Genomic DNA, 56,704 nt, shown 5'->3' with positions numbered 1-56,704 from the left:
GATGAAAATATATAAAATGGCAGAGAAGTGAAAGGAGGGGGATTTTTATGACAGTTACAATTAAAGATGTGGCGAAGAAGGCGAATGTAGCACCATCTACCGTTTCTCGTGTAATTGCTGATAATCCAAGTATAAGTGAAAAAACAAAGCGTCGTGTTCGGAAAGTAATGAGTGAACTAGGGTATCATCCTAATTTAAACGCAAGAAACCTAGCTAACCAAACAACAAAAACACTTGGCCTTGTTATGCCAAGTTCTGCAAGTAAAGCTTTTCAAAATCCGTTTTTCCCAGAAGTTATAAGAGGAATTAGTTCGTTTGCACATGTGGAAGGGTATGCGCTTTATATGTCGACAGGTGAAACGGAAGATGAAATTTTTAATGGTGTTGTAAAGATGGTGCAGGGGCGCCAAATTGGTGGCATTATTCTTTTATATTCAAGAGAGAATGATCGGATTATTCAATATTTACATAAACAAAATTTCCCGTTCGTATTAATCGGGAAACCATATGATCGTAAAGAAGAAATTACATATGTAGATAATGACAATTATACAGCTGCAAGAGAAGTAGCAGAATATTTGATTTCATTAGGTCATAAACAAATCGCGTTCATCGGCGGTGGATCAGATTTACTTGTGACGAGAGATCGTTTGGCTGGTATGAGTGATGCTTTAAAATTAGCAGACATTGTATTGCCGAAAGAGTATATTTTACATTTTGATTTTTCAAGAGAAAGTGGTCAACAAGCCGTGGAGGAATTAATGGGGCTAAAGCAACCACCGACAGCAATTATGGCAACGGATGACTTGATTGGACTTGGTGTGCTAAGTGCACTTTCTAAAAAAGGATTCGTTGTACCGAAGGATGTTTCAATTGTAAGCTTTAATAATGCTTTATTATCAGAAATTGCGAGTCCTCCGCTTTCAACAGTTGACGTGAATATATATCAGCTAGGATATGAGGCAGCAAAAGCTTTAGTTGATAAAGTAGAGAATGCGGAGTCTACTGCAAAGTGTATCATTATTCCGCATAAATTACTGAAGCGTCAAACTTGCGATCATTATGCATAAAAAAAGCTAAGAGTTTAACTCTTAGCTTTTTGTTGTAGAAAGGCTTCTAAACGGTCACAGCCTTCTTTTAAAGTTTCAATACTATATGCATAGGATAAGCGAAGGTAGCCTTCACCATATTCAGAGAATGCTGTTCCAGGAACGACGGCAAGTCCAGCTTCTTTCACAAGATCAAGTGCAAAATCAAATGATGAAGATGTTAAATGGCCAACATATGGGAATAAGTAAAATGCACCTGTTGGCTTTTCAACTGTTAAGCCCATTTGAATAAGTCTATTATATACGTAATCACGTCGTTTTTTGTATTGATGACGCATCATTTTTGGTGCATCTTTAGCAGCTGTTAAAGCTTCAATTGCAGCATATTGAGCGATTGAAGTAGCGCACGTTACGTTGTATTGATGAACTTTTAATATATGCCCAGCTAAATAGTTTGGTGCGAATAATAGACCGATACGCCAGCCAGTCATAGAATGCGATTTTGATAAACCGTTAATGACGATAGTCTTTTCACGCATTTCTGGGAAATGAGCGATCGATGTATGTGTCTGTTCATATACAAGTTCGCTATAAATTTCATCAGAAAGAACGAAAATATTTTTATCTTTTAAAACATCTACAATATCCTGTAGTTCTTCTTTTGATAAAGTTACACCAGTTGGATTAGAAGGATATGGCAGTACGACGCATCTTGTTTTTTCTGTAATGGCCTTTTCCAGTGCTTCGGCTGTTAAACGGAAGCCAGTTTCACGAACATCGATAAAAATAGGTGTTGCGCCGCATAATCGAATAATCGGTTCGTACCCTGGATAAATAGGGGCAGGTAAAATGACTTCTGTTCCTGGCTCTAAAATCGTTCGAAATGCAACATCAATTGCTTCACTAGCACCGATTGTAACGATGGTTTCGTTTTCAGGTGAATAATGTAAATCATAGTTATCTTTTACAAAGTTACAAGCTGCCTTGCGTAACTCTAGTAAACCAGCGTTATGTGTATAGCTTGTATAATTTTCTGTAATAGCCCGTTTTGCCGCTTCTTTTACGAGAGAAGGTGTAGGAAAATCAGGTTGTCCAATTGTTAAAGAGATAAGATTATCATAGTTTTGAATCATGTTAGAGAATTGACGGATTCCAGAAATTTGGATGTCCTTTACTCTAGGGTTAATGAATTGTTCCATTGTATCTCCCTTTCTTCCGTTTGAAAATTAAGTTCATTTTAACATATTTTCTATCATTTCGCTTGCGTATATGGTATGTAGAAAGAGAGGAATAATAGAAAAAAAGCCGCTGTAAGCGACTTTTTAATATCCGTATTCCCAATCTATTTCATCTTCATTCCAAAGTACAGAGGATACTTTGCCAAGGTGAACAACTGATTCATTCACAGCGCATGTGCAATTTTCTTCTCCTGTTTTATGCTGTAACTCTTCATACACTGATTTTTCAACGTTTTCTAGAACGACCAAATTTTCTTCTTTTAAAACAAGCGTAGTACCCGCCATATTTATCTTCCTCCTACTAAAATAATGATCACTTATTTGTAAACATAGATAGTATGGATTATATGCTGTATTTTGCTATAGTTGTCCGTCTTATGAAGTATTTTTTATTTTCTTTGTAATCCGTATTCATTGTATACTGTCGGGCAGAAATTTGGTACAGGGTTTACATTCATTTCGAAAATCTGTAACAATTATTATGTGTTGTTAACAAAGAATTAACAAATATGTTAAGAAAAATCAAAATTTTAAAACAAACAAACCTGTAAAATGATATAATCATATCAAAATACATATAGGGGATGAGAGGCTATGGAGCTTATCCGTGATTTAATGATCCAAATTGCAATCATTATTTTGCCACTATTTTTATACGAAGCGATTCGTTTAAATCGTTATCAAGAAATGCCTCCGAAGCCGAACCGCTACTTTATTATGTTTTTATCTAGCATTACACTCGTTCTCTCTATGACATATTCTATTTGTTTTGGGGACGTTTGCGGGTATAACTTTCACCCAATCCCAATTGTTAGTGGTTTTTTATATGGTGGGATTGTTGGTTTAATCCCGGCCGTTATTTTTGTTATCTATGAATGGGCGCTAAAGGGCATAAACCTTCTTCCAGTCATAGAAGTAATATTTCTATTGATAGTTCCATTATTTTTATCAAAGAAATGGTCTCTATTTTCAAGGGATAAGAAGCTAATTTTAGCATTTATGATTTCATCATTGTACGTACTTGTTTCTTTAGTGATTGGTATGATTAACGTTCTGTTAGAAACGGGGTTTACACCATATGTTTCGCACTTATATAGCGGATATATATTTGCTTCGCTTATTATGGTTATGACAATGGTATTTCAGGTGTACTTAACAGAATATTTAAATGAAAATGCAATACTACGTACAGAGATGCAAAAGTCAGAGAAACTTAATATTGTAAGTGAGTTAGCAGCAAGTGTTGCACATGAGGTTCGAAATCCGCTCACTGTTGTTCGTGGTTTTATTCAATTGCTAGAAAGTACGGAAGATGTGAAGAACAAGGATTATATGCGTCTCGTATTAGCTGAATTGGACCGGGCAGAACAAATTATTTCAGATTATTTAAATTTAGCAAGGCCACAAATTGAGAAAAAAGAACATATTTGCTTATCAGCTCAATTAATAGAAATGACGACTCTTATGTCATCATTTGCAGCGATGCAAGGTGTATATTTGCAAGTTGAGATTTCTGAAAGTCTTTATACGATCGGTGATAAAACGAAATTGAAGCAAGCTATTATGAATGTTGTTAAAAATGGTATTGAAGCAATTCAAGGAAATAAAGGATATTTAAAAGTAACGGCTATACAAAAAGATGAAACGATTGTAATAAGAGTTAAAGATAGTGGTGTTGGAATGACGAAAGAACAATTAGCAAGGCTCGGACAACCGTATTATTCTTTAAAAGAAAAAGGGACAGGATTAGGACTAATGGTAACATTTAGTATTTTACAAGCGCATAATGGTACGCTGGAATATAAAAGTGAAAGTGGGAAAGGAACTGAAGCGATTATTATATTGCCAGCTGTAAGAAATAAGGAATAAAAGTTACCGATAGAAGGTAACTTTTTATTTTATATTAGAAAAAATATATTATGCTATTCAGTTGTTTTTTCTTGTTTTGTTCGGCTAAATAAACTTCTAAATGATTGGAAAAAGCTTTGTTCTTTTGAAGCGGCGACTAATCTTTTTGTTTCTTGAATTTCGCGAATTACTTGCATAAGTTGTGCATCACGGTTGCTATCTTTATTATAAATTTGATTTACGAGTTTATTCATTTTTTCTTCTTGTTTAGATTCTCGTTTATACATATGATTCATTAATAAGTCCATCTTTTCTTTTTGCAGAGCATCTGTTTGAGCGGCATGATCCACTAACTCTTGTAGCATTTTTTCCTGAGATCCTTCTTTTACATAAACTTGTTGCATCAACTCATCTAGCTTTTCATCTTTTAAACGATTTTGGGTAATAAGGGTAGAATTTTGATGAATAATGGCTTCATTTAGTTGAGCGAGCATTTCAAGTTTTAACATGAATTCCTCGAAGTTGCGCCCATCTTCTTTTTCTTTCGGTTGTATTTCTTGCGTATTTTGTATAACTGGTACAGGTGGGGCCTCTTTTTCTTTTAAAATAATTGGTATCGTTTCTGAAATATCTTCCTGCAATGTAGCAGCTCTTTCATGTATAGATTTCAATAGTTTTAAATCATCAAGTTTATAAATACGAGCATCAGCTGTTTTGGAAATTATATAACCATGTTCTTCTAACAGTTGACTATATTTGCGGACTATATGTTTTGGGATGCCTGTTTTATTCGTCACATCTTTCGTTTTATAGGTAGCTTCCATAATATTTCCTCCCCAAAAAGTATCGTATATATCATTTCAATCTTTTATGAGGACTTCCTTTGAAAAAGAATGTCGGAAGGTTATTAGTTTTCTACAGCATTAGTGAAAAGATGAAGAAAAATGAGAGTTTTTGGCGGAATGGCGAAGAAGAGCTAAAATAATGTCTGAAAACATATACAGGAGAAGTTTGTTATAATAACTGAGGAAAAGAAACTGGTAGAATCATGGAGGTATACATGAAGCAATTAAAAGGTATTATCATTTCAATTATTGCAATTCTTTCTATTGTAGTAGCGGTGTATGAAGTGCTTGTTCCAGAGGAAACAAGTATTAAAAAAACAAATGCGTATGATCAAGTTCTAGAATTTCCGAAAGATCGATACCCAGAGACAGGGAAACATATTACGGATGCTATAAAAGAAGGGCATTCAGAAGTGTGTACAATCGACCGTGGTGGCGCTGCGGATAGAAGAAAATTATCGTTAGCTCCATACCCATCAAAAAAAGGGTATGATCGTGATGAATGGCCAATGGCGATGTGTAAAGAAGGCGGAAAAGGAGCGCACATCGAATATATAAGTCCAGCAGATAATCGCGGAGCAGGCTCTTGGGTAGGAAATAAGTTAGATAAATACCCAGATGGTACGCGTGTAAAATTTGACGTAAAGTAGTAGTTGTATATTTCATAATGAAGGAGGAGGGAAACGATGGAGTTAACAATTTCGTATTCGCAATTAATGTTGATGAACTATGACGGTGATCAGCCTTACGTTGACTGGACGGATGAAGATTTTGAGAGAGGTTATGCGAAGACGGATGGAACTGTTATTTTTGAAGCACTTTCTGATTATACTTGTGAAGTAAAAGTGACCCCAGGGAAACATATTGAGAAAGAAGAAGTAATTAGAACGGTTACAGTTCCTTTTACAGTTGAAAATGAATGTATCGTTGTAACAAGTATTCTTTCAAATAAATTTCAAATTCCTATTCCAAATGGTGAGTATACGGTTGTATTACAGGCAACACCCCTTGAAGAACCAACGGATGATGAATTATATAAAATACAATATGAATTCTTTTTTGAAAGTAAAGAATAAAGAATGAGGTATCCTCAAAAAGGATACCCCATTTTTATTATGCGTTTGTTTTTAGCAAGGAACGAGCGTCTTTTGCCGCTTGCACCATGTGCTCTAAAGCTGGAATAACTTCTTCTGTTCTTCTCGTTTTTAAACCACAATCAGGATTAATCCAGAAATATTTAGGATCGCATACTTTTAAAGATTGTTCTACGATTTTATACATTTCATCTTTACTTGGTACACGTGGGCTATGAATATCATATACACCTAGACCGATGCCTTTTTCATATGTTGTATGTTTTAATGTATCAATAAATTCACCGTGACTTCTTGATGTTTCGATAGAAATCACATCTGCATCTAATGCGCGAATCGCATCAACGATATCTTCGAAGTTACTGTAACACATATGAGTATGAATTTGTGTTTCATTTGCTACAGATGAAGTGGCTAAAAGGAAGGATTGTACTGCCCATGTAATATAAGCGTCCCAATCTTTTTCTTTTAGTGGCATTCCTTCACGAAGTGCTGGCTCATCGACTTGAATTACTCGAATTCCGGAAGATTCAAGTAGTTCAATTTCATGACGAAGAGCTAATGCAATTTGATATGAAACTTCTTTTCTTGGAATGTCATTTCGAACGAAGGACCAATTTAAAATCGTAACAGGTCCAGTTAACATGCCTTTTACAACTTTCTCTGTTAAGCTTTGTGCATAAACAGTTTCCTTAATAGTCATTCCGTTAATAAAGGCTACATCACCATAAATAACAGGTGGTTTTACGCAGCGGGAACCGTATGATTGCACCCAACCGTTTTTAGTGAATGAGAAACCAGCAAGGCGTTCACCAAAATATTCGACCATGTCAGTTCTTTCAAACTCACCATGTACAAGAACATCAAGACCAATTTCTTCTTGGTAACGAATCCATTTTTCTGTCTCTTTTTCAATAAATTGTTCATATTGTTCATTTGAAATAACACCGTTACGCCATTCTTTTCGCGTTTGGCGAACTTCAGTTGTTTGCGGGAAGCTACCGATAGTTGTTGTTGGTAACAACGGTAACTTCAAAGCAACTTGTTGCAATTCATATCGTTTTTCAAATGGAAGAGGTCGTGAAAAATCTTCTTCTTTTAGTGCTGTTCGTGCTGCTTTGACATCTTCTCGGTTACGTGCAGCAGATGAACGAATTGTATGATGTACATTTCGATATGTTTCCAGCTCATTACGAATGCTTTCTGTACCTTGAGTTAGAGCGGAATGAATAAGAACTAACTCTTCTAATTTTTGATTTGCAAATGCCAACGCGTCAAATAGCTCAGTCGATAAGTGAGTTTCTTCTGTTTTATCGATTGGCGTATGCAATAAGCTACAAGAAGGCTGAACGATGAAGTTTTTCGTTTGGACTTGTTTTTGTAACGTTGTAAATAACGTAAGAACTTCATCAAGATCGGCTCTCCAAATGTTACGGCCATCTATACAACCAACAGCTAAAGTTTTATCAGCTGGGAATCCATATTTTGAAATAGCATGTAGATTACCTTCTTTACCATGAATGAAATCTAATCCAATATTTGATACTGGGAATGTAATGATTTCTTCATAGTTTTCTTCTACACTATCAAAATATGTTTGTAAAAGAAGATTCGCATTTGGAACTTCTTTACGAATAGCTTCATAAATTTCTTTTGCTTGTTGAACTTCTTCTTTCGTTAAAGAAGCGAAAATCGGTTCATCAACTTGAATGATTTGTGCACCAGCTGCATGTAGTTCTGAAAGCAGTTGTACGTAAGGTGCAACTAACTGTTTTAAAATAGTAGCAAATTGCTCTTGTGTATAGCCTTTAGCTAATTTCAAGAAAGTATATGGTCCTAAAATAACAGGTTTTCCATCTACTCCTAATTCTTGTTTTGCCTCTTCGTATAAGCGAAGTGGACGATTATCTTTTAAAGAGATTTGTAATCCCTCTTCATATTCTGGAACGATATAATGATAGTTTGTGTTAAACCATTTTGTCATTTCGGAAGCTACGTGATCTTTAGAGCCACGCGCCATTGCGAAATATACATCAAGGTAAGATGTAAACTGAGAAAAACGTGATGGGATAAATCCTAGCATATAAGCAGTATCCAAAACGTGATCGTAATATGTAAAGTCGCCAATTGGAATAAGTTCAATCCCTTTTTCTTGCTGTGCTTTAACGTGTTGAAGACGAATTTCTTTCATTGTTGTTAAAAATTGTTCTTCATCAATTTTATTAGACCAAAAAGCTTCCAATGTTTTTTTCCACTCTCGTTGTAGTCCGATACGTGGATAACCTAAGTTACTTGTTTGAATTGCCATTTCAAATTCCTCCCTAATTGAAAGTAAGCATTTCCGTTTACTAGGAAATACCTATAACAAAAAGCATATAGGCATAGAAAATAAGCCTTCCTTTTTGTTTTAACACCTCATCATCATCCGTGAATCTATCAGTGTTGTTAAAACAGGCAGGTCTCCTGACTTATGCTTCATATGATTTCTTTCACCTTCCCGTTTTCACAGTGGCATTAAAAAGAAATCTCAGCATTTACAGTGGCGGGACCGTGTTGGAGTTTCACCAAGCTTCCCTTTTAAACACGAAACAAACTGTTCGTGTACCCATTTTCCTTTTGAAAGGAATTTAACAAGCGATATGATATTGAAACAAATTCTAACACAATTTTTGGAATTTTGTCTACTGTTTTGAAATAAGAAAATTCTAAAGTTTTTTATTTTAATTATTTGTATTTTTCTGATTTTTTAGAGTGAAGAAACATGAGGAGAATTGAAATAAAGTGCAATTAAATTTATAAAGAAATGGGTACCTATACATACATAAGATGCCAGTTATGTTATTAAATAATTGGTTTATCTTATATAGAAAATTAAACAAGCATAACCCCAACCTAAATTAGAATGGGGTTATACTTGTTTTAGACTTTGAAATAAAATAACTATATTGTCATTTTACAGTTTCTATTTTAAAAGTTTAATCCGTATCTATATCAATTTCTGAAAGTCGCCCGGCAACAGCATCTGCAAGAAGGGTGTTTAACCATTGCAATTCGACTGTAATATGTTCAATAACGCTTTGCAAAATATATCGCTGTGCACGTGGGATGTGTCCTTTGCTACTATCATATATAGTTTGCATATTATGTAAATATTGAATGGTGTCATTTTTCTTTTTTTCTAAAATAGGAACTAACTCTTCATCATTACCAAAATGAGCGAAAGAGAGTGCCGAATAAATTGGTTTATATATTTGATTTTTTGCCTCGAATTGTTTTAATAGTAATGTGTGAAATAACCGCTTACCTTCGTCTGTTATATGAAAAATTGTTTTATCTGGTCTATTTGTATCTCGAACAATAGTTGTAACACGAATTGCCCCTTGTTTTTCTAATTGCTCAAAGGCATAGTAAAGTGATCCTTTTGCATATTTAATGTAACAGTCCATTTGTCTTTCTTTCATGATGTGCTGCACTTCATATGGATGTTTATCTCCTTCGAGTAGTAAGCCGAGAATGACTAATTTCATGCTCATGCTGTCTCAACTGCTACTAAAAATATAGACAAATGTATATTCTTAGAGTATTCCTGCTTCTACGTGCCCTGCCTCGCTAATCACTTGCTACTACAGTTTGCTGTGACACTCCACAGGCGTAAATTCCGATGTAGCCCACCGTACATATATACAAACTATTTACGTTAGTATTGTATATTCTTTTGCTTGTAAAAGGTTGATCGCTGCGTTCAAATCTCTATCCATTACATTGCCACATTCACATGTATATACTCGGTCAGATAGCTTTAAATCCGCTTTCTTTTGACTGCAACATGAGCATAACTTTGACGATGGATAAAACCGGTCTACTTGACGTAATTCAATTCCATATTCCTCACATTTCGTCAAAAGCCACGTTTTAAAAGTAAAAAAAGACTGCTTGGCAATTGTTTTAGATAAATGTTTATTCTTCATCATACCTTTCACATTCAAATCTTCCACTGTAATAAACGTTGGTTTGGTTTTCACCACATTCGTTACAATAGACTTTACATATTCTATTCGAATATTCGCTAATCGAGCATGCAACTTTTGCACTCTAAGAACATTTTTATCTATATTCACTCTTCTATTAGTAACAGATTTTTCACCTCTTTTTTTTAGATTTTCAAATTTACGTGCTAAAGAGCGTTGTTCACGTTTTAACCGTTTTTCTATCTTTTTTACTTTTATTGTTTTGTTGATGTTTTCATGAACGATACCATCGCTACGTGTAGCAAAATCCTTCACTCCTAAATCAATCCCTAGACCTATTTTATTGAGTGCTAACTTTGTTGCCATTTCTTCCAATTCGCAAAGTACAGATACAAAATATCTTCCTTTTGGGTTTTGGTAAGCAGTTAAAACACCTTGATTGTTCCACCTTTGCAATGTCTTAACAGAGACATTAAGCATTTCTGAAAATTCTTTTGGTTTATATTGTTTCATAATTACTTTTTTGCTATATATGCACACTTTTGTCTATGTTTTTGTTTACTGTTTCTTTCTCCTGTATATAGAAACTTGATCCCGATTGGTGAGGGATAATAACCAGTAGGAATGGTTCCTTACTGATCAAAGATTTACTTTATATATTATAAACGGCATACCCTTTTTCATAAAGGGTATGCCGTTTCTTTTTTCTATACTAACTTACCTGCTTTTGTTTTTGTTTCGTTTTTGGTCCTGTAAAAAGACGCTCATTTCCCATAAGTAAAATGCAAATAATACTTAGTACAGCCGGGATCAGTGCCCAGAAGAATGTACTGGCAATAGATGTAGCTAGAGCTTCTTTAATACCAGTTAATATTTCAGTTGGTATTTTATCGGTAGCACTTGGTGATAATAAGAAACTTGTGTCTCCACCCTTTGGAGCTAATTTTGCTAGTTCGGGTGGGAAGAGAGTGTTTAGTTTATCTGTAAAAATATGATTTTGAATTGTACCGAAAATCGTTACACCAAGAGTCATACCGAGTGAACGGAAAAATGAGTTTGTTGATGTAGCAGAACCACGGTCTCTCATTTCTAATTTGTGAATCGAAGACATACTTAAAACTGAGAATGAGAAACCAACACCAAGTCCAGCGAGAACCATAAATAGTGTTACGAGTAGGCGAGGTGTGTCCATTGTTAAAGTGCTTAGTAAATAAATGCCAAGAACGAAGAAAACTCCAGATGCCATCATAATGTTACGATAACTTGTTCGAGAAGCTAACTGTCCACCCGTTTGACTTCCAATTACAGAGCCAATCATCATAGGTGTTAAAATTAATCCAGCATTTGAGGCTGAACCACCGAGAACACCTTGAACGAAGATTGGGATATAAACTGTACAGATGATAAAAGCGGCACCATAGAAAAAGGCAACACCTTGGCTAGCTGCGAATAAAGGTTTTTTAAATAGATGGAAAGAAATGATAGGCTCGGTTGCTTTTCGTTCTACGAAGAAGAAAATAATAAGCATAATAACAACTGTTGTAAATAAGCCGATAATTACAGTGGAATCCCATGCGTATTCTTTACCACCAAGTTCTAATGCGAACATTAAGCAAACGATACTAATAACAAGTGTAATAGCGCCAGCCCAATCAATTTTTTGTTTTCTAAATTCTAGAGATTCACTATAATATTTCGTAATGAAGAAGAAGGAGATAAGTCCTAATGGAATATTAATATAGAAGACCCAGTGCCAACTTATATAGTCTGTAATATAAGCACCTAATAAAGGGCCGAATACACTAGATGTTCCGAAAACAGCACCGAATAGCCCTGTCATTTTTCCGCGCTTTTCTGGTGGGAATATGTCGTACATAATAGTGAAGGCGATAGGCATAAGAGCTCCGCCACCAATTCCTTGAATTGCTCTATAAATACTTAATTGCTCAATACTAGATGCTGTTCCACAAAGTGCAGAACCGAACAAGAAAAGAATAAGGCCACCAATATAAAAGCGTTTCCGTCCGTACATATCAGAAAGTTTTCCGAAGATAGGCATTCCTGCCATTGTTGCTACCATATATGCAGACGTGACCCAAACGAACTTGTCAAATCCTCCTAGGTCTCCAACGATTGTTGCCATTGCTGTTGCAACGATTGTATTATCCATTGCCGCCATTAAAATACCAAGTAGTAAACCCGCAACAACAAATTTTGTCTTGCTGGAGTCTTTTTTTGATAATTGAGATTCCAAAGATAACCCTCCTTTAATAATAAGTAAACTATATTAAGTTTTGAGTGCAGCGCATAAAAATTATAAATATATTTTTAAAAATCAATTTACACAAGTGCACTGATAAAGCCATAAAGAATATTATAGTCAAGTTTGACTAAAAGGCAAACTTTTTCTTCCGTCAAAATATTCTGTTGTATGGACAGCGAAAGAGTGAGTAATACTTAGTATTGGTAAAAAGTCAATGAAGGAAATTGTAAAAAAATATTTCAGTAAGAATACCTGCTGTTAACAGATGAAAAATGGTTTTTTCTTTACTTTGTCGAATAGGATAAAAGGAAGAGTAATAACTATATATCGTTTGTAACGAGCTTTATTAATATTGTGTAGAGAGGCAGAATAAGGTCGTATGGATATGATGCATCTGAAATGGGGTGAATATTATTATGAAAATATGGAAACGAATTCCGGATCAAGGAAGGCGTTCAATACCGCTACAACCGGTATTATGGATTGATGGCTCAAAAAAGGAAAATGAATGTCCTAACGTAGCAGTTACATTACAAATCCGTAGTATGTATAAAGAAAAATTTTCATATGAACTGACCTATGATGTAAACGACATACTTATTATTCGAATTGAAGTTGAAAATAAAGGAATGGAAATGATTTCACGAGTTGTAGTAAGTCATATGATTCGAGATTATTTTGCCTATATTCCAAATTCATTAAAGGTTGATAAGGGGATGAGCGAGTTTCTGTTCCAGCTTGTAAGGTGGAGAATTGATAATTTATTACCAAATGAGAAGGTAGAATTAATTTGTAAAATAAAAGCAAATAAAGATAAAGAACTCAAAAACACACTATTTCAGGCTACATATACATTTCAATATAACGGAGTATCATATGGTCCGTTGCAAACAAATGAAGTTGTTGTACGGCAATGATAAAAAGGAACCTGTATGAAAGGTTCCTTTTTGATTCCCTTTTTTGTTCGATCCATATTTACAATAGCGTCGATTTGATTGTATGTAATGAAGTTTACTCCGAAAGAATTAAATAGTAATTTTAGCGACTACAGAAACCCCGATAGTAAACGTATAATATCTGATAGATTTTTCTTTTGTAGCATGTAGGTCACCATATTTCTAAAATGATGCATGGCATATATATGAAATAGAATAGAAATGGTAGACAAGCTTAAGCGGAAATGTACACTCAATATGTACATTTTTTATTTTGTAGAAAAACATAATTGTTATAGAAACATATATTGGTATAGAAGGGAGGTGAAGTATGAAACATAAAGGGAAAATTAGTGGATTATTACTTGGGAATACAGTGGCAGTTACAGAATGGATTGCGCTTCAGGATGTAATTACAAAACTGGATTCGCGATCATTTTATACCGTCTTTATTATTTATATATTGCAAATGATACTCAGCTATTATTTTGGACATTGGTATGATAAAAAAGCGAGTGGGCGTATGGATACGGAAGTAGGAGGAATGGCAAGTAATGATTTTGTAGTTGATTTTTTTGAGAAAGTAGCTGCTTTATCAGAACGAGATTCTCATAATATTACAGTGTACATTCTTTCTGTGAAAGAATGGAAAGGACTAAAAGAAACAGTGCAAGAAAAAAAATTGGAGGTGTTAGTACAAAAATTGGAGAGCACGATTGTAAAGACAATTCGTAAAGGCGATGTCGTTACGAAGTGGGATGAAAATAAGTATGTGATTGTGGCGATTGATAACGGACATGAAAAGTCGACAATAACAAACCGATTAATGAAAAATATTGAAAGTGAAATAGAAAATGGTTTGGTAAGTATGACTCTATTATTTGGGGCTGCTAGTTATCCTATAGAAGGAAAAACGTTTGAAGAATTGTTAAGAAAGGCACAAAATCAATTGTACCAGCATAGAAATTTGTAAAAAAATAAGTGAAATTTTGATTTGAAGAAATATGATATGAAGAAGTTTTTATTGTAACATTTTTTTGACTTTTATTACAAAAAGAACTTTTTTTGTAATAAAAGTCTTTAAAAATATATGAAATAGGCATATAATTATGATGGATGTGTCAATGCATTTTGCACAATGTGTTTCATTTTAAAAGTGTAGAGGAAAGTATACTCTACACTTTTCCTTTTTAGGGAATGGCAAGAATAATTGTAAGTTGTTGCAAGATAGCATTTATACTGTGTAAAATGAACGAAGAGATTATTTGATAGAAAGCGGGAAAGGGAATGATAGAATGATAGACGTGTGAGAACAACGAACATCTTTTATCAGGTGAATGATTACTGTTGTTCTTCAAATTATTATGGTTGTGATGAATTCCGTTGTACTTTTGTGTAATACATAATATCAATAGGTTTTAAAAAGTGCCAAGTAAAAGATGGATATGGAACTACTATTTAGTTCAAAAACGGAAAATGTAATTTCAAGTAATACAATTTGTACAAGCATTATAAACAATATGAATGATTTTCGTGAAAAAGGTGCGAGTGTGGAGTTTATAGAAGGTTATATAATTTCATAGCTTTTTACACGATGATCGTATATAAGTAGGAGGAAAAAGATGTTGAAATATAGTAAATTAGCAATTGTAACTGCATTATCAATGACTTTACTAGCGGGTTGTTTCGGACCGAAACCAGAAGAGGAATTATATGTTGCATTTGAAAATGCTGCAAAGCAAGAAAAAACAATGTTTGAAGATGCAAAAAAACTTGAAACTTTAGAGAAAGAGGGACAAGAATTATATAACCAGATTGTTCAAGAAGGAAAAGATAATAATCAAACTGTTAAGGAAAAACTAAACCAAGCAGTGAAAAATACAGATGAACGAGAAAAAGTGCTTAAAAAAGAAAAAGAATCTTTAAATAAGGCACAAGAAGAAGTGAAATCGGCAGATAAATATGTGAAGAAAATTGAAGATAAGAAATTGAAAGATCAAGCGGATAAAGTGAAAAGCACATATGAGAAACGACATGATTCATTTAACAAAATGTATGATAGCTATAATAAATCGTTAAAACAAGAAAAAGAATTATATACAATGTTACAAGATAAAGGTACGAAATTAAAAGATATTAGTGAAAAAGTAAAAGTAGTAAATCAGTCTTATAAAGATATTGAATCAGAAAAAGACAAGTTTAATGAATTTACGAAGTCTTATAATACAGAAAAAATTGCTTTTTATAAACAAGCAAATATTAAAATTAAAGAAGAGAAAAAATAAAACAGTTTGGCCTACAATTGGCCAAACTGTTTTATTTTTTTGTATAGGTACGACTATACCATGGGACAGGTTCACTTAATTTTTTTTCTTGTTTTAGCGCTTCAGGACCAATATAATCTTGAAGTGTTTTTTTTGCTACTGTTAAAGATAAGGTTGTTTTCGGATTTCGATAGGAGGATTCAAGATGACCGAGATGTGGTAGGATTCGAAAATCTTCTTTTGTAGGAGGAATATGGAAAAAGTAATCACCTAAACGTATAAGAACATCAGATTGTTGTTGGCTAAAACGTGGATTTCTAGAGAAATGTAATCCTTCTTTAATAGCTTTTTTTTCAGTAATTAGGCGTTCTAAAGCTGTCTTTTTTAACCAGTATAAATACTTCGGATTAGTTGCAGCTTTAGCATGACGATTCACAACGAAAATAGATTGAGCTAGTCGATTAATAGAATGTTGGTTTTGTAATTGAGATTGTGGTTGTGAAGGTTTCATATTAAATCTCCTTTCAATTTTTCATTATTATACCATAAGTAAAAGCGATTTTTATTATATGCAAAAAGTGATTGTATATATTTTCAATATTAAAGCAATATTGTTACAAAAAACAACTATTTTGTATAATAGTAATAGAATGTGTTTTAGAAATTTGATAATGAAAGAGTGAGAAGTTTGAAAGAAATATTAAAACAGCAATATGCCATTATAGATATTGGATCTAATACAATGCGTTTAGTTATTTATGAAAAGCAAAACGGAGGTTTTTATAAAGAGATTGAAAATACGAAAGTGGTTGCAAGGTTAAGGAATTACTTAGTCGATGGTGTGTTGATTGAAGAAGGAATAGAGGTATTGTTACAAACATTATTTCAATTTCAAGAAAGTACACGATTCCATCAGTTGCGCCATGTACTTTGTGTTGCAACAGCAACAATTAGGCAGGCTGAGAATCAAGAGGAAATTAAAAAACTTGTTGAAGGACAAACAGACTTTACTCTTAGAGTATTATCAGAATATGAAGAAGCACGTTACGGCTATTTAGCAGTTATGAATTCAACTTCGTTCTCTGAAGGAATTACAGTAGATATTGGTGGAGGAAGTACGGAAGTTACATACTTTCGAAATAGAGAGATTTTAGAGTATCATAGCTTTCCTTTTGGAGCACTTTCTTTAAAGCAGTTTATTAAAGAGGACATACCTACTGAAGAAGAGTTGGAAAAGATTCGAACGTACTTAGAATATCAATTTCGAACATTACCATGGTTAATTGATAAGAAGTTGCCTCTTATTGCAATTGGTGGTAGTGCGAGGAACTTAGTGAAAATTCATCAAAATTTAATTTGTTATCCTATAGCAGGGGTACATTTATATAAGATGAAAGAAGAAGATATTAAAAATGTGAAAGAAGAATTAGAAGCATTGTCGTTCATAGAACTTCAAAAATTGGAAGGATTGGCAAAAGATCGAGCAGATACAATTGTTCCAGCAGTCGAAGTATTTCATACGCTTGTTAATGTTATAGAGGCGCCATCATTTGTATTAAGTAGAAAAGGATTACGAGAAGGTGTTTTCTATGAAGAGTTGACAAAAGATTTGGGGATTTCATATTATCCGAACGTGGTCGAAGAAAGTTTGTATTTATTATCACATGAATATGAAATGGATATGGAATTTGTAATGCAGCTTATTAAACATGGAAGATTGATTTGTCAACAACTTGAACAAACAGGGCTGATTTCTATGTCAGTAAAAGACTGGGAAGTATTCCATCAAGCAGCGAAAGTATTTAATATAGGCAAATATATAGACGAAGAAGCGAGCCGCTTACATACGTTTTATTTATTAGCGAATAAAACAATTGATGGTATGATGCACAAAGAGAGAGTAAGATTAGCGCTTATTGCGTCTTATAAATCAAAAATGTTATTCAAACAACATTTGTCACCATTTGAAGGATGGTTTCATAAAAATGAACAAAAGAAAATTCGCCTTTTAGGGGCTGTTTTACAATTTTCAGCAGCTTTAAATATAAGACAAAGATCGCTTGTTGAATCAATATCTATAACAGAAAGTAAAGAAGGATTAACATTTGAAATTGTATGTGAACAATCGGCGTTAGCGGAAAAAGTGCAAGCTGAAAAGCAGAAGAAACAGCTAGAAAGAGTATTGAAAACAAATATTAACTTATTATTTAAATTAAAGCATTGAGTTGTACGGATGTCTTTACAAAAAATTTACACTTTATAATATTGTAATTTGCTAAAATGAAAGTAACTAAATTATAGTAAAAAAGTTTCAAGGGGAAGTGTGAAGAGAATGGAATTATCGAAGGGGAATATAGTAAATTTAAATGATACAGCTTATTACAACAATCGAGAGTTAAGTTGGTTAGCATTTAATGAACGTGTACTACAAGAAGCACAAGATGAAACGAATCCACTCTTAGAAAGATTAAAGTTTATTAGCATTTTTAGCTCAAATTTAGATGAATTCTTTATGGTACGCGTGGCAGGATTGAAGGATCAAGTGAGTGCCGGTTTTAACCAACCAGAAAATAAGGCCGGCTTAACACCAAAAAAGCAACTAAATAAAATTGCGATAAAAGCACATGAATTAATGACCGTACAGTATGGTACGTTTAAAAATTATGTGTTGCCAGCGCTGGAGTTAGAGGGGATTGAGCGTTTAACATTCCATGATTTGACGAAAGAACAGAGAGAATTTATAGAAGAGTATTTTGATGAACAAATTTTCCCAGTCTTAACACCTGTTGCTATCGATGCATATCGTCCATTTCCGATGTTATTAAATAAAAGTTTAAATTTAGCTACTCTTTTATATGATGAGAAACAAGTGGAAGAAGAAAACCGCACGAAGTTAGGAATTGTACAAGTTCCTTCACTACTGGAACGCTTCATATTTTTACCGAGTGAAGGACAAAAGCATAAATTTATTTTATTAGAAGACGTAATTAGTAGTTTTACTCATAAATTATTTACAGGATATAAAGTATCATCTGTTACTCGTTTCCGTATTACACGCAATGCGGATTTAACAATTCACGAAGAAGGTGCGAGAGATTTATTAAAGGTAATTGAAAAAGAATTAAAAAAGCGTAAGTGGGGAGCTGCTGTACGTTTAGAAGTTGGCAAAGAGCATATTGATGAAAGAGTATTAGCATTATTATATGAGGTGTTGGAAGTAAAGGATGAAGATGTGTATATAATGGATGGACCGTTAGATTTAACATGTCTATTTTCTTTATATAAAAAACTAGCTCCTTTATATGAGCATCTAGTATATCCGGCTCTTATTCCGCAACGGCCTCAAGACTTAGGGGATGCAGAAGATGTATTTGAAAAAGCGATTGAGCATGATATTTTATTACATCATCCCTTTGAATCGTTTCAGCCAGTAGTTGATTTTGTTCGTGATGCGGCAGACGATCCGAATGTACTTGCAATTAAACAAACATTATATCGAGTAAGTGGGGATTCGCCGATTATTCAGGCGCTAAAGGTAGCGGCTGAAAAAGGGAAGCAAGTGACAGTATTAGTTGAATTAAAGGCAAGATTTGATGAAGAAAATAATGTGCATTGGGCTAAAGAATTAGAACAGGCGGGATGTCATGTTATTTACGGTGTAAGTCATTTGAAAACACATAGTAAAATTACACTAGTTGTAAGAAGAAAAAACGGAAAAATCGAAAGGTTCGTACATCTTGGGACTGGAAATTATAATGATGCAACCGCAAAGCTATATACCGATTTTGGCTATATTACATCGCGAAAAGACTTTGGGGTCGATGCAACAAATTTCTTTAATTATTTGAGTGGTTATACAACAAAACCGCATTTTCATCATTTATCGGTTGCGCCATTTGATATAAGAGAGCAATTTATCGATTTAATAGATGAAGAAATTCGTTATCATAGGCAATATGGAAATGGATATATCATTGCTAAAATGAATTCGTTAACTGATAAACCACTCATTAAAAAAATGTATGAAGCATCACAAGCTGGAGTAAAGGTAGAGCTCATCGTTCGAGGAACATGCTGCCTACGACCTGGTATTCCAAATGTAAGTGAAAATATTCGGGTAGTTAGTGTTGTCGGGAGATATTTAGAACATAGCCGTATTTATTATTTCCATCATAATGGAGAAGAGAAAATATATTTATCTTCAGCTGACTGGATGACAAGAAATATGGAGAAACGTGTAGAAATATCTTTCCCGATATTAGATATTGAAATGAAGGCACGAATTAAGGCGATTTTACAGCTTACTTTAGCTGATAATGTGAAAACACGTGAACAAAATAAAGACGGTGACTATTATTATGTTATTAATAATGGGGCAGAAGAGATTGATAGCCAAGTGAAGTTATTTAAGATGGCGTATCAAAACACAGATGCCGAATAATGAGAACAAAGTAAAAACCTCTTTTTAAAAAGAGGTTTTTACTTTGTTCTCTACTTATTGTATGTTCTCAAAATAGAAGCATGCGTAGAGAGAATAGTTTTTATTGTAAGCATGTTAATGGATTATGAATCGGTTAAGAGAGGGAATAACATTGGTAGAATTGTTGCGGTACATTAATAATAGTATGGCTGTTGACAAGGTCCACCATAACAAGGGTAAGGTGCTGGCGGTGGAAAAGGTGGTGGATATGGTGGGTAATATGGTCTAGGACCGAAAGCTAATGCCCCGCCAAGCAGTCCACCAGCAATACCAGCTAGAAATGGAACTCCAAAAAATGGAAAGAAGCGTGAGTCGCCTACTGGACCAATAGGTGCTGAACGGACTGGGATTGGTTGATAATATGGATACATGAACAAACCTCCTTTATTGGACTCACTTTTATCATATGGTAAATGAAACGTGGATGAGCGCGTACAAGAAAGGATATGTAAGAAAATAGGCGAATGATTACGAATGTTGGAGCGTGAAAATCGTAATTTCAGGTTTTGACATAAATCGGAAGGGGACACGAGTTCTTCCGAGGCCTCGGTTGACATAGAGAGCTAAATCTTGGATCGTATAGAAACCTTCTACATAGTTTTTAGCAAGTGCTGGGGTAATAATAGCGCCCAAAAAAGGAATTTGTACTTGTCCGCCATGACTATGACCAGAAAGCTGTAAGTTAACTGGATAGTTAGCGATTTGCGGTGCAATATCTGGTTCGTGAACAAGAACAATGTTATAAGTGTTTTTCCGAGCGCGCTGTAGTGTCTCCTTTATTTTTGGTTTGCCTAATAGTATATCATCAAGACCGAAAATGGAAATCTCACTATTATCCAGCAGACGGATTTTCTTTTCGCTATTTAGTAATAGTTCAAATCCAGATTCACGCATGATGTGTTCGTAGTACTCCGTTCCATATCCGCCGTGATCATGGTTACCATAAATAGAAAATTTACCGAAGGGAGCTTGTATATTTTTTAAAATGGATGCAACGAAAGGAGTGTCAGTATATGTTTGATAATTATCAATGAGATCGCCAGTAAAAAGAACAATGTCGGGTTTTACAGCATTAATTTTAGAAACGATTTTAGATAAATGGTGGAGAGAGAAATAGTATCCGAGATGTAAATCGCTGAATTGAAGAATCTTCATACCATGAAAACTTTTTGGTATGAGTTGTGATTTCAGTGTATGTTCTGTAAAAGAGAGTAGATGAGGCTCAATATATTTAGCGTAATAGTATCCGATGCTAGTCGTTATAAATGAATATAGACAAGTTCGCATTCCAGTTTTTAAAAAATCTCTTCTTGTAATTTTCTTCATAAAAATATGAGTATACCTATTTGACTTATATCATATATGTTCGCTCTATTTACAGGTTACTCAAACCTCCTTTTCAGTTTATTTGAAATATATTTTAAATAATAAAAAAGTAGTATTGATTACGAAAAAACGAATGAAAAGAAATCTCTTTACGTTAAAATATCAGAAAAGTTTAAAAATATAAAGATTTCTATTAAATAAAATGATAAAATGAATGTGTATTCATTTTTTGGAGGGGATATATATGAAAGAAAAAGTAGTTATTATAACAGGTGGATCGAGTGGAATGGGAAAAGGAATGGCGACTCGTTTTGCAAAAGAAGGGGCACGAGTTGTTATTACAGGACGTACAAAGGAAAAACTAGAGGAAACAAAATTGGAAATTGAACAATTTCCAGGACAAATATTACCGGTACAAATGGATGTAAGAAATACGGATGATATTCAGAAAATGATTGAACAGATTGATGAGAAGTTTGGACGAATTGATATTTTAATAAATAATGCAGCTGGAAACTTTATTTGTCCAGCAGAAGATTTATCCGTGAACGGCTGGAATTCGGTTATTAATATTGTGTTAAACGGTACATTTTACTGTAGCCAGGCTGTCGGAAAATATTGGATTGAAAAAGGTATAAAAGGAAATATCATTAACATGGTAGCAACATATGCGTGGGATGCAGGTCCGGGAGTTATTCATTCGGCTGCAGCGAAGGCTGGAGTATTAGCAATGACGAAAACACTCGCTGTTGAGTGGGGACGTAAATATGGAATCCGAGTTAACGCTATTGCGCCAGGACCAATTGAACGTACGGGCGGTGCTGATAAATTATGGATTTCAGAAGAAATGGCTAAGCGTACGATACAAAGTGTTCCGCTTGGAAGACTGGGTACGCCAGAAGAAATTGCAGGTCTAGCTTATTATTTATGTTCAGATGAAGCTGCGTACATAAATGGAACGTGCATGACAATGGATGGAGGACAACATTTACATCAATATCCATTTTAAAAGGGATAAGAAAAATGTGACGGAATTGTGACATATGAAAGAAAAGTGTTTACAAGAGGTCATATATACGTTATATTTAAGACCTCTTTTTTCTTCATAGTAGAATTGCTAATTCCCCTTAGCATTTTACCCCTCTAATCCCTTCAGGAAAACTGAAGGGATTTTTTATTATTTTTCCGTAAATATCATGTTATAATTTTTGAAAAGTAAAGGGAGGGAAGCACGTTGATAGATGCATTAGATGTAATGAGTAACTTGGATAAAGTCCTTCCTTATTATCAAGCAATTTTTAGTGCTGATGAACATACTGTAATTGGATATGAAGTAGTAGGGCGTATTCAAACAGAAGAGGGCATACAAAGTTTAGCTTCTTTCTTTCATGATGACTCTATTCCAAGTGAGTTTCAACTAGAAGCGGATAACATTATAGTAGAAAAAGCTTTAAATCGTTATTTAGAAAGTGATCAAAAACTATTATTATTTATACATCGGAATGCTAACGTATTAATGAACGATGATGATGAAAGTTTGCTTCAACTTTTATTGATGTATGAAAAACAAGGTTTAAATTTGAAAAACATTGTTTTAGAGATTACAGAACATGAATGTAAAGAAGATATAGAGCAATTTAATCATTTGCTTATGTATTATCGTACATATGGTATTCAAATTTCGATTAATAAAGTCGGAACAGGTACAAGTAATTTAGAACGTATTAGCGTGTTAGCACCTGATATTTTAAAAGTAGATTTAACAAATTTAAGGCAAACTGCACTTTTACAATCTTATCAAGATATTTTATATTCTTTATCATTACTTGCTAGAAGAATTGGTGCGACATTGTTATATGAAGAAATAGATGCTTTTTATCAATTACAATATGCATGGAAAAACGGTGGTAGGTACTATCAAGGGAATTATTTGAAAGAATGCTTACCTGATTTTATTGAAACGAACGTTTTGAAAGAACGACTTGGTAATGAGTGTCATCAATTTATTCAACATGAGAAGAAAAAACTACAAAAGATTTATAATTTAACAGAAATGTTACGTGATCGAATTGGCGATGTTTTAGCCAAACAGAAAAAGAATGAAGATATAAATGATTGGTTATTACAATTTAGCCAAAGTGTATCACAATGTAGTTTTCGTATATTTATTTGTAACGAAGATGGTTTCCAACAATCAGGAAACGTTATGAAAAAAGATGGGGAATGGATTGTGATGCCTGAGTATTATATGAAGAACTGGAGTTGGCGCCCGTATTTTCTAGAGAATATTATGAAAATGCGTTTTGAGAATAAGGCAAGACTTTCAGATTTATATGCTGATATTGAAACCGGTGAGATGGTACGAACATTTTCTTTCCCGATTGATGATGAAAACTTTTTATTTATAGATTTATCGTATGAATATTTATATGAAGAAGATGTTTTATTTTAATGCACGAAGAGATTCGTGCATTTTTTGTTTGTTTTTATCATAAATTGGTAATAGTGAAAATGGTGCCGAAAATGCTGTCTATCGTTGTAAAGATTTTACGAACGAAACCAGCCCTTTCTTTGCATAATCATTGTTACAATGAATACTACAAAGACAAGTTTTCTTAAAAGGAAGGTGAAAAAATGAGAAAATATGGAATATGGTTAGTTCTATTTGTATGCGTTGCCTTTCTAGTTGGTTATAGTGTTACAACTGTTTTAGGAAAAGAGGAAGTGAAAGTCGATCGGAAAGAAGTGTTTGTAACGATACAAAAAGGCTATGAAAGCCAATTTTCAATTCGTGGGAAGCATTTGCCGATGAATAAGATGATAGAAACGTTATCACCATATTTTACAGAGAATTTCCTTCAAGTATTTACAGATGAAAATAGTAGAAGTGATAAACAAAGTGGTGAATATTTACTTCCAGCAAAAGAAGCGCCATTTTCTTTTAATTCAGAAACGAAAATGTCATATGATGAAGAGCATAAAATTTTATATGTTTATGAGCGGGCGAAAAGTGGACAATATCAAATTGTAACATTGCAAAGAGATCAAGGGAAGTGGAAATTGGCTGGATATCATGAAAGTCAAGAACTTTTAACTGAAATAAAAAGGTTACAACAATTATAAAGTGAAACTTTAATCAGGGGCATATCCCGTTTAATATGAACTTGCCACAATCAGATGCATACTTCCAAAATATATCAGGATAAAAATAGGAATAGGTCTTTACCTATTCCTATTCTATATTAAGAAGTTGTTGTAATTTTTCAATTTGAAAACCAGCAACAACTTCTCCATCAATTACAACCGTCGGAGTTGAATAAGAATCATAGTCATATAAAAGACGATTGCGAGCAGCGGCGTCTTTTTTTACGTCAAACTCTTCGTATACAACGTTATTATGCTTTAAAAATTCTTTCACAATAACACATGGCGGACAATCAGGTTGTGTGTAAACCTCAATTTTTTTCATTGCAATTCCTCCTTTTTACTGTTTTTTATTATATTCTTCCAGTATAAAAATCGCAATAAAGAAGGGAAAAGATGTTCTTTCTGTTTTTTCCTTCGTATTTCGACAAATTTTTAGTTGAGTTTCTGGCCAATAACCTTTATCCTAGAGTGTGGAACATTTTTTCTGTTATGACGGATAGAATGAGTATAGCTGTAAAACCTATTGGTAGGAAGATCAGAGAAAGGAGAGATTTCATGTCTCTACTCCAAGGAATTTTAACTCGACTTGTTAGTCTACAAGAACAAGCTGAAAGCGGTGAAGTAGCACAACGCTATTTTGAAGTGAACGGTGAGCGCAAATGTAGCGTGAAATTTTTCGATAAAAGTGAAATGTATGAGTTAGAAGTGTATCAACAAGGTGAAAAACCTCAAGTGTATCAATTCGATAATATCGACATGGTTGCAATTGAGATTTACGATATCATTTCTTGATACATATAAAAAAGGTGTTGCCATGGGGCAACACCTTTTTTAGTTCTATTACTTTTAGTATATATGTATAAGGATTTTTCATTTTTCCTACAATGGTAATAAAGTGAAAGTGTAATTAGTAGGGTTTCTTCGTCCTATACAGCTTATTATCCATCACCAATTGAGGACGGATAGTAAATAGCGGGATGAAAATAGTGAGGAGGTGTGTTATATGGAACGTTTACCAGTTGTGATTTGTCCTAATTGTCACAATTCTGCTGAGATTATTCATGTACTAACGGCTCAATCGAATCAAAACGTAATTTATACGTGCCAAGTTTGCCATTATGTAATTCGGAATATTGAAACGAATAAAGGGTAGGGAGTTATAATTTTTGTTTTTGTCCCATACAATGAGAATACGAAAAGTCTGTCTAATTGAAAGGACGTGACTATGTGGCCGGTGAACATAAATTTTATAATGTTTCAGAGAGACATTTAAATTTTGATATGGTCTTTACCCGTATTTGTAACTTTATTGAAAAGGATCCGCGAAATTTATATCGTTTATCCATTGGGACAGACTCACAAGCACATCAAAAGGATACGAGGTTTATTACGGCAATTCATATTCATCGCGTTGGAAAAGGAGCCTGGGGGTGTTTACACCATCAATCAGTAAAAGATAAGCCAGAAACTTTACGTGAGAAAATATATTTAGAGACGCAGTTTAGTCAAGAAATCGCATGCCTATTTACTCCAAATCATATACAAACAATATGGGATTTATTGCATCCATATGCTCAAGATGGGGCTGGTTTTATAATGGAGATTCACTTAGATATCGGAAATGATGGTTTAACAAAAGAATTTATTCTAGATATGACAGCGAAAATTCAAGCGATGGGATTAACTGCAAAAATTAAGCCAGATGCTTATGCGGCGTTTAGTTATGCGAATCGATATACGAAATAAAAACAATTTATATATTTCTTCTACTAAAAACTGAATATTACATCTATTAAATAGGCTGAAAATTTTATATAATAATGGTAACGATGTGAGTATAAGGAGAGGGGTATATGAAAAGGGATTTTGTTTTAACGGAAGAAGAGGAAAGTTTGTTACTAGATATTTTATTTCAGCAAAATTATGCGAGTGAAATTTTAGCTGTGGAACTTACAGATATCGAGAATGGTTTAAAAAAGACAGACGTGATGCAATATAAAAAAATCACAAGGTTATTTTACAGATTAAAAAATAAAGGGTATTAAGCGCTACCGGAATGGTAGTCTTTTTTTTGTGTTATATGCTAAAATAGCTGTGTAATTTTGTTTTTTACTGAAAGAATGTAAGGACAAAATAATAATATGAAAACGCTGTCATAAAATGTGAATAGAGCCGGTGATTATAAGCAGGAAAAAGGGAAAATGGGGGATGTAATATGATTAGTATTCCAAAAGACGAGTTTCAACAAATTTTTGTAAAAGATTTAATGATTTCATCAGAAAAAGTAGCACACGTTCAAATAGGGAATGGTTTAGAGCATGCTTTACTCGTACTTGTGAAATCTGGATATTCGGCGATACCTGTTTTGGACCCGATGTACAAATTGCACGGGTTAATTAGTACTGCTATGATTTTAGACGGTATGTTAGGGCTAGAACGCATTGAGTTTGAAAGACTTGAAGAGATGAAAGTAGAGCAAGTAATGAAGAAAGATATTCCGGTTCTTAAGTTAGAAGATTCGTTTGCAAAAGCATTAGAAATGACTATTGATCATCCATTTATTTGCGCTGTCAATGAAGATGGGTATTTTGAGGGGATTTTAACACGTCGAGCGATTTTAAAATTGTTGAATAAAAAAGTAAGGCAACATAATCGATAATGTGAGAAAAGTGACTTCATAGAACCGAAGAAGTCACTTTTTTTTCGTGCATATCAGTTGTGTATGTATTATATTTAAAAAGATAAAAAATATAAGCGTATGTAGTTAAATTACGGATGAAAAGCTTATTGAGATAAGGTGTATGGAAGCTAAGGAAAGAGGGAGAAAGTTGCAAATTGATGATTTTCAAATGATGGTTGTGTTAGCACAGGAATCAAATATGAGAAAAGCGGCGGAACGTTTATTTGTTTCACAACCTGCGCTTAGTCAACGATTACAATCTATGGAGAAACAATGGGGAATGAAGTTTTTTATTCGCTCGCAAAAAGGATTGACAATTACACCTGAAGGGGAAAAAGTTGCAAATTACGCAAAAGAAATGCTACAAAGGGAAGAGGATATTAAAAGTGAACTAGCTGTTTTTAGAACAGAAACTCACGGGACGTTAAAAATTGCTGTCGCATCAGTTATTGGTCAATATTGGCTTCCTCCTGTTTTGAAGAAGTTTGTACATAAATATCCTTCTGTAAAAATATCGCTGTTTACTGGCTGGAGTAGTGAAGTGCAAAAGCAATTTTATGAAGGAGACGTGCATGTTGCTATATTGAGAGGAACACAAGAATATAAAGGCCAGAAGCAACAATTATTTGAAGATGAACTTTATTTAGTGGATAAAGAAATAAAAGATATTTCGATGTTAAAAGAAACAAATAGACCATTTATTCAATTTAAAAGTGATTCGACTTATTATGGACAAATACAAAATTGGTGGTATGGTTTATTTTCTAATCCACCTAAGAGAACGATTGTCGTTGATCAAATTGAGACTTGCAAACAACTCGTTTTAAATGGTATAGGTTATGCTCTTTTACCTTCTACTGTTCTAAAAGAAGTACAGGAAAATATGTATAAAACACCTGTCCAATTAACGAGAGAAACATGGTTATTGACGAGTGAATCAGCTAGACAATTGAAGCAAGTACGAGCATTTTTAGAAATTATAGAAGAAATTCAAATGGAAAAATAGGATTATTATCTTGCTACTCGCCCTATCGTTTGGTAGAGTAACATTATAAATGGATTTAGGAGGCAACAAGAATGAAAATGATGGACGCTAACGAAATTATTTCGTTTATTCAAAAAAGTGAAAAGAAAACTCCTGTAAAGGTATACATAAAAGGGGATTTAAAAGAAGTAACATTCCCTGAAACGGTACAAGCATTTGTAAATAAAAAGTCTGGTGTATTATTTGGAGAATGGTCTGAAATTAAGACAATTCTAGATGAAAATAGCAAGTACATTGTTGATTACGTTGTTGAAAATGACCGTCGTAATTCTGCAATTCCAATGCTTGATTTAAAAGGTATTAAAGCTCGTATTGAGCCAGGTGCGATTATTCGTGACCACGTTGAAATCGGCGACAACGCTGTTATTATGATGAATGCAACAATTAATATCGGTGCTGTAATTGGTGAAGGGTCTATGATCGACATGAACGCGGTACTTGGTGGACGTGCAACTGTTGGTAAGAACTGTCACGTAGGTGCAGGCGCAGTACTTGCAGGTGTTATTGAGCCACCTTCAGCAAAACCAGTTATCGTTGAAGACGATGTTGTTATTGGTGCTAACGTAGTTGTGTTAGAGGGAGTTACAGTAGGTAAAGGTGCAGTTGTAGCAGCAGGAGCTGTTGTAACAGAAGATGTACCTCCATATACAGTTGTAGCAGGTACTCCAGCACGTGTAATTAAAGAGATTGATGAGAAGACAAAAGCAAAAACTGAAATTAAACAAGAACTTCGTCAATTAAACCCAGAGAAATAAAAACAAAAAAGCGTAAGAGCATAAACAGGCTCTTACGCTTTTTATAGATAGAGGTGCAAAAATGGCAGTAAGCAAATTCGTTCAAATTCGTAGAGACTTACACAAAATACCGGAAATTGGATTTAAAGAGTGGAAAACACAACAGTATATTTTAGATTACATAGGAACGCTTTCGAATGAACATGTGGAAGTGAAAGTATGGAGAACGGGTGTCATTGTTAAAGTAAAGGGAAAAAATCCAGAAAAAGTTATAGGTTATCGCGCAGATATAGACGGTTTACCAATTACAGAGGAAACTGGATATGAGTTCGCTTCTGTTCATGAAGGAATGATGCATGCATGTGGACATGACTTACATACGACAATCGGTTTAGGCCTTCTAACAGCAGCTGTAACAGAAAGAATAGATGATGACCTTGTATTTCTATTCCAACCAGCTGAAGAAGGGCCTGGAGGGGCTCTTCCTATGTTAGAGAGTGAAGAGTTAAAAGAATGGAAGCCAAATATTATTCTCGGCCTTCATATTGCACCTGAATACCCTGTAGGGACAATTGCTACAAAAGAGGGGCTATTATTTGCAAATACATCAGAGTTATATGTTGATTTAAAGGGGAAAGGTGGACATGCAGCTTATCCTCATACTGCAAATGATATGATTGTCGCAGCTAGTCACCTTGTTACACAGCTTCAGTCTGTTATTAGTCGTAATGTAAACCCACTTGATAGTGCAGTAATTACAATCGGAAAAATAACAGGCGGTACAGTTCAAAATATCATAGCAGAAAAGTCTCGATTAGAGGGAACGATCCGAACGTTATCAGTGGAATCGATGAGCCGTGTTAAAAGTAGGATTGAGGCAATTGTTGCAGGTATAGAAGCTTCCTTCCAATGTGAAGCCGTTATTGACTACGGAGCGATGTATCATCAAGTATACAATCATGAAGCATTAACGAGAGAGTTTATGCAATTTGTAAGTGAACAAACTGATATGAAAGTAATTACATGTACTGAGGCAATGACAGGTGAAGATTTTGGTTATATGCTTCAAGAGATTCCTGGATTTATGTTTTGGCTTGGGGTAAATTCAGAATATGGTTTACATCATGCAAAATTAAAGCCAGATGAAGAGGCTATTGAGAAAGCTATCGTATTTTTAGATCAATATGTAAAATGGAAGGGAACTAGAAAGTAAATTTGCTCGCCAACTTGGTGGGTATTCGTTAGTTCCAAGGTGAAAACATCTTTCATATTTGTTTTGAGTACACATCGGCATACAAATGGATAAAATAATGAGCAGTGGTTTTGAGCCGCTGCTCATTATTCATTATCGCTTATTGAGAAGATGATTAGTTAACTAGCTTATATATGTTTACAATTCGTGTGGAAAGTGTGTAAAATCAAGGTGAAACGTAGAAAAAAGGGTGGGGAATTACGTGCAGATTAGCAGTGCGATTTTATGTTTTGTTTTATATACATATGTTATTATTGCGGCGGTTTATTTTGGGATAAGTTTTTATGCCTACCGTTTAGCGAATAATAATGAATATGAAGAGACATACAACTGGGTGAAAAGGTATTTATCACCTGTACTAGAAATTATGAATGGGTTTGTTCTTTTTTTATTTATTGGATTAATTGCTTTTTCAACGAGCTTAGTAGGAAATAAGACTACATTATTTGTACTAGGTATCATTATTTTTATGCTATTAGGAATTCGTATTGGTAATACGGTATTTTGGAATGAGAGAAAAGTAGATGGTTGGACGGGAATGCTAATACCGTGTATGCTAGCTGCTATCGTGACGAATATAGAACATGAATATTATCAGTTGCATTTTTGGCTCATAATTGTTTTAACAATTCTCTCTGTGTTGTATATAAGTACTGTCGTGCTAACATACATTGCAAATGAAAAGGGAGATGTAAAAGGTACGCATTTCTTTAGAGGGCGTGCATTGTTATGGAGTGTGCCAACGATGGCGGTTATAGCAATTATTGCGATATTAGTAAATGGGTATCAATTTACGAATTGGCAACTGTTTTTAGAAAATTGGTGGATTTTCATTCTTTCGTTTATCGCTTTTTTAGGTGCAACGCATTATTTATTTCATCAACACCATTATATATTGGCATTGCTATTCGCATTCACACAACTATTATTTGCTTTCTTCGGACAAGAAACGTTATTATTCGTTTTTGAAACGTTTAGTTCATTTGGAAACATATTTGTATTTGGTATGTTAATTTTCAGTATCGCATTTTATTTACAACAGTATTTTTATATGCAAAAACAAAAATAAAGAATGATATACAGGTTTTTGTAGCAAATCTAAAGTATGTTACAATAAAAATACATAGTATTCGATGTTATTGGAGGAATTCCTGTGGGTGAAAAAGAGAAAGAATTTGCTGTCATTGGGCTTGGGCGTTTTGGTGGAAGTATTTGTCGAGAACTTGCTCAATTAGGTATGGAAGTAATGGCAATTGACTCAGATGAGGATAAAATTAATGAGTTTGCAAATATAGCTTCACATGCTGTAATTGCAGATTCAACAGATGAGATGGTATTAAAAAGTCTTGGTATTCGTAATTTTGATCATGTAGTCGTTGCGATTGGGGACAATTTGAATTCAAGTATTTTAACAACGTTAATTCTGAAAGAGTTAGGTGTAAAAAATATTACTGTAAAAGCTCAAAATGATTACCATGAAAAAGTATTAAGTAAAATAGGAGCAGATCACATTGTGCACCCAGAGCGTGATATGGGAAAAAGGATTGCTAATAATATTGCATCAAGTAATGTATTAGACTATCTTGAGCTTTCAGATGAGCATAGTATTGTAGAGATTATTGCAAATAAAAAAATCGATGGTCATTCTTTAATCGAATTAGATATTCGTGCGAAGTTTGGATTGAATATTGTAGCGATTAAACGTGGTAAAGAAGTTATTGTATCTCCTCGAGCTACGGAAAACATTCAAGCGGGAGATATATTAATTGTAATTGGTCATGACGATGAAGTAGATCGTTTCAAGCACTTTTTAAGATAAGAGAAAAGGACAATACCATAAAGGTATTGTCCTTTTTCTTATATCTCCATAATGATTGGTAAAATCATTGGGCGACGTTTCGTTTTCTCATATAGGAATGGTGCTAATGTATCTGTAATTTCATTTTTAATTTCAGACCATTGCGTTGTTTTACGTTCCATTACTTTTTCTAAATGAGTTGTAATTAATGTTTGAGCATCATTAATTAAATCACTACTTTCGCGCATATAAACGAAACCACGTGAGATAATATCAGGCCCTGCTGCAACTTTAAATTCTTTCATATCAATGCTTACAACGACAATAACAAGTCCTTCTTCAGAAAGGATACGACGATCGCGTAATACGATATTACCGATATCTCCAATACCATTTCCGTCAATATAAACAGATCCAGATGGTATTTTACCAGCTACACTTGCTTCATCTGAACGTAAGGCAAGAACATCACCATTATCCATAATGAAACAGTTTTCTTCTGGAATACCACAATCATTTGCTAATTTCATATGCATACGTTGCATACGATATTCACCATGAATTGGCATGAAATACTTCGGTTTAATTAGACGAAGCATTAGTTTTTGTTCTTCTTGTCCACCGTGTCCACTCGTATGAATGTTTGACAGTTTTCCGTGGATTACATCAGCACCAGCACGGTACAACATATTAATTGTACGGCTTACACTAATTGTATTACCAGGGATTGGTGAAGAAGAGAACACAACTGTGTCGCCAGGAATAATTTGAATTTGACGATGGGTACCATTAGCAATACGTGAAAGTGCTGCCATTGGCTCCCCTTGACTACCTGTACATAAAATAACAACTTTATTAGCCGGTAGACGATTTAATTGAGATGCATCTATGAATGTATCTTTCGGACAGCGAATATAACCGAGGTTTTGTCCGATTTCAATCGCTGCCTCCATACTTCGGCCAAATACAGCCACTTTACGATTGTTTTCAACAGCCGCTTCAACGACTTGTTGCAAGCGATGGATATTTGATGCAAAGGTTGCGAAGATAATACGACCTTCTACTTTGCGGAAAATATCTTGAATACTATCACCAACACGGCGCTCAGACATTGTAAAGTTTGGAACTTCACTGTTTGTACTGTCAGATAAGAGACAAAGTACACCGTCTTTTCCGATTTCAGCCATTTTTGTTAAGTCCGCTGGTTCACCAACCGGTGTGAAGTCAAATTTGAAATCTCCAGTATGAACCACTTGTCCTTGAGGTGTTTTCACAACAACTCCGTATGAATCTGGGATACTGTGAGTTGTACGGAAGAAGGAAACAGATGTCTTTTTAAATTTAATAACATCATCTTCTTGAATTTCATAAAGCTTTGCTTTACGAAGTAATCCGTGCTCTTCTAATTTGTTTTTGATTAGTGCAATTGCTAATTTTCCGCCATAAATCGGAATGTTCACTTGACGTAATAAGTAAGGAATTCCACCGATATGATCTTCGTGACCATGTGTAATGAATAGCCCTTTAATTTTATCTTCGTTTCGCACAAAATAAGTGTAATCTGGTATTACATAATCGATTCCGAGGAGTTCGTCTTCTGGAAACTTAATTCCAGCGTCAATTATAATAATTTCATCTTGAAATTGAACAGCATATGTATTTTTACCGATTTCACCAAGACCACCTAAAGCAAAAACGGCTGCTTGATCATTCTTTAGAAATTTCATATGACTATACGATTTCCGCTAATGTTAAATCAGCGTTTTCTTTTTCATATTCAAGATGATTGCCAGTCACAGACTGAACGAATTCGATATTATATGCGAACTTATTTAATTTTGTACGAACATCCTTCTCAGACGTAGCCTCTAAATATAAAACTTTTGTATTTTCACGTACTGGAACCTCAGTCATTTTTTCTTGATAAAATACTTTAAAAATCATTTGGAAAACCTCTCCTTGTCTATGTTTTGCATTATCTGTTACTTATTATAAAGCAAACAGTCACGATTTTCATGTTTTTTCGAATGAGAATGAAGAAAAAGCCCGAAATGGGCACAATTTAAGCGATCGTCTTTTTACGGACTAGATCTTTTAAATAACGCTTCAGCTTTTTCTTCAGCTTCTTCAGCATGATTACTCCTTCCTTTCCTTATTTTAAACATGCATATTACTAGTGAAAACGCCGTCTCTGATATAAGAAAGAGGACAAAAGTGAATGTTGAATCTTGTCTTTTCTCATACAGAGAAAGTTATTCTATAGTAACGATTAGTAGCCGTTAGTTATAGCTATAGTATGAGAAAGAATAGAAAAGAAAATTCATACGAACAAGTATCCACATTTTTTACTAATATATATATGCAGGTTTCATAAATAAGGTCAGAAAGTGAACGCTTTCTTCACAGATGTTTAATATGTTATACTTTTTTTTAGTATTTGAAAAGCGATAATCAAAATAGGAATATAGAGTAACAGAAAGGATTTTGACAAATGAATGATAAAATTGTCTTTTTTGATATTGATGGAACATTATTAGATCATGATAAGAAGATTCCGCAATCTACGCGAGACGCAGTAAGGCAGTTACAAGAAAAAGGCGTGCATGTAGCAATTGCGACAGGACGTGCGCCATTTATGTTCGAAGATATTCGTAAGGAACTTAATATCCACAATTATGTTAGCTTTAATGGACAGTACGTTGTATTTGAAGATGAGGTAGTATTTAATAACCCATTACATCCAGCTGCTCTACATAAGTTTACTCAGTTTGCAAAACAAGAAGGATATCCACTTGTATATCTTGATCATCAAGAAATGAGAGCATCAGTGGAATATCATGATTATGTGAAAGAAGGGTTTGGCAGTTTACATTTTGAGCATCCGGCATATGAACCTGATTTTTATGAGAAGCGTAATATTTATCAAACACTTCTTTTCTGTGAAGTAAATGAAGAAGAAAAGTTTATAAATCAGTACCCAGACTTTCATTTTATTCGCTGGCATGCGTATTCAATGGATATTATTCCAAATGGTGGTTCTAAGGCAAAAGGGATTGAGAAATTCATTGAAAAGCTAGGATTTAACCGTGAACAAGTGTATGCATTTGGGGATGGCTTAAATGATTTAGAAATGATTGAAGCAGTTGGGACAGGTATTGTGATGGGGAATGGTCATGAAGACTTGAAAAAACTTGCAAATCATGTGACAAAGGATGTTAGTGAAGACGGTATATATCATGGTTTAAAATGGGCTGGATTGCTATAAGTGAATATGGAATCTATTTCATATAGTAAAAAGGCGGAAGAGTATATTCCGCCTTTTTTACTATCGCTCTAGAGGTTTTGAATCGTCAGGAGCGGCAAATGGATTTTCTTTATTAATGTGATCATAGAACATAACACCATTTAAATGGTCAATTTCATGTTGAAATACAATTGCTGGTAACCCTTTTAAACGTAACTTTACTTCTTCGCCGTTAATAGAAGTTGCTTTCACTGTAATTCTTGTATAACGAGGGACATAACCAGGTACTTCACGGTCTACTGATAGACAGCCTTCACCACTTTGTAAATATGTACGTTCAACAGAATGGCTAATGATTTTTGGATTAAATAATGCATGACTATATAACGTACCGTCCGTATCTGTTACATGAACCGCAATCATTCTTTTTGAAATACCGATTTGCGGAGCCGCTAATCCGATTCCAGGGCGTAAACTATATTTTTCAGCCATTTCAGGATCTTGGCTATTTATTACAAATTCAATCATTTCCTTAAGAGTATTTGTATCTTCTTCGCTCGCTGGTAGTACTACCTCTTCTGCAACGTTTCGCAAAATAGGATCTCCTTCGCGAATTACATCTTTCATTGTAAGCATATGTAATCTCTCCTTTCCTTTTTAGTCTACCAAAGGAGATGGAAAAAGTCATCGGCAAGTAAGGGGAAGATAGATCGGTTATGTAGGAATAAAAAGAAAGAGACGGCAGAGCCGTCTCTTTCTTTCCATAGTTGTTTCATTTTACATTAGCGAATGCAAGCAGCACCAACGATAATTAAAAGAATAAACAACACAACGATTAAGGCGAAGCCGCGTCCAGACCCACCACAAGAACCGCCATAACCGTAGGAAGGATATGAACAAGTTGGATAGCAATATGAATATCCGTACATGAGATGACCTCCTTTATCATTTCCCGCTAATACTGCGGTTACTATAATGTATGGAGGGAAGAGTAGAAATGTATGGGTAATTACCTATAAAAGGAAGAAGAGTTTGTATATTTTTGCTAAGAAGAGAGAAAAACTAAAGGGAATTAAATCGTTTACATATTATTCTAAGAGAAAAAACAAGTTAAAAAGGGAATAATATAACAGTAGGTTAATGCTTACTAATACAGATGTGAAAAATAAAAACACGTTTGTGTAGGAGAAACCTGCAGATTATTTATAAAAAAACGTATTCAAAGTAATTGACATCGTAATTAGAATAGTTGTAAACTAAAAAACGTGATCAAGATTGTATTAATATGTTTCTGAAAAAACATTAGTACAGATTGTTAGGTACACAAAATTATTCTCAACCGACAAATAAATTTGTTGGTTTACATTGTTGCGGTTTCCATCTAGCTAATAGATAGTGAAAGCGTTTCAGAATATGGTTCAAGAGAGGAAGAGGTGAACGGAATGGGTACTAAAACAAAAAAGACCCTATTTAATGTTGATGAGCAAATGAAAGCTATCGCAGCTCAATTTGAAACATTACAAATTTTAAATGAAAAAGGCGAAGTTGTGAATGAAGCAGCTATGCCTGAATTATCTGATGATCAATTAAAAGAATTAATGCGCCGTATGGTGTATACTCGCGTACTAGATCAACGTTCTATTTCTTTAAACCGTCAAGGACGTTTAGGTTTCTACGCACCAACAGCTGGACAAGAGGCTTCTCAATTAGCAAGTCATTTCGCACTTGAAGCAGAAGATTTCATCTTACCAGGATATCGTGATGTGCCACAATTAGTATGGCACGGTTTACCATTATACCAAGCATTCTTATTCTCTCGTGGACATTTCATGGGTAACCAAATGCCTGAGAACGTAAATGCACTTGCTCCACAAATCATCATCGGTGCGCAAATCATCCAAACTGCTGGTGTTGCGTTAGGTATGAAATTACGTGGTAAAAAATCTGTTGCAATTACTTACACTGGTGACGGTGGTGCTTCACAAGGTGACTTCTACGAAGGTATGAACTTTGCGGGTGCATTCAAAGCTCCAGCAATCTTCGTTGTACAAAACAACCGTTATGCAATCTCTACTCCAGTAGAAAAGCAATCTGCAGCTAAAACTGTAGCACAAAAAGCAGTAGCAGCAGGTATTTACGGAATTCAAGTAGACGGTATGGATCCATTAGCTGTATACGCAGCAACTGCTTTCGCTCGTGAGCGTGCAGTAAATGGTGAAGGTCCTACTTTAATCGAGACTTTAACATTCCGTTACGGTCCACATACAATGGCTGGTGATGACCCAACTCGTTACCGTACAAAAGATATCGAGAACGAATGGGAACAAAAAGATCCAATCGTACGCTTCCGTGCATTCTTAGAAAACAAAGGCCTATGGTCTCAAGAAGTTGAAGAGAAAGTAATCGAAGAAGCAAAAGAAGATATCAAACAAGCAATTGCTAAGGCTGACCAAGCTCCAAAACAAAAAGTTACTGATTTAATGGAAATCATGTACGAAAAAATGCCTTACAACTTAGCTGAACAATATGAAATTTACAAAGAAAAGGAGTCGAAGTAAGCCATGGCTCAAATGACAATGATTCAAGCAATCACTGATGCTTTACGCGTTGAAATGAAAAATGACCCTAACGTACTTGTGTTTGGTGAAGACGTTGGTGTAAACGGCGGTGTATTCCGTGCTACTGAAGGTTTACAAGCTGAATTCGGTGAAGACCGTGTAATGGATACTCCACTTGCAGAGTCTGGTATTGGTGGACTTGCAGTTGGACTTGCACTTGAAGGATTCCGTCCAGTTCCAGAAATCCAATTCTTCGGTTTCGTTTATGAAGTAATGGATTCAATTTCTGGTCAATTAGCTCGTATGCGTTACCGTTCTGGTGGACGTTGGACTGCTCCAGTAACAGTTCGTTCTCCATTCGGTGGTGGTGTTCATACTCCTGAACTACATGCTGATAGCTTAGAAGGTTTAGTGGCTCAACAACCTGGTCTAAAAGTTGTTATTCCATCTACTCCATACGATGCAAAAGGTCTTTTAATCTCTGCGATTCGTGACAACGATCCAGTTATCTACTTAGAGCATATGAAATTGTACCGTTCATTCCGTCAAGATGTACCAGAAGGTGAATACACAATTGATTTAGGCAAAGCTGACATCAAACGTGAAGGTACAGATGTATCTGTTATCGCTTACGGTGCTATGGTTCACGCTGCATTAAAAGCTGCTGAAGAACTTGAAAAAGAAGGTATCTCTTTAGAAGTTGTTGACTTACGTACAGTTCAACCATTAGATATCGAAACAATCATCGCTTCTGTTGAAAAAACAGGCCGCGTAGTTGTAGTTCAAGAAGCTCAAAAACAAGCTGGTATTGCAGCTAACGTTGTAGCGGAAATTAACGACCGTGCAATTTTAAACTTAGAAGCTCCAGTTGTACGTGTTGCAGCTGCTGATACAGTATTCCCATTCTCTCAAGCTGAGAGCGTATGGTTACCAAACCATAAAGATATTGTTGAAGCTGTTAACAAAGTAATGAACTTCTAATTTTTACTTATTCATGTGCAAAAGAAATCAGCACATGCTGATTTCTTTTGCCATATTCCATAATAAAGAAATGAATCAGGGGGCTGAATTCCGTGGCATTTGAATTTAAACTACCAGATATCGGTGAAGGTATCCACGAAGGTGAAATCGTAAAATGGTTTATTAAACCAGGCGACGAAGTAAACGAAGACGACGTACTTCTTGAAGTACAAAATGATAAAGCAGTAGTAGAAATTCCTTCTCCTGTTAAAGGTAAAGTACTTGAAGTACTTGTAGAAGAAGGTACGGTTGCAGTAGTTGGAGATACATTAATTAAATTTGATGCTCCTGGATACGAAAACCTTAAATTTAAAGGCGACGATCATGACGAAGCTCCTAAAGCTGAAGAAGCAAAAGAAGAAGCTCCTAAAGCTGAAGCTACTCCAGCAGCAACTGCAGAAGTAGTAAATGAGCGCGTAATCGCTATGCCATCTGTTCGTAAATATGCTCGTGAAAACGGCGTAGACATTCATAAAGTAGCTGGTTCTGGTAAGAACGGTCGTATCGTAAAAGCTGACATCGATGCATTTGCAAATGGTGGACAAGCAGTAGCAGCAACTGAGGCTCCAGCAGCAGTAGAAGCTACTCCAGCAGCAGCGAAAGAAGAAGCACCAAAAGCACAACCAATCCCAGCTGGTGAATATCCAGAAACTCGTGAGAAAATGAGTGGTATCCGTAAAGCAATTGCGAAAGCAATGGTTAACTCTAAACATACAGCTCCTCACGTAACATTAATGGATGAAGTAGATGTAACTGAACTTGTTGCTCATCGTAAGAAGTTCAAAGCTGTGGCAGCTGACAAAGGTATTAAATTAACTTACCTTCCATACGTTGTTAAAGCTTTAACATCTGCATTACGTGAATACCCAATGTTAAACACTTCTTTAGATGATGCTTCTCAAGAAGTAGTTCATAAACATTACTTCAACATCGGTATCGCAGCTGATACAGACAAAGGTCTATTAGTACCAGTTGTTAAAGATACAGATCGCAAGTCTATCTTCACAATTTCTAACGAGATCAATGATCTTGCTGGTAAAGCACGTGAAGGTCGTTTAGCTCCTGCTGAAATGAAAGGCGCTTCTTGCACAATTACAAACATTGGTTCTGCAGGTGGACAATGGTTCACTCCAGTTATCAACCACCCAGAAGTAGCAATCCTTGGTATCGGCCGTATCGCTGAGAAACCAGTTGTGAAAAACGGTGAGATCGTTGCAGCTCCAGTATTAGCATTATCTCTAAGCTTTGACCATCGTTTAATTGACGGCGCAACTGCTCAAAAAGCATTAAACCAAATTAAACGTCTATTGAATGACCCACAATTATTAGTAATGGAGGCGTAATAACAATGGTAGTAGGAGATTTCCCAATTGAATTAGATACAGTCGTTGTTGGTGCAGGTCCTGGTGGATACGTTGCGGCAATTCGTGCAGCACAATTAGGTCAAAAGGTAGCGATTATTGAAAAAGCTAACCTTGGTGGCGTATGCTTAAACGTTGGATGTATTCCTTCAAAAGCGTTAATCAATGCAGGTCATCGTTATGAGAATGCAATGCATTCTGATGACATGGGTATCACTGCAGAGAACGTAAAAGTTGACTTTACAAAAGTTCAAGAATGGAAAAACGGCGTAGTTAAGAAATTAACTGGCGGTGTTGAAGGCCTTCTTAAAGGTAACAAAGTTGAAATCATTCGCGGTGAAGCTTACTTCGTAGATGCTAACACATTACGCGTAATGACTGAAGATGCAGCTCAAACTTATACGTTTAAAAATGCTGTTCTTGCAACTGGTTCTACACCAATCGAAATTCCAGGATTCAAATACTCTAAACGTGTTATCAACTCTACAGGTGCTTTAAGCTTACCTGAAATTCCTAAAAAACTTGTTGTAATCGGCGGCGGTTACATCGGTATGGAATTAGGTACTGCATATGCTAACTTCGGTACAGAAGTTACTGTAGTAGAAGCTGGCGACGAAATCTTAGCTGGTTTCGAAAAAGCTATGAGCTCTGTTGTTAAACGTGCTCTACAGAAAAAAGGTAACGTAACAATCCATACAAAAGCTATGGCTAAAGGCGTTGAAGAAACAGAAACTGGCGTAAAAGTTAGCTTCGAAGTTAAAGGTGAAATCCAAACTGTAGAAGCAGATTACGTATTAGTAACTGTAGGTCGTCGTCCAAACACTCAAGAAATCGGTCTTGAGCAAGTTGGAGTTAAAATGACTGACCGCGGCATCATCGAAATCGATGAGCAATGTCGTACAAATGTACCAAACATCTATGCAATCGGTGATATCGTTCCTGGACCACCATTAGCTCACAAAGCTTCTTACGAAGGTAAAGTAGCTGTAGAAGCAATTAGTGGCCATGCGTCAGCTATCGATTACATCGGAATTCCTGCAGTATGCTTCACTGATCCAGAATTAGCATCTGTTGGTTACACTAAGAAACAAGCTGAAGAAGCTGGAATGACTGTAACTGTATCTAAGTTCCCATTCGCTGCTAACGGTCGTGCATTATCATTAAACAGCACTGACGGTTTCTTACAACTTGTAACACGTAAAGAAGATGGTCTTCTTGTAGGTGCTCAAGTTGCAGGTGCAGGCGCTTCTGATATTATTTCTGAGATTGGTTTAGCTATCGAAGCTGGAATGACAGCAGAAGATATCGCTCAAACAATCCACGCTCACCCAACATTAGGTGAAATCACAATGGAAGCAGCTGAAGTTGCTCTTGGAATGCCAATTCACATTGTAAAATAATTTAAGTAATGAAAATAGCCCATCTCTTATTTAAAGAGATGGGCTATTTTTTATTTTATAATAAAAGTGGCTTGCAAGGTCTTTATACGTACTTGTCGAATGAATATATAATAATTTAATTGAATTGTTAAAACATATATAAATCCAAAAGCCATATATATGCTTTCGTGTAATATGTAATTGATTCAAACTTAATACCATATATTAATAAAATAGAGCATGTCAAAGGAGAAGGTTCCATGAGAATATTACATGTTATATTTTATCATTTTTTATTATGGAGTGGTTTTTCCGTTGTATTATCATTGTCAAATGGTGATAAGTTGCATTATAAAGTTATTCTATTTTTTGTATTTCTTTATTTAGCATATGTGATCGCATATTTTGTATTGCAAATTAGAAAGCAGGCATTATTCCTTACGTGTTCAAATTGCATACTTTTCTTAATTATATTTTCTATTTTTTAAATTAACGTTTATAGAAATACATTGTTCTTCCATTAAATAATTTTAACTCTCCTTCTAATTTCTTCGCTAGAAAACGGCAAAATTCATTTGCTTTTCCTTTATCACCAAATGTTGCATTAGGTGGTAAAGAAACTTGAATATAAGTTTGTTCCTTTTCTATACCGACACCGACATAAATGGAGTCATATCGATCGTGAGTAGATTGTAGTTTGAATGTTGTTGCTGATGTATCTAAAATTTCATACGGAAAAGCGGTATTTGTATAAGCGTAATTAATTTGAACACCGGTTTTGGAAGTAACTGTTTTATAATAATGAAAAAGTTGTTTTATATCATCTATTGAAACAGATTGTTGATTGGATTTAGGTACAAGCGTAATAAAGGCATGTTGCATATAAGTTCCCCCTAACTTAGTAGAATACTCTCATTCTACATCCTACTGAATTTTTTGACAATTAAAAGGAGTATTCCTTTTTTTGTTTAATATACTAATGAAAGGTGATGTAGAAAGGTGGAAACCGATGTTTGAAAAATTGTATGATGAGCATGAAAGTGTGAAGGTACGATTTTTGGGGTTTATGACACATGATAATCGTTATGATTTTGGTGTTATTTATACAAATATGTTTTTTGGAAAGCCACTTATTGTTTGCATGCAAACAGGAAGGTCTACTTTACTTGGACGAGATGATGTAGAGAATGTTCAACATTTACAGGAAGTTTTCAAATTAGGCTCAGAAGAGGAAGCAGCTGAGTTATCTCAGTTTTTCTCATTTCTAGTTCCATCTACATCTTTGCATGCGGAATACGAAGAATAAATAATGTAAAACAGTCGTACGTATAAATATGGCTGTTTTTTTGTTTGAATATCGCATACTAATTTAAATTTAAAATATTTAATGTGTTATACTAAAAACCTATTGACGTAAAAAGTATAACATATTAAAATAAAGACAGAAAGTTAAGCGGTTACAAAAAGTTTTTGGGATTATAAACTTAGGGGGAAATGAAAAATGGGAACAATCGTATGTCAAGATTGTGAAGGTACAATTGCACACTTCGAGGATGAGAAAGTAACAGTACTTTACGGGAAATGTGGATCTTGCGGATGTGATCACACAGAGCATACAAAAGCCCAATAATTGATAGGAAATGGACAGCTGAAAGTTTTTAGGACCATAAACTTAGGGGGAAATGAAAAATGGGAACAATCGTATGCCAAGTATGTGAAGGAACAATCGGACATTTTGAAGATGAAAAAACGACAGTGCTTTACGGAAAATGCGGAACAAATTGTGACTGTGCTAGTAGAGATAATGCGAAAGCTTAATGATAAATAAATAAATAGATTACTATTAAAACTCAGGGGGAAATGAAAAATGGGAACAATCGTATGCCAAGTATGTGAAGGAACAATCGGACATTTTGAAGATGAAAAATCAACAGTACTATACGGGAAATGTGGATCTCATTGCGACTGTGACCATAAAGAACATTCAAAAGCTTAAATAAAAAAAGCGCCTACATATGTAGGTGCTTTTTTTAATAAACTGTAGTTGTGTTGCCAACTGTTGCAACAATTGCATCATCTCTAATCGGAATAAATCCTATGGATGTCTGTGGTGTGCTAGGAGAAGCATGGTAGCTCATGAGACGGCTATCAATACGGGTAATAGTATCGGTTAAGAAAGCGGAAATGAAAGCGTAAGGGACTCGTCGCTCATTTAATGCGTATATAATTTCTTCTTTTGTTTTTACACCTACGCCATGCCCATAAAAAAAGAAATTTCCTAGATAGATAGTATTTTCTCCTTGCCACTCGATTGTAGCTGGATTCACTTGTGGATTTTTAAAGTAAACGAGATCACCTGGGACAAGATCACCACCTGTCTTTGTTATGAGCTTTAAATCTTGATCGTAGTCCCACGTATAAAGTAAAAGGTTTGCAAAGAGACGGTTGAAAGTTTCTTCCTCATATAATGCTAGTAAAGCTTTGTAAAAAATAATGATCATAGCGGTGGCACATTCAGTTCCATATAGTTTTCCGTTTTTGAAAATATCTTGTATGGCAATGGAAGGGGGTATGTTTGGAAGGAGCTCGAATCCTCCAAGAGATGTTCTTTTCCAATACTGAGGGTTACAAAAAGATTGTTGAAATGTACGAAACTGAAAACCACTTTGAAAAAGTTCTAATGCAGAAGTAATAATATTAACACGCAAATTTAGATCAAAGCTGAGTTCACCAGATGTTCGGAAGGAATAGATTTCTTGATTTCCTGCCATTATAGATAAAATTTGTTGTTTCTCATTTGCAAATGGCTCATATTCATTTGTGATATAAGGATGTACAATAGAACGGCCTATTACAATCATAATAGTATCCCCACCTATACGTTACATTACATAATATCGTATGAGAAAAGGCCAAAAGGGTGAAAGAAAAGCCTATCAACTGATAGGCTTGTACTCTTTAATCACGCGTAATGTTTGTAATGTCATATCTTCAGGACCTTGTACAGGTAAACCTGCTTCTAAGTTTTTACGAATATACTCTAAGTTGTCTTGTGTAATAATTTCCCCCGGAGTAAAGATTGGAATCCCTGGCGGATAAACCATAACGAAATCAGCTATAATACGACCTGCTGCATTTTCAAATGGGATGACTTCTGTTTCCGAATAAAAAGCATCTCGAGGAGAAAGTGCTAACACAGGTATTTCTGGAATTTCTACTTGCACTTGAACACCTTTATCAGCTTTATTTTTAAATGTTGCTGATAAATCTTGTAATGCCGCAATAAGTGTATTCGTTTCACTTTCTGTATCCCCAAAAGTGACAAGACATAGTATGTTGTATAAATCTGAGAGTTCTACTTCAATGTTATATTGCTCTCTAAGCCATACTTCAGCCTGATGGCCTGTAATACCTAAATCTTTTACAGATACAATTATCTTTGTAGGATCATAGTTAAAAGTAGCATCCGTACCTAGCATTTCTTTCCCTGGACAGTAAAGATGTTCAATATCATTTATAGCATTACGAACTTGTTCCGCTAATTGTATTGTTTGTTCTATGAGCGCCTTTCCTTCTGTAGCAAGACGTTTTCTAGCAACATCTAGGGAGGCTAACAAGATGTAAGACGTTGATGTAGTCGTAAGCATGCTAATAATAGATTGAACATGTTTTACGTTCACAAGGCCTTCTTTTACATTAAGAATAGAACTTTGCGTTAAAGATCCACCTAATTTGTGAACACTCGTTGCTGCCATATCTGCACCGGCTTGCATCGCTGACATCGGCAGTTCATCGTGAAAATGAATATGAACACCATGAGCCTCATCAACGAGTACAGGGATATCGTAAGAATGTGCTAATTGTACAATCTGTTCTAAGTCCGCAGCAAAGCCAAAGTATGTTGGATTAATAACAAGTAAGCCTTTCGCATCTGAGTGCTCTTCAAGTGCTTTTTTGACAGATTGGATTGTGATTCCATGTGAAATACCAAGTTTTGGATCGATTTCAGGATGCATGAAAATAGGTTTTGCACCTGAGAAAATAATAGCTGACATTACTGATTTATGCACGTTTCGTGGCACTAGTATTTTGTCACCAGGACCGCAAACGCTCATCACCATTGTCATTATTGCGCCACTTGTACCTTGAATAGAAAAGAAAGTATGATCCGCACCAAATGCAGCGGCTGCTAAATCTTGTGCTTCTTTAATCATACCTTTTGGATGATGTAAATCATCGAGCGGCGCAATGTTAATTAAATCAATTGCTAATGCATTATGCCCAATAAATTCGCGAAATTCAGGATCCATGCCTTGCCCTTTTTTATGACCTGGAATATGGAATTGAATTGGATTTCGCTTACTGTGCTCAACTAAAGCGGTAAACAATGGTGTTTCGTATTGGGACAATCTATACACCCCTTCTTTTTTTTATATTTATTAGAGTTTGTTTTATATAATCTTGTTCTAAAAAAGTTACGTTCTTTTTTAGAATGAGACTTGTTTTTCTGCCATTCACAAAAGCTTTTTTGAGATGGGAGCTTCACTTTATTTCCTATAAAACAAAAGCATTATATCACCAATAATTATAGATGTATAGCAAAAAATATTTTTACGGTGAGTATGTTAAATAGTAGCTGCCTACTAACTTCTAGTGGAAGGCAATTCCATTAAAATGAATAAATAGTGTATAATGCAAAGTGACTATAGTGAAGTAGAAAAAATCACTTTAAGATAGCGTATTGAAATAAGAAGAAATGATAAATGAGGTGCGAAATGGAATATCAATATCCGTTAGATTATGATTGGTCAAATGAGGAAATGGTTACAATTGTGAAGTTTTATGAAGCGATTGAGAAAGCATATGAAAAAGGAATTGTAAGAGAAGAATTAATGGGTTTATATCGTCGTTTTAAAGAGATTGTTCCATCGAAAGCAGAAGAAAAGAAAATTGATAAAGAGTTTCAAGAAGTAAGTGGATATTCTATATACCGTGCGATTCAGAAGGCTAAAGAAATTGAAGAAGAAAAGCTTGTGAAAATGTAAAAAATATTTTGAAAAATAAAAACTGAAGTGATATAATGTGATAACAACTAAAAACGGACAATATAAATTGTCCGTTTTCTACTATCGATTACAAAGTGCATATAAAGGAAGGAGTGATTGCATCGTAGATTCAATCTTAGCAAGGAATTGTTCGTTGGTCATTGCTGAAAACTCCTCTGGTGATATATGAATACCAACTAATAATTCTGCTTTTTTTACAGTAGCTAGACGTTCAATCATCTTTTGTAAATCATTTGTTTCAAGTGTTTTATGTAATTTTACACTTGGTTTAGTATGGTCAATGGACCAAACGAAGTCATTTGGAATATTTGTTTTTAAATCATTTATATGTTCTAAGAAGGCGTGAGCCGTCTCCACTTTTTGTGGACACTCATAGATTAAACCAAAGTATATGAAGGCATGAGTACCCCATAATCCAATTTGGAAATGTGGTAGCATTTTATATCCGCGTTTATTTGTTGAAAAAGCAACCCAAGTATCGTTTGGTGGATTGACTTTGCGACGTGCGTGTTTTGCTACATGATAAAAAAAGTTCTCATCAGTTTGTTTGGATAAATACGCTGCAAACTGTTCCCCTAAAGCTTCTAGCTTAGGATGAATGTTCGTTTTAATTGCACTCATTCGTTCTTCGAGACCATCAACTGTAAAGACCTCAAAATCAGTTGATTTGAATGTTTGTAGTGTCATGATTGTTCCTCCAACTCCTATTTTGCTTTTATTTTAGCATAGCTTGTACTATTCATAAAAAAAACAGCACAAAAAAATTTAAATAAAAAAATATAATTTTGTTGCATAGATGATTTATCCAACATAGTATAGTATAAAACAAAAAATCAGAAAATTAAATTAATTCTAGTCCGAGGGCAGACGAATATTGGGAGGAGGCAAATAATATGAGACAGGTGATTAATGCGTTAAAGAGAACAGATGCTGAAAAGAGAATACCGGTGCTACGTTTGGAGCTAGATTATGAATTAGCAACTTTATATGATGCGATGATGGAAGATGATAAACAGAAAAAAGAAGAGTGTGTACAAAAGTTAGAAGTGTTAAGACTTGAAATGATTCGTTTAGAAGCGTAATAATAGTATATGTATAAAAAATTAGTTGGTGCGAACCTTATAAAGGGTTCGTTTTTTCTGTGAACAGTATAGATCGGAGTGTTTAAACATGCAAGAAGTATGGAAAGACATCGATGCACACGCCAAACAGTGGATTCGGGATGCGGGAGAGCATTTAATGGCATCAATGAAAAAAGCACTTATTATAGAAACAAAATCAAATGCAGCTGATTTAGTAACAAATATGGACCGAGAAATAGAACAGTTTTTAATTGGGAAAATTAAAGAAACATTCCCACATCATCATATTTTAGGTGAAGAGGGCTATGGAGACGAGGTAACTTCTTCTGACGGGGTTGTTTGGTTAATTGATCCAATTGACGGCACGATGAACTTTGTTCACCAAAAAAGAAATTTTGCAATTTCAATTGGAATTTATGAGAACGGTATCGGAAAGATTGGACTTATTTATGATCCAGTTCATGATGAATTATATCATGCGTTAAAAGGGGCTGGAGCATTTTGTAATGAAGTACCGATACCTTTATTAGAAAAAGGTACTGTAGAGCAAGGTATTGTAGCTTTAAATGCGATATGGCTTACCGACAATCCATTGCTTAATATGGAAAGTATGATGGCACTTGTTAAGAAAGCAAGAGGCACGAGATCATATGGCTGTGCAGCATTAGAGATGGTATACGTTGCAACTGGAAGAATCGATGCATATGTAACACCTAGATTATCACCATGGGACTTTGGCGGGGGACAGATAATTGTAGAGGAAGTTGGAGGCAAGGTAACAACATTCTCCGGAGCGCCACTTTCTATCGTAGAGAAGAGTAGCGTATTAGTTGCGAAGCCAGGGGTGTATGAAGAAGTGTTATCGTTTATCCCGATTGGTGAGGGCTGATAATCAGTGGGGGATGAAGAAAAAAACCACTGATTAAAGTTTCACTTTATATCCAAGTAACAAAAAAAGTAAGAGGCTGTATACAGGCTTCTTACTTTTTGACGTTATTGCGATTTACGCATTTTTCTTTTTGTTACAAAACCGTATCCAACTGTAACAAATGTGCCGATAATGCAAATAATAATACCGATTGGACTATTTTCAGCAATCATAATGCCGATACCAATTAAGAAAATAACACCGATAATTGCAGTTAATAAAAAGCGATATTGAATGTGTTCCATTTCTTCACCCTCCAATCTCATTTTACTTTCACAAAAGTAAGAATACAACTATATTTTCATTCTTGATTTTATTTTAATTGCTATTGTATCCCCTTCGCTCTTATAATAGAGAAGGATTAAAAAGACATTAGGAGTTGGACATGTTGAAAAAACGACAAGATTTACGTAATATAGCAATTATTGCCCACGTTGACCATGGTAAAACAACACTTGTTGACCAGTTATTACGTCAAGCGGGGACTTTCCGTGCGAACGAACACGTTGAAGAGCGCGCAATGGATTCAAATGATCTAGAAAGAGAGCGCGGTATTACAATTTTAGCGAAAAATACTGCGATTCACTATGAAGATAAAAGAATTAACATTTTAGATACACCAGGTCACGCTGACTTCGGTGGAGAAGTAGAACGTATTATGAAAATGGTTGATGGTGTTTTACTTGTTGTTGATGCATATGAAGGTTGTATGCCACAAACACGATTTGTTTTAAAGAAAGCTCTTGAGCAAAACTTAACTCCAATCGTAGTAGTAAATAAAATTGACCGTGACTTCGCTCGCCCTGATGAAGTAGTTGATGAAGTAATCGACTTATTCATCGAACTTGGTGCAAACGAAGATCAATTAGAGTTCCCAGTTGTATTTGCATCAGCAATGAACGGAACAGCAAGCTTAGATTCAAACCCAGCAAATCAAGAAGAGAATATGAAATCATTATTTGATACAATTATTGAACATATTCCTGCACCAATTGATAACAGCGAAGAGCCACTTCAATTCCAAGTAGCACTTCTTGATTACAACGACTATGTTGGACGTATTGGAGTTGGACGCGTATTCCGCGGTACAATGAAGGTTGGACAACAAGTTGCTTTAATGAAAGTAGACGGAAGCGTAAAACAATTCCGCGTAACAAAATTATTTGGTTACATGGGATTAAAACGCCAAGAAATTGAAGAAGCAAAAGCTGGAGACTTAGTAGCTGTTTCTGGTATGGAAGACATTAACGTTGGTGAAACAGTATGTCCAGTTGAACATCAAGATGCGTTACCATTATTACGTATTGATGAGCCAACACTACAAATGACGTTCCTTGTAAATAACAGTCCATTTGCAGGTCGTGAAGGTAAATACATTACATCTCGTAAAATCGAAGAGCGTCTTCGTTCACAATTAGAAACAGATGTAAGTTTACGTGTAGATAATACAGAGTCTCCTGATGCATGGATCGTATCTGGACGTGGGGAACTACATTTATCTATCTTAATTGAAAACATGCGTCGTGAAGGTTATGAACTACAAGTATCTAAGCCAGAAGTAATTATTAAAGAAGTTGATGGCGTAAGATGTGAGCCTGTAGAGCGTGTACAAATCGATGTACCTGAAGAATACACTGGTTCTATTATGGAATCTATGGGTGCTCGTAAAGGTGAAATGTTAGATATGGTGAATAACGGAAACGGTCAAGTTCGCCTTACTTTCATGGTTCCAGCACGTGGTTTAATTGGTTACACAACAGAATTCTTAACATTAACTCGTGGTTACGGTATTTTAAACCATACATTCGATTGCTACCAACCAGTACACGCTGGACAAGTTGGTGGACGTCGTCAAGGTGTTCTAGTTTCACTTGAAACAGGAAAAGCATCACAATACGGTATTATGCAAGTTGAAGATCGTGGTGTAATCTTCGTTGAACCAGGTACAGAAGTATATGCTGGTATGATTGTCGGAGAACACACTCGTGAGAATGACTTAACAGTTAACGTTGTGAAAATGAAACAACAAACTAACATTCGTTCTGCGACGAAAGATCAAACTTCAACAATGAAAAAACCACGCTTAATGACTTTAGAAGAATCATTAGAGTACTTAAACGATGACGAGTTCTGTGAAGTAACTCCAGAATCAATTCGTTTACGTAAAAAGATTCTTGATAAGAGCGAACGTGAAAGAGCTGCTAAGAAAAAGAAATCTGTAGAAGCGTAAAATAGTAAAACAGCTACCTTTAATTAAGGTAGCTGTTTTTTTATGTTTATTTTTTAGAATATTTACTCTTTTTGTGGACAGTATTTTTTTCACAGGTTACTCTTGTATTAAGTACATAAAGAAAAATGGTTTGATTTATGAGGAAGGGGGATAAATGGTGTTAGAAAGAATGTCGTTTTTTGCGAAGTTATGTAAAGTCGATGAAAATCCAGAGCTAGGGATGTGGTTACTGTATGGCGTCATTATTATATTAAGTGCACTTGTGTATAATTTAGGTTTTGCAAGAAAACTATCTATAATAAAAAATATAGTGATATATATATCGTTAGCGATTGGGTGTACAGTATTAACTTTCTTTGCAGTTTTTTTACCTGTTGGAGAGGGGCTTGTTGTAGCAGCAATTGTACTTGGGATTTATAGGTTGCGATTACGTCAAGCAAGACAACAAAAAGCAGGATGAGGGGGAGTTTTATGCGTTCCGTACAAGATGCGTTATATAATTGGTTAACAATTAAAACAGTTGCCGAAGCACGTCCGGATGATAGTGCTGCAAAAGAAACGTATTTGTTATTTCAAAATATGATATATGAAGAACATAAATTGAGAAATGTGGAAGTTAAGAAGAACGAGGAAATGTATTTAGTTACATATGAAATAAATGGAGAAAGAAAATCTGCAAGGTTTCCATTAGAAGCTATTGATTGTTTTTTGGATCAAATGAATCGTGAACCTGAAAAATATAAATAAGTCCTTTATCATATTGATAAAGGACTTATTTATATTTTACCAATCGTCTTCGACTTTTTTATCACGATATAATCGGAAATTACCACTTGCATGACGTTCCATCGTACGTTCAGCAATTCGTTCCGAACATTCCATGCACATATATGTATGAATAGGGCGATTACGCAGCTTTTTTGCCATAGGATTTTCATCATCTAACATATCTTTTTTATCACAAATCATACATTTGACTCTCATTTCGTCACCTCAATACGAATTCTATCAGTATAAGTATATCATGGAAGTGTAATGTTTTTGAATAATAGTGGGAAAAAATAATATTTTCGCAATTCAAAAAATAGGTTATGATAAGGATATATGAAGTATATTTGGAGGTGGAAATATGGCGAATGTAGTAGAGCCCACATTAACAGATGATTTAGTACAAACGTTACGTAAAGAGTGTATTGTTATGGTAGCAACAACAGATTTTGAAAAACAAGTTCCTAACGTAAGTGCTATTTCTTGGGTGTATGCAGTGAGTAAAACTAGTATTCGATTTGCAGTAGATCAACGTTCACGTATTGTGGAAAATATAAGACATAGTACTGGAGTGGTATTGACTATAATGGCGAATGAGTCCGTATTTTCCATAAGTGGTGCAGGTGAAATTTTGACTGATAGAATGGAAGGCATTCCTCTAAAATTAACTGTAATAGAAGTAAATGTACAAGAAGTACGTGATGTTATGTTTTATGGTGCAAAACTTGCAATTGAGCCAACATATGAAAAAACGTATGATCTTCGTGCAGCTAAAAAGCTCGATAACCAAGTGTTAGCAGGAATGAAAGAATTATAAATGTGATAAATAAGAAAGTCAGTTATTAACTTTTGTAATCGCTTATTGTGATTTTATGTTAATAATTATAATTAAAAGTAATATATTGAATAGAAATGAATAAAAAATAAATAAAAGGTTTAATGGCTATAAATTTCGATTCTACCTCGTTTATACGGTACATATAATTATAACAATGGTTCGTCCATATTTTATGGATGAAACCCTTGTTCTACAAATTTAAAAGTGGAGTCAGGGGGTAACAGGTTGGATAAAATTTATGTGTTAGATACGAATGTACTTTTGCAGGATCCTTTATCTATTTTTTCATTTGAAACCAATGAAGTAGTGATTCCAGCAGTTGTATTAGAAGAGGTTGATTCGAAAAAACGTTATATGGATGAAGTAGGACGAAACGCTCGTTATGTATCTAAGTTAATAGACAAATTTCGTGAAATAGGAAAACTGCATGAAAGTATTCCGCTAGAAAACGGCGGTACATTTCGTATTGAATTAAATCATCGTTCGTTTGTCCAACTACAAGATATTTTTGTAGAAAAAACAAATGATAATCGAATTTTAGCTGTAGCAAAAAATCTATCTTTAGAAGAACAAGAAAAAGAGGACGGGAAGTCTGTTATTTTAGTAAGTAAAGACGTGCTCGTAAGGGTAAAAGCAGATGCAATAGGTTTAAAGGCGGAAGATTATTTAAGTGATCGGGTTATTGAAGTGGAAAATATATATTCAGGATTTTTAGAAGGATATATATCAAAAGAACAATTGGATTATTTTTATGAAAAAGGCGAATTGCCTTTATCCGAAATTGCAAATCATCCTTTTTATCCAAATCAGTTTGTAGTAATGAAAGATGCGTTAGGTGGATCTAGTTCAGCACTAGGCATTGTGGATCATTTAGGTAAGAAGGTAAAGAAACTTATTTTTCCAAATGAACAAGTATGGGGAATACGACCACGAAATGTGCAGCAAATTATGGGATTAGAATTGTTGCTTCGTGAAGATATTCCACTAGTTACGCTAACAGGGAAAGCTGGTACAGGAAAGACATTACTAGCTTTAGCTTCGGGGCTCATGCAAACGGAAGATTTAGGGTTATATAAAAAACTACTCGTTGCACGGCCAATTGTTCCAGTTGGGAAAGATATCGGTTATTTACCGGGAGAAAAAGAAGAAAAGTTAAGACCGTGGATGCAACCGATTTTTGATAATCTAGAGTATTTATTTAATACGAAAAAACCAGGAGAGTTAGATGCTATTTTAGCTGGAATGGGTTCGATAGAAGTAGAAGCTCTTACGTATATACGCGGGAGAAGTATTCCAGATCAATTCATTATAATTGACGAAGCACAAAATTTAACGAAGCATGAAGTGAAAACGATACTAACGAGAGTAGGAGAAAAAAGTAAAATCGTATTAATGGGAGATCCTCAGCAAATTGATCATCCGTATTTGGATGAATATAATAACGGTTTAACATACGTTGTAGAGAAGTTTAAAGAACAACGTATTAGTGGTCATGTAAAGTTTGTTAAAGGGGAGCGATCTAATTTAGCTCAACTAGCCGCAGATTTACTATAAAAAGGAGTGAGCAAAAGCTCACTCCTTTTCTTTAAATAATTGTAAATTTGCGGATGTTACGGATTGGATTTTGTCTATTAGATCCATCATTGTAATATAAATGAACAGGTCCATCTTCTTTTAAGGGTTTTCCTTCTTTTGAAAAACCAAGAATAGCATGTTTGACAGTTTCTAATGGAAGCATTATTGTATCATCTACTGTTTCGATCTCGACTTGCGTAGCGTCATCTGAAATTTCGGCATTAGCAAGAAAAGGTTGAAATGGTATACCGAACGTTCCAGTAATTAGCTGTTCTTTTTTAAATTTCTTTACACTTTGTTGTATCGGCGGGAAAGCAGCACCATCACGGATTTCGCGATCCCAATGTTCCGAAGTGTTTTTTAAATAAGCTTCTAGTTCTGAAGTGTTTTCTCTCGTTTCATCAAAGTAAGTTGTCAAATCTACTTTTCGATCATCAAAGATCCAAACGGTTGGATCGATAGTGATTGGAAAACGAACTTTTCCATTAATAAATAAAATTTCGCTCATTGTTGTTCCCCCATTTGTGTTATACTCCCACTTTTCAGTATAATAGTATTAGACACTATTGTCACAAAAAATGTTTCTATTGCAATTTATTAAAACTATCGCTAATATTAATAGATAGGAGAGAGTAGGACGGAAACGGAGGGAATCAATTTGGCGTCTGAGACAGTATCAAATCATCAGGAAAAGGCACTAGCCCTTCTACAAGCGGATGCGGAGAAGATTTTAAGACTTATTAAGGTGCAAATGGACCATCTTACAATGCCGCAATGTCCATTATATGAAGAAGTGTTAGACACACAAATGTTTGGACTATCCCGCGAAGTCGATTTTGCAGTTCGCCTTGGTCTTATTGCAGAAGAACAAGGGAAAGCAATGTTAGGAGAGCTTGAACGTGAGTTATCTGCACTTCATGAAGCATTTACAAACAAACAACAATAACGGGTTCAAATAAGGGGGCTCAAACTGAAAAAGTTTGAGCTTTTTATTTGTATAATAAAGCAGGAAGAATCAATGTACATATGGAATACAACAATAATTAAATTGAAACAGAGAGAGGAAATGAAATGAAAAGAGTATGGAAATCAATGGATTATTCATTATTACTTCCTCTTGTTATCTTATGTGTGCTGGGAGTTATAATGGTATATAGTTCTAGTTCCATTGTTGCGATTTCGAGGTTTGATAAACCAGCAAATTTCTTTTTTAAAAGACAATTAATTACTTTAGCTGCTGGGACAATAGTATTAATAATTCTTGTTATTATCCCATATAAAGTGTGGAGAAAACGAATCTTTTTATTGGGGAGTTATGGAATTAGTGTAGCATTATTAGCAGCAGCTGCCTTCTTTGCTAAAGCGGTAAATGGTGCAAATGGATGGATATTTGGAATACAGCCTGCGGAATTTGTTAAGATAACAGTTATTCTCGTATTGGCCCATTTCTTTGCGAAAAGGCAAGAAACGAATACGTCTGTTTTTAAAGGATCAGGACCAGTACTTTTAGGTGTTGGTTTAATCATGTTTTTAATTTTAAAGCAAAATGACTTAGGTACCGATATGTTAATTGCGGGAACAGTAGGAATTATGTTTCTTTGTTCAGGAGTTAATGTAAATTTATGGATAAAGAGATTCTTGTTAACATCTATAGTATGGGCTCCGGCGTTGTATTTTCTTGGGAGTTATAAATTAAGTCAGTACCAAAAAGCACGGTTTTCTGTTTTTCTTGATCCATTTAGCGATCCGCAAAAGGATGGATTTCAATTAATAAATTCGTTTATTGGAATTGCTTCGGGAGGGCTAAATGGTAGAGGATTAGGAAATAGTGTACAAAAGTATGGTTACTTACCAGAACCACAAACGGATTTTATAATGGCAATTATATCTGAAGAACTTGGTTTTATAGGTGTGGCTATTATTTTAATCTGTTTATTACTTATAATTATTCGGGCCTTTAGAGTTGCACAAAAGTGTAAAGATCCATTTGGAAGTTTAATAGCTATCGGAATTGCAAGTTTGTTTGGAGTCCAAACATTTGTTAATGTTGGTGGTATGTCTGGATTAATACCACTTACAGGAGTTCCTTTACCGTTTGTTAGTTATGGCGGGAGTTCCTTATTAGCTAATCTACTCGCGATGGGGATATTACTCAATATTGCTAGTCATGTAAAACGACAAGAGAAGCAACAGAACGAGACAGTTAAAGAAAGAGAACAAGGTGGACCACATCTTGTAGTTGTAAAATAAAACACATTGTGCTTTAGAGCATGATGTGTTTTTTATTTTTAAGTAGTTTTAAATATGATGTATTAATTTATCTTTCAGGTAAATTGTATATCACATTAATAAAAAGTGATATACAATTAAGTTGTTAGAAAAGGAAGAGGTATGCTATACTATTTTTGTGAGACAAATTGCTCAGAAAACTTATCATTTGTTAAAAAATAAGGTATGATGGATAAAAATAAAGTGAAGCTTTCTAAGTATAATATAATGTGGAAAGTGAAGAACTTCACGCTCTTTATGGTGTGTATATATTTTATCTCTAGAGTGGTAGGAAAGTAGAGGGGGAAAATCATGACAAAGCTGCAACGTATTCAAAAAGTATTGGTAGCTAACCGTGGAGAGATTGCAATTCGTGTGTTTCGAGCTTGTTCGGAACTGGGATTAAAAACAGTTGCAATCT

65 protein-coding genes, 1 pseudogene and 1 riboswitch (1 of these 67 only partly in view) are annotated in these 56,704 nt (G+C 34.8%); of the genes and pseudogenes, 43 read left to right on the top strand and 23 right to left on the bottom strand.

The genetic code is table 11. The features are described 5' to 3' along the window. The first annotated feature begins 47 nt into the window (after positions 1-47). Entirely contained in the window at positions 48-1,070 is a 1,023-nt protein-coding gene (malR, locus tag ACTFR9_RS12440) for a maltose operon transcriptional repressor MalR (protein WP_000219043.1), read from the top strand. A gap of 14 nt (positions 1,071-1,084) precedes the next feature. Here malR and ACTFR9_RS12435 read toward each other — a convergent pair whose 3' ends face one another. Together ACTFR9_RS12435 and ACTFR9_RS12430 are read right to left on the bottom strand one after the other, a co-directional pair. Next, on the bottom strand, positions 1,085-2,248 hold the full coding sequence (locus tag ACTFR9_RS12435; RefSeq protein ID WP_000434564.1) for an aminotransferase A: 1,164 nt from the start codon (positions 2,246-2,248) through the stop codon (positions 1,085-1,087). Between the two features lie 123 nt (positions 2,249-2,371). Beyond that, complete coding sequence (locus ACTFR9_RS12430) at positions 2,372-2,572, bottom strand: hypothetical protein (RefSeq protein WP_000929285.1); 201 nt, start codon at positions 2,570-2,572, stop codon at positions 2,372-2,374. Between the two features lie 309 nt (positions 2,573-2,881). Between ACTFR9_RS12430 and kinB the strand changes: the two genes are divergently transcribed. After that, positions 2,882-4,156 carry a sporulation sensor histidine kinase KinB gene (kinB, locus tag ACTFR9_RS12425; RefSeq protein WP_000420384.1) on the top strand — a complete coding sequence of 425 codons (1,275 nt, stop codon included), beginning with the start codon at positions 2,882-2,884 and terminating at the stop codon, positions 4,154-4,156. Positions 4,157-4,209: 53 nt separating this feature from the next. Here the strand turns inward: kinB and ACTFR9_RS12420 are convergent, their stop codons facing one another. Continuing rightward, the gene (locus tag ACTFR9_RS12420; RefSeq protein WP_000388462.1) at positions 4,210-4,959 is read right to left on the bottom strand and encodes a DUF3967 domain-containing protein; all 750 of its coding nucleotides are present in this window, start codon (positions 4,957-4,959) and stop codon (positions 4,210-4,212) included. Between the two features lie 236 nt (positions 4,960-5,195). Between ACTFR9_RS12420 and nucA the strand changes: the two genes are divergently transcribed. Continuing rightward, positions 5,196-5,630 (top strand): DNA-entry nuclease, encoded by a 435-nt coding sequence (gene nucA, locus ACTFR9_RS12415; protein ID WP_000811499.1) that lies wholly within the window; start codon positions 5,196-5,198, stop codon positions 5,628-5,630. A 36-nt stretch (positions 5,631-5,666) separates the two neighbouring features. Then, entirely contained in the window at positions 5,667-6,056 is a 390-nt protein-coding gene (gene comJ, locus ACTFR9_RS12410) for a competence protein ComJ (RefSeq protein ID WP_000424017.1), read from the top strand. 37 nt (positions 6,057-6,093) lie between these two features. Here comJ and metE read toward each other — a convergent pair whose 3' ends face one another. The 4 genes from metE to ACTFR9_RS12390 form a co-directional block, all read right to left on the bottom strand. Continuing rightward, entirely contained in the window at positions 6,094-8,382 is a 2,289-nt protein-coding gene (gene metE / locus ACTFR9_RS12405; protein WP_001007596.1) for a 5-methyltetrahydropteroyltriglutamate--homocysteine S-methyltransferase, read from the bottom strand. A 128-nt stretch (positions 8,383-8,510) separates the two neighbouring features. Continuing rightward, positions 8,511-8,698, bottom strand: a riboswitch (cobalamin riboswitch). A gap of 351 nt (positions 8,699-9,049) precedes the next feature. Continuing rightward, positions 9,050-9,607 (bottom strand): PadR family transcriptional regulator, encoded by a 558-nt coding sequence (locus ACTFR9_RS12400; protein ID WP_002163528.1) that lies wholly within the window; start codon positions 9,605-9,607, stop codon positions 9,050-9,052. Between the two features lie 159 nt (positions 9,608-9,766). Then, positions 9,767-10,555 carry an RNA-guided endonuclease TnpB family protein gene (locus ACTFR9_RS12395; RefSeq protein WP_080349457.1) on the bottom strand — a complete coding sequence of 263 codons (789 nt, stop codon included), beginning with the start codon at positions 10,553-10,555 and terminating at the stop codon, positions 9,767-9,769. A 199-nt stretch (positions 10,556-10,754) separates the two neighbouring features. Then, a complete protein-coding gene (locus ACTFR9_RS12390) occupies positions 10,755-12,296 on the bottom strand; it encodes an MDR family MFS transporter (RefSeq protein ID WP_048557615.1) in 1,542 nt (513 codons plus the stop codon). A 425-nt stretch (positions 12,297-12,721) separates the two neighbouring features. On the opposite strand from ACTFR9_RS12390, the gene ACTFR9_RS12385 reads away from it, so the two are divergent. Beyond that, on the top strand, positions 12,722-13,222 hold the full coding sequence (locus ACTFR9_RS12385) for a hypothetical protein (protein WP_000708168.1): 501 nt from the start codon (positions 12,722-12,724) through the stop codon (positions 13,220-13,222). Here the strand turns inward: ACTFR9_RS12385 and ACTFR9_RS12380 are convergent. Beyond that, positions 13,162-13,407 (bottom strand): annotated as a pseudogene (locus ACTFR9_RS12380) (hypothetical protein). The gene ACTFR9_RS12385 and the pseudogene ACTFR9_RS12380 sit on opposite strands and share 61 nt — an antisense overlap. A gap of 164 nt (positions 13,408-13,571) precedes the next feature. Here ACTFR9_RS12380 and ACTFR9_RS12375 point away from each other — a divergent pair. Continuing rightward, positions 13,572-14,213 carry a diguanylate cyclase domain-containing protein gene (locus ACTFR9_RS12375; protein ID WP_000680837.1) on the top strand — a complete coding sequence of 214 codons (642 nt, stop codon included), beginning with the start codon at positions 13,572-13,574 and terminating at the stop codon, positions 14,211-14,213. Positions 14,214-14,862: 649 nt separating this feature from the next. Further along, the gene (locus tag ACTFR9_RS12370; RefSeq protein WP_000922491.1) at positions 14,863-15,525 is read left to right on the top strand and encodes a YkyA family protein; all 663 of its coding nucleotides are present in this window, start codon (positions 14,863-14,865) and stop codon (positions 15,523-15,525) included. Between the two features lie 31 nt (positions 15,526-15,556). Here ACTFR9_RS12370 and ACTFR9_RS12365 read toward each other — a convergent pair whose 3' ends face one another. Next, positions 15,557-16,015: a YkyB family protein gene (locus tag ACTFR9_RS12365; RefSeq protein ID WP_000804868.1), complete on the bottom strand. Its 459-nt coding sequence runs from the start codon at positions 16,013-16,015 to the stop codon at positions 15,557-15,559. Positions 16,016-16,192: 177 nt separating this feature from the next. Here ACTFR9_RS12365 and ppx point away from each other — a divergent pair, with 177 nt between their 5' ends. Together ppx and ACTFR9_RS12355 are read left to right on the top strand one after the other, a co-directional pair. Then, the gene (ppx, locus tag ACTFR9_RS12360) at positions 16,193-17,728 is read left to right on the top strand and encodes an exopolyphosphatase (protein WP_048557616.1); all 1,536 of its coding nucleotides are present in this window, start codon (positions 16,193-16,195) and stop codon (positions 17,726-17,728) included. A 108-nt stretch (positions 17,729-17,836) separates the two neighbouring features. Continuing rightward, on the top strand, positions 17,837-19,945 hold the full coding sequence (locus tag ACTFR9_RS12355) for a polyphosphate kinase (RefSeq protein WP_000423563.1): 2,109 nt from the start codon (positions 17,837-17,839) through the stop codon (positions 19,943-19,945). A 173-nt stretch (positions 19,946-20,118) separates the two neighbouring features. Here ACTFR9_RS12355 and ACTFR9_RS12350 read toward each other — a convergent pair whose 3' ends face one another. Both ACTFR9_RS12350 and ACTFR9_RS12345 read right to left on the bottom strand, forming a co-directional pair. Further along, a complete protein-coding gene (locus ACTFR9_RS12350; protein WP_000283743.1) occupies positions 20,119-20,355 on the bottom strand; it encodes a hypothetical protein in 237 nt (78 codons plus the stop codon). Positions 20,356-20,452: 97 nt separating this feature from the next. Further along, positions 20,453-21,310 (bottom strand): metallophosphoesterase, encoded by an 858-nt coding sequence (locus ACTFR9_RS12345; protein WP_000724508.1) that lies wholly within the window; start codon positions 21,308-21,310, stop codon positions 20,453-20,455. Positions 21,311-21,554: 244 nt separating this feature from the next. On the opposite strand from ACTFR9_RS12345, the gene fadH reads away from it, so the two are divergent. The 3 genes from fadH (at position 21,555) to ACTFR9_RS12330 (ending at position 24,433) form a co-directional block, all read left to right on the top strand. Continuing rightward, a complete protein-coding gene (gene fadH, locus ACTFR9_RS12340; RefSeq protein ID WP_000660909.1) occupies positions 21,555-22,319 on the top strand; it encodes a 2,4-dienoyl-CoA reductase in 765 nt (254 codons plus the stop codon). Between the two features lie 225 nt (positions 22,320-22,544). Then, positions 22,545-23,762: an EAL domain-containing protein gene (locus tag ACTFR9_RS12335; protein WP_000564304.1), complete on the top strand. Its 1,218-nt coding sequence runs from the start codon at positions 22,545-22,547 to the stop codon at positions 23,760-23,762. Between the two features lie 182 nt (positions 23,763-23,944). Next, the gene (locus ACTFR9_RS12330) at positions 23,945-24,433 is read left to right on the top strand and encodes a DUF3993 domain-containing protein (protein ID WP_048557617.1); all 489 of its coding nucleotides are present in this window, start codon (positions 23,945-23,947) and stop codon (positions 24,431-24,433) included. Positions 24,434-24,542: 109 nt separating this feature from the next. On the opposite strand, the gene ACTFR9_RS12325 is transcribed toward ACTFR9_RS12330, so the two are convergent. Then, positions 24,543-24,779, bottom strand: coding sequence for a glutaredoxin family protein (locus ACTFR9_RS12325; RefSeq protein WP_000717880.1), 237 nt, complete (start codon positions 24,777-24,779; stop codon positions 24,543-24,545). 233 nt (positions 24,780-25,012) lie between these two features. Between ACTFR9_RS12325 and ACTFR9_RS12320 the strand changes: the two genes are divergently transcribed. The 10 genes from ACTFR9_RS12320 to ACTFR9_RS12275 all read left to right on the top strand — a co-directional run bounded on the left by ACTFR9_RS12320 (position 25,013) and on the right by ACTFR9_RS12275 (position 31,987). Then, entirely contained in the window at positions 25,013-25,249 is a 237-nt protein-coding gene (locus ACTFR9_RS12320; RefSeq protein WP_000055151.1) for a YkuJ family protein, read from the top strand. Between the two features lie 211 nt (positions 25,250-25,460). Then, positions 25,461-25,610: a hypothetical protein gene (locus tag ACTFR9_RS12315; RefSeq protein ID WP_000440537.1), complete on the top strand. Its 150-nt coding sequence runs from the start codon at positions 25,461-25,463 to the stop codon at positions 25,608-25,610. Between the two features lie 74 nt (positions 25,611-25,684). Continuing rightward, a complete protein-coding gene (locus tag ACTFR9_RS12310) occupies positions 25,685-26,203 on the top strand; it encodes a ribonuclease H-like YkuK family protein (RefSeq protein ID WP_000896651.1) in 519 nt (172 codons plus the stop codon). Between the two features lie 107 nt (positions 26,204-26,310). Next, positions 26,311-26,502, top strand: a complete 192-nt coding sequence (gene abbA / locus ACTFR9_RS12305; protein ID WP_000817428.1) for an antirepressor AbbA — start codon at positions 26,311-26,313, stop codon at positions 26,500-26,502. Between the two features lie 170 nt (positions 26,503-26,672). After that, complete coding sequence (cbpB, locus tag ACTFR9_RS12300) at positions 26,673-27,116, top strand: cyclic-di-AMP-binding protein CbpB (protein ID WP_000623568.1); 444 nt, start codon at positions 26,673-26,675, stop codon at positions 27,114-27,116. A 142-nt stretch (positions 27,117-27,258) separates the two neighbouring features. Beyond that, entirely contained in the window at positions 27,259-28,143 is an 885-nt protein-coding gene (locus ACTFR9_RS12295) for a LysR family transcriptional regulator (protein WP_001998142.1), read from the top strand. 71 nt (positions 28,144-28,214) lie between these two features. Then, positions 28,215-28,937, top strand: coding sequence for a 2,3,4,5-tetrahydropyridine-2,6-dicarboxylate N-acetyltransferase (gene dapD, locus ACTFR9_RS12290; RefSeq protein WP_000783248.1), 723 nt, complete (start codon positions 28,215-28,217; stop codon positions 28,935-28,937). A gap of 61 nt (positions 28,938-28,998) precedes the next feature. After that, positions 28,999-30,129, top strand: coding sequence for an N-acetyldiaminopimelate deacetylase (locus ACTFR9_RS12285; RefSeq protein WP_000301165.1), 1,131 nt, complete (start codon positions 28,999-29,001; stop codon positions 30,127-30,129). A 241-nt stretch (positions 30,130-30,370) separates the two neighbouring features. Further along, a complete protein-coding gene (locus ACTFR9_RS12280) occupies positions 30,371-31,237 on the top strand; it encodes a hypothetical protein (protein ID WP_001167329.1) in 867 nt (288 codons plus the stop codon). Positions 31,238-31,321: 84 nt separating this feature from the next. After that, positions 31,322-31,987, top strand: coding sequence for a potassium channel family protein (locus tag ACTFR9_RS12275; protein WP_000504032.1), 666 nt, complete (start codon positions 31,322-31,324; stop codon positions 31,985-31,987). Between the two features lie 38 nt (positions 31,988-32,025). On the opposite strand, the gene rnjA is transcribed toward ACTFR9_RS12275, so the two are convergent. Both rnjA and ACTFR9_RS12265 read right to left on the bottom strand, forming a co-directional pair. After that, on the bottom strand, positions 32,026-33,693 hold the full coding sequence (rnjA, locus tag ACTFR9_RS12270) for a ribonuclease J1 (protein ID WP_000670368.1): 1,668 nt from the start codon (positions 33,691-33,693) through the stop codon (positions 32,026-32,028). Between the two features lie 4 nt (positions 33,694-33,697). Beyond that, positions 33,698-33,910, bottom strand: coding sequence for a DNA-dependent RNA polymerase subunit epsilon (locus ACTFR9_RS12265; protein WP_000576444.1), 213 nt, complete (start codon positions 33,908-33,910; stop codon positions 33,698-33,700). Positions 33,911-34,457: 547 nt separating this feature from the next. Here ACTFR9_RS12265 and ACTFR9_RS12260 point away from each other — a divergent pair. Beyond that, positions 34,458-35,231 carry a Cof-type HAD-IIB family hydrolase gene (locus ACTFR9_RS12260; protein WP_000998288.1) on the top strand — a complete coding sequence of 258 codons (774 nt, stop codon included), beginning with the start codon at positions 34,458-34,460 and terminating at the stop codon, positions 35,229-35,231. 60 nt (positions 35,232-35,291) lie between these two features. Here the strand turns inward: ACTFR9_RS12260 and def are convergent, their stop codons facing one another. Continuing rightward, complete coding sequence (gene def, locus ACTFR9_RS12255) at positions 35,292-35,846, bottom strand: peptide deformylase (RefSeq protein WP_000957059.1); 555 nt, start codon at positions 35,844-35,846, stop codon at positions 35,292-35,294. 146 nt (positions 35,847-35,992) lie between these two features. Then, positions 35,993-36,139: a YjcZ family sporulation protein gene (locus ACTFR9_RS12250; protein ID WP_000274562.1), complete on the bottom strand. Its 147-nt coding sequence runs from the start codon at positions 36,137-36,139 to the stop codon at positions 35,993-35,995. A 513-nt stretch (positions 36,140-36,652) separates the two neighbouring features. Between ACTFR9_RS12250 and pdhA the strand changes: the two genes are divergently transcribed. From pdhA to ACTFR9_RS12225, 5 genes are all read left to right on the top strand, one after another. Then, entirely contained in the window at positions 36,653-37,768 is a 1,116-nt protein-coding gene (pdhA, locus tag ACTFR9_RS12245) for a pyruvate dehydrogenase E1 component subunit alpha (RefSeq protein WP_000536893.1), read from the top strand. Positions 37,769-37,771: 3 nt separating this feature from the next. After that, the gene (gene pdhB, locus ACTFR9_RS12240; RefSeq protein WP_000068166.1) at positions 37,772-38,749 is read left to right on the top strand and encodes a pyruvate dehydrogenase complex E1 component subunit beta; all 978 of its coding nucleotides are present in this window, start codon (positions 37,772-37,774) and stop codon (positions 38,747-38,749) included. 92 nt (positions 38,750-38,841) lie between these two features. Then, positions 38,842-40,131 carry a pyruvate dehydrogenase complex dihydrolipoyllysine-residue acetyltransferase gene (pdhC, locus tag ACTFR9_RS12235; protein WP_000863427.1) on the top strand — a complete coding sequence of 430 codons (1,290 nt, stop codon included), beginning with the start codon at positions 38,842-38,844 and terminating at the stop codon, positions 40,129-40,131. A gap of 5 nt (positions 40,132-40,136) precedes the next feature. Beyond that, entirely contained in the window at positions 40,137-41,549 is a 1,413-nt protein-coding gene (gene lpdA / locus ACTFR9_RS12230; RefSeq protein ID WP_000260111.1) for a dihydrolipoyl dehydrogenase, read from the top strand. A 239-nt stretch (positions 41,550-41,788) separates the two neighbouring features. Then, entirely contained in the window at positions 41,789-42,016 is a 228-nt protein-coding gene (locus ACTFR9_RS12225; protein WP_001221351.1) for a hypothetical protein, read from the top strand. Position 42,017: 1 nt separating this feature from the next. On the opposite strand, the gene ACTFR9_RS12220 is transcribed toward ACTFR9_RS12225, so the two are convergent. Next, positions 42,018-42,410, bottom strand: coding sequence for a DUF1885 family protein (locus ACTFR9_RS12220; protein ID WP_001163309.1), 393 nt, complete (start codon positions 42,408-42,410; stop codon positions 42,018-42,020). Positions 42,411-42,537: 127 nt separating this feature from the next. Between ACTFR9_RS12220 and ACTFR9_RS12215 the strand changes: the two genes are divergently transcribed. From ACTFR9_RS12215 to ACTFR9_RS12200, 4 genes are all read left to right on the top strand, one after another. Continuing rightward, positions 42,538-42,834, top strand: a complete 297-nt coding sequence (locus tag ACTFR9_RS12215; protein ID WP_001993838.1) for a DUF3055 domain-containing protein — start codon at positions 42,538-42,540, stop codon at positions 42,832-42,834. Positions 42,835-43,029: 195 nt separating this feature from the next. Next, complete coding sequence (locus ACTFR9_RS12210) at positions 43,030-43,158, top strand: GapA-binding peptide SR1P (protein ID WP_000536778.1); 129 nt, start codon at positions 43,030-43,032, stop codon at positions 43,156-43,158. Positions 43,159-43,217: 59 nt separating this feature from the next. After that, complete coding sequence (locus ACTFR9_RS12205; protein ID WP_000536805.1) at positions 43,218-43,346, top strand: GapA-binding peptide SR1P; 129 nt, start codon at positions 43,218-43,220, stop codon at positions 43,344-43,346. A 49-nt stretch (positions 43,347-43,395) separates the two neighbouring features. After that, positions 43,396-43,524: a GapA-binding peptide SR1P gene (locus ACTFR9_RS12200; protein WP_000536793.1), complete on the top strand. Its 129-nt coding sequence runs from the start codon at positions 43,396-43,398 to the stop codon at positions 43,522-43,524. A 34-nt stretch (positions 43,525-43,558) separates the two neighbouring features. On the opposite strand, the gene ACTFR9_RS12195 is transcribed toward ACTFR9_RS12200, so the two are convergent. Continuing rightward, complete coding sequence (locus ACTFR9_RS12195; RefSeq protein WP_000635351.1) at positions 43,559-44,389, bottom strand: protein-glutamine gamma-glutamyltransferase; 831 nt, start codon at positions 44,387-44,389, stop codon at positions 43,559-43,561. A 75-nt stretch (positions 44,390-44,464) separates the two neighbouring features. After that, the gene (gene speA, locus ACTFR9_RS12190; protein WP_000084882.1) at positions 44,465-45,937 is read right to left on the bottom strand and encodes an arginine decarboxylase; all 1,473 of its coding nucleotides are present in this window, start codon (positions 45,935-45,937) and stop codon (positions 44,465-44,467) included. A 366-nt stretch (positions 45,938-46,303) separates the two neighbouring features. Here speA and ACTFR9_RS12185 point away from each other — a divergent pair, with 366 nt between their 5' ends. Continuing rightward, positions 46,304-46,573 carry a UPF0223 family protein gene (locus tag ACTFR9_RS12185; protein ID WP_000456556.1) on the top strand — a complete coding sequence of 90 codons (270 nt, stop codon included), beginning with the start codon at positions 46,304-46,306 and terminating at the stop codon, positions 46,571-46,573. Positions 46,574-46,654: 81 nt separating this feature from the next. Here the strand turns inward: ACTFR9_RS12185 and ACTFR9_RS12180 are convergent, their stop codons facing one another. Beyond that, entirely contained in the window at positions 46,655-47,281 is a 627-nt protein-coding gene (locus ACTFR9_RS12180) for a YktB family protein (RefSeq protein WP_000175082.1), read from the bottom strand. Positions 47,282-47,487: 206 nt separating this feature from the next. Here ACTFR9_RS12180 and ACTFR9_RS12175 point away from each other — a divergent pair, with 206 nt between their 5' ends. Beyond that, entirely contained in the window at positions 47,488-47,676 is a 189-nt protein-coding gene (locus ACTFR9_RS12175) for a hypothetical protein (protein ID WP_001250164.1), read from the top strand. Between the two features lie 88 nt (positions 47,677-47,764). Next, entirely contained in the window at positions 47,765-48,565 is an 801-nt protein-coding gene (locus tag ACTFR9_RS12170; protein WP_001158692.1) for an inositol monophosphatase family protein, read from the top strand. Positions 48,566-48,669: 104 nt separating this feature from the next. Here ACTFR9_RS12170 and ACTFR9_RS12165 read toward each other — a convergent pair whose 3' ends face one another. Further along, positions 48,670-48,849: a DUF5325 family protein gene (locus ACTFR9_RS12165; RefSeq protein ID WP_000400127.1), complete on the bottom strand. Its 180-nt coding sequence runs from the start codon at positions 48,847-48,849 to the stop codon at positions 48,670-48,672. Between the two features lie 140 nt (positions 48,850-48,989). On the opposite strand from ACTFR9_RS12165, the gene typA reads away from it, so the two are divergent. The 3 genes from typA (at position 48,990) to ACTFR9_RS12150 (ending at position 51,581) form a co-directional block, all read left to right on the top strand. Then, positions 48,990-50,834: a translational GTPase TypA gene (gene typA / locus ACTFR9_RS12160; RefSeq protein ID WP_000914763.1), complete on the top strand. Its 1,845-nt coding sequence runs from the start codon at positions 48,990-48,992 to the stop codon at positions 50,832-50,834. A gap of 157 nt (positions 50,835-50,991) precedes the next feature. Beyond that, positions 50,992-51,294: a YlaH-like family protein gene (locus ACTFR9_RS12155; protein ID WP_000893666.1), complete on the top strand. Its 303-nt coding sequence runs from the start codon at positions 50,992-50,994 to the stop codon at positions 51,292-51,294. An 11-nt stretch (positions 51,295-51,305) separates the two neighbouring features. Next, positions 51,306-51,581, top strand: coding sequence for a hypothetical protein (locus ACTFR9_RS12150; protein ID WP_001258148.1), 276 nt, complete (start codon positions 51,306-51,308; stop codon positions 51,579-51,581). 36 nt (positions 51,582-51,617) lie between these two features. Here the strand turns inward: ACTFR9_RS12150 and ACTFR9_RS12145 are convergent, their stop codons facing one another. Then, positions 51,618-51,818, bottom strand: coding sequence for a YlaI family protein (locus ACTFR9_RS12145; protein WP_001995040.1), 201 nt, complete (start codon positions 51,816-51,818; stop codon positions 51,618-51,620). 145 nt (positions 51,819-51,963) lie between these two features. Here ACTFR9_RS12145 and ACTFR9_RS12140 point away from each other — a divergent pair, with 145 nt between their 5' ends. Together ACTFR9_RS12140 and ACTFR9_RS12135 are read left to right on the top strand one after the other, a co-directional pair. Next, positions 51,964-52,419 carry a pyridoxamine 5'-phosphate oxidase family protein gene (locus ACTFR9_RS12140; RefSeq protein WP_000024588.1) on the top strand — a complete coding sequence of 152 codons (456 nt, stop codon included), beginning with the start codon at positions 51,964-51,966 and terminating at the stop codon, positions 52,417-52,419. Between the two features lie 246 nt (positions 52,420-52,665). Continuing rightward, entirely contained in the window at positions 52,666-53,994 is a 1,329-nt protein-coding gene (locus ACTFR9_RS12135; protein ID WP_000358084.1) for a PhoH family protein, read from the top strand. Between the two features lie 31 nt (positions 53,995-54,025). Here the strand turns inward: ACTFR9_RS12135 and ACTFR9_RS12130 are convergent, their stop codons facing one another. After that, complete coding sequence (locus tag ACTFR9_RS12130) at positions 54,026-54,523, bottom strand: peptidyl-prolyl cis-trans isomerase (RefSeq protein WP_163262075.1); 498 nt, start codon at positions 54,521-54,523, stop codon at positions 54,026-54,028. A 150-nt stretch (positions 54,524-54,673) separates the two neighbouring features. On the opposite strand from ACTFR9_RS12130, the gene ACTFR9_RS12125 reads away from it, so the two are divergent. The 3 genes from ACTFR9_RS12125 to pyc all read left to right on the top strand — a co-directional run. Beyond that, entirely contained in the window at positions 54,674-54,961 is a 288-nt protein-coding gene (locus ACTFR9_RS12125; RefSeq protein WP_000135695.1) for a YlaN family protein, read from the top strand. Positions 54,962-55,086: 125 nt separating this feature from the next. Further along, positions 55,087-56,265 (top strand): FtsW/RodA/SpoVE family cell cycle protein, encoded by a 1,179-nt coding sequence (locus ACTFR9_RS12120; protein WP_000832767.1) that lies wholly within the window; start codon positions 55,087-55,089, stop codon positions 56,263-56,265. A gap of 330 nt (positions 56,266-56,595) precedes the next feature. Beyond that, a protein-coding gene (gene pyc / locus ACTFR9_RS12115) for a pyruvate carboxylase (RefSeq protein ID WP_000164061.1) crosses the window boundary here: on the top strand, positions 56,596-56,704 show its 5' portion. It continues 3,338 nt past the right edge of the window; only the first 109 of its 3,447 coding nucleotides appear in the window; the start codon lies at positions 56,596-56,598; its stop codon lies off the right edge, out of view.

Source organism: Bacillus cereus group sp. MYBK222-1, from assembly GCF_051916425.1.
Taxonomy (GTDB): Bacteria; Bacillota; Bacilli; order Bacillales; family Bacillaceae_G; genus Bacillus_A; species Bacillus_A paranthracis.
This window is presented reverse-complemented; position numbering and strand designations above follow the sequence as displayed.

Excerpts from the sequence above, each read along its gene's own strand:
- ACTFR9_RS12395 (WP_080349457.1), bottom strand. The coding sequence starts at position 10,555 with ATGAAACAATATAAACCAAAAGAATTTTCAGAAATGCTTAATGTCTCT.
- pdhB (WP_000068166.1), top strand. The coding sequence starts at position 37,772 with ATGGCTCAAATGACAATGATTCAAGCAATCACTGATGCTTTACGCGTT.
- def (WP_000957059.1), bottom strand. The coding sequence starts at position 35,846 with ATGCTTACAATGAAAGATGTAATTCGCGAAGGAGATCCTATTTTGCGA.
- ACTFR9_RS12205 (WP_000536805.1), top strand. The coding sequence starts at position 43,218 with ATGGGAACAATCGTATGCCAAGTATGTGAAGGAACAATCGGACATTTT.
- ACTFR9_RS12195 (WP_000635351.1), bottom strand. The coding sequence starts at position 44,389 with ATGATTGTAATAGGCCGTTCTATTGTACATCCTTATATCACAAATGAA.
- ACTFR9_RS12220 (WP_001163309.1), bottom strand. The coding sequence starts at position 42,410 with ATGCAACATGCCTTTATTACGCTTGTACCTAAATCCAATCAACAATCT.
- ACTFR9_RS12180 (WP_000175082.1), bottom strand. The coding sequence starts at position 47,281 with ATGACACTACAAACATTCAAATCAACTGATTTTGAGGTCTTTACAGTT.
- ACTFR9_RS12345 (WP_000724508.1), bottom strand. The coding sequence starts at position 21,310 with ATGAAGAAAATTACAAGAAGAGATTTTTTAAAAACTGGAATGCGAACT.
- malR (WP_000219043.1), top strand. The coding sequence starts at position 48 with ATGACAGTTACAATTAAAGATGTGGCGAAGAAGGCGAATGTAGCACCA.
- ACTFR9_RS12400 (WP_002163528.1), bottom strand. The coding sequence starts at position 9,607 with ATGAGCATGAAATTAGTCATTCTCGGCTTACTACTCGAAGGAGATAAA.
- ACTFR9_RS12170 (WP_001158692.1), top strand. The coding sequence starts at position 47,765 with ATGCAAGAAGTATGGAAAGACATCGATGCACACGCCAAACAGTGGATT.
- ACTFR9_RS12355 (WP_000423563.1), top strand. The coding sequence starts at position 17,837 with ATGGAATTATCGAAGGGGAATATAGTAAATTTAAATGATACAGCTTAT.
- ACTFR9_RS12200 (WP_000536793.1), top strand. The coding sequence starts at position 43,396 with ATGGGAACAATCGTATGCCAAGTATGTGAAGGAACAATCGGACATTTT.
- typA (WP_000914763.1), top strand. The coding sequence starts at position 48,990 with ATGTTGAAAAAACGACAAGATTTACGTAATATAGCAATTATTGCCCAC.
- ACTFR9_RS12130 (WP_163262075.1), bottom strand. The coding sequence starts at position 54,523 with ATGAGCGAAATTTTATTTATTAATGGAAAAGTTCGTTTTCCAATCACT.
- ACTFR9_RS12165 (WP_000400127.1), bottom strand. The coding sequence starts at position 48,849 with ATGGAACACATTCAATATCGCTTTTTATTAACTGCAATTATCGGTGTT.
- lpdA (WP_000260111.1), top strand. The coding sequence starts at position 40,137 with ATGGTAGTAGGAGATTTCCCAATTGAATTAGATACAGTCGTTGTTGGT.
- ACTFR9_RS12350 (WP_000283743.1), bottom strand. The coding sequence starts at position 20,355 with ATGTATCCATATTATCAACCAATCCCAGTCCGTTCAGCACCTATTGGT.
- kinB (WP_000420384.1), top strand. The coding sequence starts at position 2,882 with ATGGAGCTTATCCGTGATTTAATGATCCAAATTGCAATCATTATTTTG.
- ACTFR9_RS12260 (WP_000998288.1), top strand. The coding sequence starts at position 34,458 with ATGAATGATAAAATTGTCTTTTTTGATATTGATGGAACATTATTAGAT.
- ACTFR9_RS12320 (WP_000055151.1), top strand. The coding sequence starts at position 25,013 with ATGTCTCTACTCCAAGGAATTTTAACTCGACTTGTTAGTCTACAAGAA.
- ACTFR9_RS12365 (WP_000804868.1), bottom strand. The coding sequence starts at position 16,015 with ATGAAACCTTCACAACCACAATCTCAATTACAAAACCAACATTCTATT.
- ACTFR9_RS12175 (WP_001250164.1), top strand. The coding sequence starts at position 47,488 with ATGAGACAGGTGATTAATGCGTTAAAGAGAACAGATGCTGAAAAGAGA.
- ACTFR9_RS12265 (WP_000576444.1), bottom strand. The coding sequence starts at position 33,910 with ATGATTTTTAAAGTATTTTATCAAGAAAAAATGACTGAGGTTCCAGTA.
- rnjA (WP_000670368.1), bottom strand. The coding sequence starts at position 33,693 with ATGAAATTTCTAAAGAATGATCAAGCAGCCGTTTTTGCTTTAGGTGGT.
- ACTFR9_RS12370 (WP_000922491.1), top strand. The coding sequence starts at position 14,863 with ATGTTGAAATATAGTAAATTAGCAATTGTAACTGCATTATCAATGACT.
- ACTFR9_RS12325 (WP_000717880.1), bottom strand. The coding sequence starts at position 24,779 with ATGAAAAAAATTGAGGTTTACACACAACCTGATTGTCCGCCATGTGTT.
- ACTFR9_RS12295 (WP_001998142.1), top strand. The coding sequence starts at position 27,259 with ATGGAAGCTAAGGAAAGAGGGAGAAAGTTGCAAATTGATGATTTTCAA.
- ACTFR9_RS12120 (WP_000832767.1), top strand. The coding sequence starts at position 55,087 with ATGAAAAGAGTATGGAAATCAATGGATTATTCATTATTACTTCCTCTT.
- ACTFR9_RS12420 (WP_000388462.1), bottom strand. The coding sequence starts at position 4,959 with ATGGAAGCTACCTATAAAACGAAAGATGTGACGAATAAAACAGGCATC.
- ACTFR9_RS12285 (WP_000301165.1), top strand. The coding sequence starts at position 28,999 with ATGGCAGTAAGCAAATTCGTTCAAATTCGTAGAGACTTACACAAAATA.
- pdhA (WP_000536893.1), top strand. The coding sequence starts at position 36,653 with ATGGGTACTAAAACAAAAAAGACCCTATTTAATGTTGATGAGCAAATG.
- ACTFR9_RS12435 (WP_000434564.1), bottom strand. The coding sequence starts at position 2,248 with ATGGAACAATTCATTAACCCTAGAGTAAAGGACATCCAAATTTCTGGA.
- ACTFR9_RS12145 (WP_001995040.1), bottom strand. The coding sequence starts at position 51,818 with ATGAGAGTCAAATGTATGATTTGTGATAAAAAAGATATGTTAGATGAT.
- abbA (WP_000817428.1), top strand. The coding sequence starts at position 26,311 with ATGAAAAGGGATTTTGTTTTAACGGAAGAAGAGGAAAGTTTGTTACTA.
- ACTFR9_RS12375 (WP_000680837.1), top strand. The coding sequence starts at position 13,572 with ATGAAACATAAAGGGAAAATTAGTGGATTATTACTTGGGAATACAGTG.
- ACTFR9_RS12315 (WP_000440537.1), top strand. The coding sequence starts at position 25,461 with ATGGAACGTTTACCAGTTGTGATTTGTCCTAATTGTCACAATTCTGCT.
- ACTFR9_RS12215 (WP_001993838.1), top strand. The coding sequence starts at position 42,538 with ATGTTTGAAAAATTGTATGATGAGCATGAAAGTGTGAAGGTACGATTT.
- ACTFR9_RS12250 (WP_000274562.1), bottom strand. The coding sequence starts at position 36,139 with ATGTACGGATATTCATATTGCTATCCAACTTGTTCATATCCTTCCTAC.
- ACTFR9_RS12225 (WP_001221351.1), top strand. The coding sequence starts at position 41,789 with ATGAGAATATTACATGTTATATTTTATCATTTTTTATTATGGAGTGGT.
- ACTFR9_RS12185 (WP_000456556.1), top strand. The coding sequence starts at position 46,304 with ATGGAATATCAATATCCGTTAGATTATGATTGGTCAAATGAGGAAATG.
- fadH (WP_000660909.1), top strand. The coding sequence starts at position 21,555 with ATGAAAGAAAAAGTAGTTATTATAACAGGTGGATCGAGTGGAATGGGA.
- ACTFR9_RS12210 (WP_000536778.1), top strand. The coding sequence starts at position 43,030 with ATGGGAACAATCGTATGTCAAGATTGTGAAGGTACAATTGCACACTTC.
- metE (WP_001007596.1), bottom strand. The coding sequence starts at position 8,382 with ATGGCAATTCAAACAAGTAACTTAGGTTATCCACGTATCGGACTACAA.
- nucA (WP_000811499.1), top strand. The coding sequence starts at position 5,196 with ATGAAGCAATTAAAAGGTATTATCATTTCAATTATTGCAATTCTTTCT.
- ACTFR9_RS12140 (WP_000024588.1), top strand. The coding sequence starts at position 51,964 with ATGGCGAATGTAGTAGAGCCCACATTAACAGATGATTTAGTACAAACG.
- ACTFR9_RS12430 (WP_000929285.1), bottom strand. The coding sequence starts at position 2,572 with ATGGCGGGTACTACGCTTGTTTTAAAAGAAGAAAATTTGGTCGTTCTA.
- comJ (WP_000424017.1), top strand. The coding sequence starts at position 5,667 with ATGGAGTTAACAATTTCGTATTCGCAATTAATGTTGATGAACTATGAC.
- ACTFR9_RS12385 (WP_000708168.1), top strand. The coding sequence starts at position 12,722 with ATGAAAATATGGAAACGAATTCCGGATCAAGGAAGGCGTTCAATACCG.
- ACTFR9_RS12330 (WP_048557617.1), top strand. The coding sequence starts at position 23,945 with ATGAGAAAATATGGAATATGGTTAGTTCTATTTGTATGCGTTGCCTTT.
- cbpB (WP_000623568.1), top strand. The coding sequence starts at position 26,673 with ATGATTAGTATTCCAAAAGACGAGTTTCAACAAATTTTTGTAAAAGAT.
- dapD (WP_000783248.1), top strand. The coding sequence starts at position 28,215 with ATGAAAATGATGGACGCTAACGAAATTATTTCGTTTATTCAAAAAAGT.
- ACTFR9_RS12150 (WP_001258148.1), top strand. The coding sequence starts at position 51,306 with ATGCGTTCCGTACAAGATGCGTTATATAATTGGTTAACAATTAAAACA.